The organism is Streptomyces sp. NPDC031111 (genome assembly GCF_055570675.1).
Window position 1 is genome coordinate 115,344 of record NZ_JBVIGS010000013.1, and the last position, 56,895, is coordinate 172,238.

General features: G+C 72.8%; 45 protein-coding genes and 2 pseudogenes (2 of these 47 running past the window's edge). 18 read left to right on the forward strand and 29 right to left on the reverse strand.

What is annotated here, in order from left to right; translation table 11 throughout:
* The 6 genes from ACZ470_RS25825 to ACZ470_RS25850 form a co-directional block, all read right to left on the reverse strand.
* Positions 1 to 1,424, reverse strand: the 5' portion of a protein-coding gene (locus tag ACZ470_RS25825) for a non-ribosomal peptide synthase/polyketide synthase (RefSeq protein ID WP_468430861.1). 18,994 nt of this gene lie to the left of the window's left edge; the window shows 1,424 of its 20,418 coding nt (coding positions 1-1,424); the start codon lies at positions 1,422 to 1,424; its stop codon lies off the left edge, out of view.
* A complete protein-coding gene (locus ACZ470_RS25830) occupies positions 1,421 to 11,233 on the reverse strand; it encodes an amino acid adenylation domain-containing protein (RefSeq protein ID WP_468430863.1) in 9,813 nt (3,270 codons plus the stop codon). The genes ACZ470_RS25825 and ACZ470_RS25830 overlap by 4 nt, the downstream gene beginning before the upstream one ends.
* Positions 11,234 to 11,340: 107 nt before the next feature.
* Positions 11,341 to 11,613, reverse strand: coding sequence for an acyl carrier protein (locus ACZ470_RS25835; protein ID WP_468430865.1), 273 nt, complete (start codon positions 11,611 to 11,613; stop codon positions 11,341 to 11,343).
* A 32-nt stretch (positions 11,614 to 11,645) separates the two neighbouring features.
* Entirely contained in the window at positions 11,646 to 12,545 is a 900-nt protein-coding gene (locus tag ACZ470_RS25840; RefSeq protein ID WP_468430866.1) for a hypothetical protein, read from the reverse strand.
* Entirely contained in the window at positions 12,542 to 14,275 is a 1,734-nt protein-coding gene (locus ACZ470_RS25845) for an acyl-CoA dehydrogenase family protein (RefSeq protein ID WP_468430868.1), read from the reverse strand. The genes ACZ470_RS25840 and ACZ470_RS25845 overlap by 4 nt, the downstream gene beginning before the upstream one ends.
* Complete coding sequence (locus ACZ470_RS25850) at positions 14,272 to 16,056, reverse strand: fatty acyl-AMP ligase (protein WP_468430870.1); 1,785 nt, start codon at positions 16,054 to 16,056, stop codon at positions 14,272 to 14,274. The genes ACZ470_RS25845 and ACZ470_RS25850 overlap by 4 nt, the downstream gene beginning before the upstream one ends.
* Positions 16,057 to 16,409: 353 nt before the next feature.
* Here ACZ470_RS25850 and ACZ470_RS25855 point away from each other — a divergent pair, with 353 nt between their 5' ends.
* The 4 genes from ACZ470_RS25855 to ACZ470_RS25870 all read left to right on the forward strand — a co-directional run bounded on the left by ACZ470_RS25855 (position 16,410) and on the right by ACZ470_RS25870 (position 19,941).
* The gene (locus ACZ470_RS25855) at positions 16,410 to 16,838 is read left to right on the forward strand and encodes a cobalamin B12-binding domain-containing protein (RefSeq protein ID WP_468430871.1); all 429 of its coding nucleotides are present in this window, start codon (positions 16,410 to 16,412) and stop codon (positions 16,836 to 16,838) included.
* Complete coding sequence (locus ACZ470_RS25860; protein ID WP_468430873.1) at positions 16,835 to 18,088, forward strand: methylaspartate mutase; 1,254 nt, start codon at positions 16,835 to 16,837, stop codon at positions 18,086 to 18,088. The genes ACZ470_RS25855 and ACZ470_RS25860 overlap by 4 nt, the downstream gene beginning before the upstream one ends.
* Positions 18,085 to 18,924: an ABC transporter permease gene (locus ACZ470_RS25865; RefSeq protein ID WP_468430874.1), complete on the forward strand. Its 840-nt coding sequence runs from the start codon at positions 18,085 to 18,087 to the stop codon at positions 18,922 to 18,924. Before ACZ470_RS25860 ends, ACZ470_RS25865 begins: the two co-directional genes overlap by 4 nt.
* A 69-nt stretch (positions 18,925 to 18,993) precedes the next feature.
* Positions 18,994 to 19,941 (forward strand): TauD/TfdA family dioxygenase, encoded by a 948-nt coding sequence (locus ACZ470_RS25870; protein ID WP_468430876.1) that lies wholly within the window; start codon positions 18,994 to 18,996, stop codon positions 19,939 to 19,941.
* A 73-nt stretch (positions 19,942 to 20,014) separates the two neighbouring features.
* On the opposite strand, the gene ACZ470_RS25875 is transcribed toward ACZ470_RS25870, so the two are convergent.
* The 8 genes from ACZ470_RS25875 to ACZ470_RS25910 all read right to left on the reverse strand — a co-directional run bounded on the left by ACZ470_RS25875 (position 20,015) and on the right by ACZ470_RS25910 (position 31,306).
* Entirely contained in the window at positions 20,015 to 20,929 is a 915-nt protein-coding gene (locus ACZ470_RS25875) for a GHMP family kinase ATP-binding protein (protein WP_468430878.1), read from the reverse strand.
* 10 nt (positions 20,930 to 20,939) lie between these two features.
* Positions 20,940 to 24,191 (reverse strand): non-ribosomal peptide synthetase, encoded by a 3,252-nt coding sequence (locus tag ACZ470_RS25880; RefSeq protein ID WP_468430880.1) that lies wholly within the window; start codon positions 24,189 to 24,191, stop codon positions 20,940 to 20,942.
* On the reverse strand, positions 24,188 to 25,459 hold the full coding sequence (locus ACZ470_RS25885) for an ATP-grasp domain-containing protein (protein WP_468430882.1): 1,272 nt from the start codon (positions 25,457 to 25,459) through the stop codon (positions 24,188 to 24,190). The genes ACZ470_RS25880 and ACZ470_RS25885 overlap by 4 nt, the downstream gene beginning before the upstream one ends.
* Entirely contained in the window at positions 25,456 to 26,928 is a 1,473-nt protein-coding gene (argH, locus tag ACZ470_RS25890; protein ID WP_468430883.1) for an argininosuccinate lyase, read from the reverse strand. The genes ACZ470_RS25885 and argH overlap by 4 nt, the downstream gene beginning before the upstream one ends.
* Positions 26,925 to 27,998 carry a cysteine synthase family protein gene (locus tag ACZ470_RS25895; protein ID WP_468430884.1) on the reverse strand — a complete coding sequence of 358 codons (1,074 nt, stop codon included), beginning with the start codon at positions 27,996 to 27,998 and terminating at the stop codon, positions 26,925 to 26,927. The genes argH and ACZ470_RS25895 overlap by 4 nt, the downstream gene beginning before the upstream one ends.
* A gap of 225 nt (positions 27,999 to 28,223) precedes the next feature.
* On the reverse strand, positions 28,224 to 29,177 hold the full coding sequence (locus tag ACZ470_RS25900; protein ID WP_468430885.1) for an ATP-binding cassette domain-containing protein: 954 nt from the start codon (positions 29,175 to 29,177) through the stop codon (positions 28,224 to 28,226).
* A 150-nt stretch (positions 29,178 to 29,327) separates the two neighbouring features.
* On the reverse strand, positions 29,328 to 30,074 hold the full coding sequence (locus tag ACZ470_RS25905) for a helix-turn-helix transcriptional regulator (protein ID WP_468430887.1): 747 nt from the start codon (positions 30,072 to 30,074) through the stop codon (positions 29,328 to 29,330).
* 593 nt (positions 30,075 to 30,667) lie between these two features.
* Complete coding sequence (locus tag ACZ470_RS25910; RefSeq protein WP_468430889.1) at positions 30,668 to 31,306, reverse strand: HAD family acid phosphatase; 639 nt, start codon at positions 31,304 to 31,306, stop codon at positions 30,668 to 30,670.
* Positions 31,307 to 31,749: 443 nt separating this feature from the next.
* Here ACZ470_RS25910 and ACZ470_RS25915 point away from each other — a divergent pair, with 443 nt between their 5' ends.
* Positions 31,750 to 32,481, forward strand: a complete 732-nt coding sequence (locus ACZ470_RS25915; protein ID WP_468430891.1) for a DUF7873 family protein — start codon at positions 31,750 to 31,752, stop codon at positions 32,479 to 32,481.
* 405 nt (positions 32,482 to 32,886) lie between these two features.
* Here ACZ470_RS25915 and ACZ470_RS25920 read toward each other — a convergent pair whose 3' ends face one another.
* Positions 32,887 to 33,549, reverse strand: a complete 663-nt coding sequence (locus ACZ470_RS25920; RefSeq protein WP_468430892.1) for a LysM peptidoglycan-binding domain-containing protein — start codon at positions 33,547 to 33,549, stop codon at positions 32,887 to 32,889.
* A gap of 312 nt (positions 33,550 to 33,861) precedes the next feature.
* Here ACZ470_RS25920 and ACZ470_RS25925 point away from each other — a divergent pair, with 312 nt between their 5' ends.
* Complete coding sequence (locus tag ACZ470_RS25925; protein WP_468430894.1) at positions 33,862 to 34,578, forward strand: lytic polysaccharide monooxygenase; 717 nt, start codon at positions 33,862 to 33,864, stop codon at positions 34,576 to 34,578.
* A 71-nt stretch (positions 34,579 to 34,649) separates the two neighbouring features.
* Here ACZ470_RS25925 and ACZ470_RS25930 read toward each other — a convergent pair whose 3' ends face one another.
* Together ACZ470_RS25930 and ACZ470_RS25935 are read right to left on the reverse strand one after the other, a co-directional pair.
* Positions 34,650 to 34,997 carry a MazG-like family protein gene (locus ACZ470_RS25930; protein WP_468430896.1) on the reverse strand — a complete coding sequence of 116 codons (348 nt, stop codon included), beginning with the start codon at positions 34,995 to 34,997 and terminating at the stop codon, positions 34,650 to 34,652.
* Positions 34,998 to 35,262: 265 nt separating this feature from the next.
* Positions 35,263 to 36,042, reverse strand: a complete 780-nt coding sequence (locus tag ACZ470_RS25935; protein ID WP_468430898.1) for an SDR family oxidoreductase — start codon at positions 36,040 to 36,042, stop codon at positions 35,263 to 35,265.
* A 134-nt stretch (positions 36,043 to 36,176) separates the two neighbouring features.
* Here ACZ470_RS25935 and ACZ470_RS25940 point away from each other — a divergent pair, with 134 nt between their 5' ends.
* On the forward strand, positions 36,177 to 37,817 hold the full coding sequence (locus tag ACZ470_RS25940; RefSeq protein WP_468430900.1) for an alkaline phosphatase D family protein: 1,641 nt from the start codon (positions 36,177 to 36,179) through the stop codon (positions 37,815 to 37,817).
* Here ACZ470_RS25940 and ACZ470_RS25945 read toward each other — a convergent pair.
* Positions 37,804 to 38,829 carry a Gfo/Idh/MocA family protein gene (locus tag ACZ470_RS25945; RefSeq protein ID WP_468430901.1) on the reverse strand — a complete coding sequence of 342 codons (1,026 nt, stop codon included), beginning with the start codon at positions 38,827 to 38,829 and terminating at the stop codon, positions 37,804 to 37,806. The two genes, ACZ470_RS25940 and ACZ470_RS25945, sit on opposite strands and share 14 nt — an antisense overlap.
* 141 nt (positions 38,830 to 38,970) lie before the next feature.
* Here ACZ470_RS25945 and ACZ470_RS25950 point away from each other — a divergent pair, with 141 nt between their 5' ends.
* The 3 genes from ACZ470_RS25950 to ACZ470_RS25960 all read left to right on the forward strand — a co-directional run bounded on the left by ACZ470_RS25950 (position 38,971) and on the right by ACZ470_RS25960 (position 42,903).
* The gene (locus tag ACZ470_RS25950) at positions 38,971 to 40,308 is read left to right on the forward strand and encodes a multidrug effflux MFS transporter (protein WP_468430903.1); all 1,338 of its coding nucleotides are present in this window, start codon (positions 38,971 to 38,973) and stop codon (positions 40,306 to 40,308) included.
* On the forward strand, positions 40,260 to 41,435 hold the full coding sequence (locus ACZ470_RS25955) for a serine hydrolase domain-containing protein (RefSeq protein ID WP_468430905.1): 1,176 nt from the start codon (positions 40,260 to 40,262) through the stop codon (positions 41,433 to 41,435). The genes ACZ470_RS25950 and ACZ470_RS25955 overlap by 49 nt, the downstream gene beginning before the upstream one ends.
* Positions 41,436 to 41,925: 490 nt before the next feature.
* Positions 41,926 to 42,903 (forward strand): small ribosomal subunit Rsm22 family protein, encoded by a 978-nt coding sequence (locus tag ACZ470_RS25960; protein WP_468430907.1) that lies wholly within the window; start codon positions 41,926 to 41,928, stop codon positions 42,901 to 42,903.
* On the opposite strand, the gene ACZ470_RS25965 is transcribed toward ACZ470_RS25960, so the two are convergent.
* Positions 42,900 to 43,103, reverse strand: a complete 204-nt coding sequence (locus tag ACZ470_RS25965; RefSeq protein WP_468430909.1) for a DUF6243 family protein — start codon at positions 43,101 to 43,103, stop codon at positions 42,900 to 42,902. The genes ACZ470_RS25960 and ACZ470_RS25965 overlap by 4 nt on opposite strands.
* Positions 43,104 to 43,215: 112 nt before the next feature.
* Between ACZ470_RS25965 and ACZ470_RS25970 the strand changes: the two genes are divergently transcribed.
* Entirely contained in the window at positions 43,216 to 43,866 is a 651-nt protein-coding gene (locus tag ACZ470_RS25970) for a TetR/AcrR family transcriptional regulator (protein WP_468430910.1), read from the forward strand.
* Here the strand turns inward: ACZ470_RS25970 and ACZ470_RS25975 are convergent.
* On the reverse strand, positions 43,811 to 44,656 hold the full coding sequence (locus tag ACZ470_RS25975; RefSeq protein WP_468430912.1) for a glycerophosphodiester phosphodiesterase: 846 nt from the start codon (positions 44,654 to 44,656) through the stop codon (positions 43,811 to 43,813). The two genes, ACZ470_RS25970 and ACZ470_RS25975, sit on opposite strands and share 56 nt — an antisense overlap.
* 213 nt (positions 44,657 to 44,869) lie before the next feature.
* Here ACZ470_RS25975 and ACZ470_RS25980 point away from each other — a divergent pair, with 213 nt between their 5' ends.
* Positions 44,870 to 45,607 (forward strand): bifunctional DNA primase/polymerase, encoded by a 738-nt coding sequence (locus ACZ470_RS25980; RefSeq protein WP_468430914.1) that lies wholly within the window; start codon positions 44,870 to 44,872, stop codon positions 45,605 to 45,607.
* A gap of 14 nt (positions 45,608 to 45,621) precedes the next feature.
* On the opposite strand, the gene ACZ470_RS25985 is transcribed toward ACZ470_RS25980, so the two are convergent.
* From ACZ470_RS25985 to ACZ470_RS25995, 3 genes and pseudogenes are all read right to left on the reverse strand, one after another.
* Positions 45,622 to 46,551 (reverse strand): SCO2278 family lipoprotein, encoded by a 930-nt coding sequence (locus ACZ470_RS25985; RefSeq protein WP_468431044.1) that lies wholly within the window; start codon positions 46,549 to 46,551, stop codon positions 45,622 to 45,624.
* A pseudogene (locus tag ACZ470_RS25990) lies at positions 46,496 to 46,696 on the reverse strand (hypothetical protein); the annotation flags it as partial. The gene ACZ470_RS25985 and the pseudogene ACZ470_RS25990, both read right to left, overlap by 56 nt.
* Position 46,697: 1 nt before the next feature.
* Positions 46,698 to 46,820 (reverse strand): annotated as a pseudogene (locus ACZ470_RS25995) (hemin ABC transporter ATP-binding protein); the annotation flags it as partial.
* A gap of 66 nt (positions 46,821 to 46,886) precedes the next feature.
* On the opposite strand from ACZ470_RS25995, the gene ACZ470_RS26000 reads away from it, so the two are divergent.
* A complete protein-coding gene (locus ACZ470_RS26000) occupies positions 46,887 to 47,738 on the forward strand; it encodes a hypothetical protein (protein WP_468430916.1) in 852 nt (283 codons plus the stop codon).
* Positions 47,731 to 48,375 carry a PhzF family phenazine biosynthesis protein gene (locus tag ACZ470_RS26005; protein WP_468430918.1) on the forward strand — a complete coding sequence of 215 codons (645 nt, stop codon included), beginning with the start codon at positions 47,731 to 47,733 and terminating at the stop codon, positions 48,373 to 48,375. The genes ACZ470_RS26000 and ACZ470_RS26005 overlap by 8 nt, the downstream gene beginning before the upstream one ends.
* Before the next feature lie 17 nt (positions 48,376 to 48,392).
* On the opposite strand, the gene ACZ470_RS26010 is transcribed toward ACZ470_RS26005, so the two are convergent.
* From ACZ470_RS26010 to map, 4 genes are all read right to left on the reverse strand, one after another.
* Positions 48,393 to 48,893 carry a hypothetical protein gene (locus ACZ470_RS26010; protein ID WP_468430920.1) on the reverse strand — a complete coding sequence of 167 codons (501 nt, stop codon included), beginning with the start codon at positions 48,891 to 48,893 and terminating at the stop codon, positions 48,393 to 48,395.
* Between the two features lie 22 nt (positions 48,894 to 48,915).
* Positions 48,916 to 49,344 carry a hypothetical protein gene (locus ACZ470_RS26015; RefSeq protein ID WP_468430922.1) on the reverse strand — a complete coding sequence of 143 codons (429 nt, stop codon included), beginning with the start codon at positions 49,342 to 49,344 and terminating at the stop codon, positions 48,916 to 48,918.
* Between the two features lie 55 nt (positions 49,345 to 49,399).
* Positions 49,400 to 50,047 (reverse strand): biliverdin-producing heme oxygenase, encoded by a 648-nt coding sequence (locus ACZ470_RS26020; RefSeq protein WP_468430924.1) that lies wholly within the window; start codon positions 50,045 to 50,047, stop codon positions 49,400 to 49,402.
* Positions 50,048 to 50,185: 138 nt separating this feature from the next.
* The gene (gene map, locus ACZ470_RS26025; protein ID WP_468430926.1) at positions 50,186 to 51,043 is read right to left on the reverse strand and encodes a type I methionyl aminopeptidase; all 858 of its coding nucleotides are present in this window, start codon (positions 51,041 to 51,043) and stop codon (positions 50,186 to 50,188) included.
* 68 nt (positions 51,044 to 51,111) lie between these two features.
* Between map and ACZ470_RS26030 the strand changes: the two genes are divergently transcribed.
* The gene (locus ACZ470_RS26030) at positions 51,112 to 51,342 is read left to right on the forward strand and encodes a hypothetical protein (protein ID WP_468430928.1); all 231 of its coding nucleotides are present in this window, start codon (positions 51,112 to 51,114) and stop codon (positions 51,340 to 51,342) included.
* Positions 51,343 to 51,359: 17 nt separating this feature from the next.
* On the opposite strand, the gene ACZ470_RS26035 is transcribed toward ACZ470_RS26030, so the two are convergent.
* Positions 51,360 to 51,962, reverse strand: coding sequence for a hypothetical protein (locus ACZ470_RS26035; protein ID WP_468430930.1), 603 nt, complete (start codon positions 51,960 to 51,962; stop codon positions 51,360 to 51,362).
* 141 nt (positions 51,963 to 52,103) lie between these two features.
* Between ACZ470_RS26035 and npdG the strand changes: the two genes are divergently transcribed.
* A complete protein-coding gene (gene npdG, locus ACZ470_RS26040; protein WP_468430932.1) occupies positions 52,104 to 52,817 on the forward strand; it encodes an NADPH-dependent F420 reductase in 714 nt (237 codons plus the stop codon).
* 4 nt (positions 52,818 to 52,821) lie between these two features.
* Positions 52,822 to 53,064, forward strand: a complete 243-nt coding sequence (locus ACZ470_RS26045) for a hypothetical protein (RefSeq protein WP_468430934.1) — start codon at positions 52,822 to 52,824, stop codon at positions 53,062 to 53,064.
* A 4-nt stretch (positions 53,065 to 53,068) separates the two neighbouring features.
* On the opposite strand, the gene ACZ470_RS26050 is transcribed toward ACZ470_RS26045, so the two are convergent.
* Positions 53,069 to 53,863 (reverse strand): site-2 protease family protein, encoded by a 795-nt coding sequence (locus ACZ470_RS26050; RefSeq protein ID WP_468430936.1) that lies wholly within the window; start codon positions 53,861 to 53,863, stop codon positions 53,069 to 53,071.
* A 163-nt stretch (positions 53,864 to 54,026) separates the two neighbouring features.
* Between ACZ470_RS26050 and ACZ470_RS26055 the strand changes: the two genes are divergently transcribed.
* Positions 54,027 to 56,895: the 5' portion of an AfsR/SARP family transcriptional regulator gene (locus ACZ470_RS26055; RefSeq protein WP_468430938.1), read on the forward strand. The gene runs 416 nt beyond the window's last position; 2,869 of the gene's 3,285 nt are visible here — the first part of the coding sequence; its start codon is at positions 54,027 to 54,029; the stop codon falls past the right edge of the window.

Sequence of the window (56,895 nt, forward strand, 5' to 3'; positions counted from 1 at the left end):
GGGGTGCGGGCCGCCTGGGCGCGGAACAGGTCGAGGACGGTGGCGTCCGGGACGTCGTGCGCGGTGTCGTTCCACTCCCGCAGCACTCGGTCGCGTTCCGGGTCGGTGAGCAGGTCGAGGAGTCCGACGGGCTGGTCCGGGGCGGTGACGAGGGCGCGCAGGACGCGTACGAAGCGGTCCAGGATCCGCTGGGCGGTGGCCTCGTCGACGACGTCGGGACGGTGGTTGAGCCGGAACGTCATGCTGTCGCGGGCGGCCGCGATCAGCAGCAGCGGATAGTGGGTGGCCTCGCGGTTCTTGCCGGGAGCCAGGCTGATGGCCGCGCCGATGCCGGTGCCGGCGGTGCCGGAGCGGTTCACGGGATAGTTCTGGAACACCATGGAGGTGTCGAAGAGTTCGCCGTGCCCCACGGTGCGCTGGATCTCCGCCAGCCCGAGGTGCTGGTGCGGGGTGAGGGCGGCCTGTTCGCGCTGGACTCGGGCGACGAGCGCGGCGAGCGGCTCGGCGGCCCGCAGCCGCACCCGGGACGGCAGGGTGTTGATGAACAGGCCCACCATGCGTTCGACGCCGTCGATCTCCGGCGGGCGGCCCGAGACGGTGGTGCCGAACACGATGTCGTCGCGTCCCAGGTGCTTGCTGAGGGCGATCGCCCAGGCGGTCTGCACCACGGTGCTGAGGGTGAGGCCGCGGCCGCGGGCCAGCTCGGTGAGCGCCGCCGTCTCCTCCCGGGGCAGCTCGGCCCGGACCTCCGCGCCGGCCACGGCGGCGCGGCCGGCGCCGGGTGCCACGAGGGTGGGTTCGACGAGATCGGTGAACGCGTCGCGCCAGGCGGTGCGGGCGGCGTCCCGGTCCTGGTTCCCCAGCCAGGTGAGGTAGTCGCGGTAGGGGCGGACCCTGGGCAGGGCGCTGTCGTCGCCCGAGGCGTCGTAGAGCGCGAACAGGTCGCCCATGAGGACGGGCAGGGACCAGCCGTCGAGCAGGAGGTGGTGGTTGGTCAGCACCAGGCGGTGCCGGGCGGCGCCGAGCCGCAGCAGGGTGAAACGCAGCAGCGGGGGCCGGGCCACGTCGAAGCGGGTGGCGCGTTCGGCGGCGATCAGGCCGGCGGCGACGTCGGCGCGCTCGTCCTCCGGGAGACCGGTCAGGTCCCGCTCGTTCCACGGCAGCGGCACCTCCCGCATGACCAGCTGGGCCCAGTCGCCGTTCTTGCGCTGGCGGAACGCGACCCGCAGGTTGGCGTGCCGGGCCAGCAGCTTCTCGGCGGCGGCGCGCAGGGCGGCGGTGTCCAGCGCGCCGTCGATGTCGAAGGACATCTGCACGACGTACGGGTCGAGCTCGCCCTCGTCGTAGACGCTGTGGAAGAGCAGGCCCTCCTGGAGCGGGGCCAGCGGCAGGATGTCCTCGATCTTCCGCGCGGTGCGACTCACTTGCTGGCCTCTTCTTCCTTCTCGAAGTCGTGCGGTTCGTCGTCGAAGTCGTCGAACAGGTCGTCCAGTTCCTCCTCGAACGCCTCGATCTCGTCCTGACCGATCGAGGACAGGGAGACGTCGGAGGGGGTGAGGCCGCCCGCGTGCGGGTTCTCGGAGTGCGTGACCAGGGCGCGCAGGGCCTGGAACCACAGCTCGGCCAGCTCGCGCACCTCGTCCTCGTCGAGGATCCCCTCGGCCCAGGTCCAGAACGCGACCAGCTCGGAGCCCTCCGGGCCGTCCTCGGTACGGGAGTTGAGCTCCACCGGGTGGGCGAGCGGCAGCTGGGGCGGGTCGCCGGCGACGGCGTCTACGCCGGTGAGCGGAGTCCAGTCGGCGGCCCGTTCGCCGTCGGCGGCGGTGAAACGGCCGAGGTAGTTGAACGCCACGTGCGGGGCGGCGAGGCCGTCGAAGCCGGACGCGGTGGCCGGGTTGAGATGGCGGACCAGGCCGTAGCCCATGCCCTTGTCGGGAACGGACCGGAGCTGCTCCTTGATCCGTTTGACCGCGGAACCGGCCGCCTCGCCGCCCGCGAACGCCCGCGCGAGATCCACGCCGTCCGTGTCGAGCCGTACCGGGTACAGGTTGGTGAACCAGCCGACGGTGCGGGACAGGTCGGCGCCCTCCACGAGGTGCTCCTCCCGGCCGTGGCCCTCCAGGTCCAGCAGCAGACCGGGCCCGCCGTGCCGCCAGCGCGCCCAGGCGAGGGCGAACGCGGTGAGCAGGACGTCGTTCACCTCCGCGTGGAAGGCGGCCGGAACACGGGTCAGGACGGCTTCCGTGACGTCGGTGGGCAGGGTCATGGTGAGCCGCCCGGCCGTGGCCTGGACGTCCCGCGCCGGGTCCAGGGGCCGGCGGCCGGGCGGCGGCCCGGCGGCCCGCAGGACGTCCTGCCACCAGGCCGCGTCGGCGACCCAGGCGGACTTGCCGGCCTCCTCGGTGAGGCGCTGCGCCCAGCGCCGCAACGAGGTGCCCACCGGCTGAAGGGCGGGTTCCCGGCCGGCGGCGAGCGCCTCGTACGCCTCGGCGAGGTCGGGGATGAGGATGCGCCAGGAGACCCCGTCGACGACCAGGTGGTGGATGACCAGCAGCAGCATCCCGGGGGTGTCCCGGCCGCGGTCGAACCACACGACCTGCACGACCCGCCCGTCGGCCAGGTGCAGCCGGTCCGAGGCGTCCGCGCCCGCCTCCCGCACGAGGGCGAGGAGTTCGGCGCCCTCGACGCCGGAGGCGTCCACCCGCCTGATCAGAGCGCCCGCGTCGACGCTTCCCGGTTCCCGCACCTCCAGCCGCCGTCCGGGGGCCGGGGTGAGGCGGGCGCGCAGCGCGTCGTGGTGGTCCAGCAGGGTCTGTACGGCGCCGGTGAGCGCGTCGGCGTCCAGGGTGGCGGGTACGCGCAGCACGGCGGACATGTTGAACGCGTCCAGGTCGTCGGTGCGGGCGAGCAGCCAGTGCTTGATCGGTGTCAGTGGTACGTCGCCGATGCCGGCGCCGGGTTCCTCCGCGACGATGGCGCCGGTCTCGGTGACGACCTCGGCGAGTGCCGCCACGGTCCGGTGCTCGAAGATGTCGCGCACGGACAGTTCGAGGCCGGCCCGTCGGGCCCGGCTGACCAGCTGGATCGACATGATGCTGTCGCCGCCGAGGTCGAAGAACCCGTCGTCGACGCCGACCTCGGCCAGCCCCAGAACGTCCGCGAACAGCCCGCACAGCACCTTCTCCCGCTCCGTGCGCGGCGCCTCGGCCACCGTGTCGGTGCCGGGGGCGGGCAGGGCCCGGCGGTCGAGCTTGCCGTTGGCGGTGAGCGGCAGTTCGTCGAGCAGTACGACGAACGACGGGACCATGTAGTGCGGCAGCTGCTGTTCGAGGTGGGCGCGCAGCGTGCGGCCCAGCCCCGCGTCGTGGTCCCGGCCCTCCGGCACGACGTACGCCACGAGCCGCGTCGGGCCCCCGGTGTCCTCGCGGGTCACCACGACCGCGGTGTCGACGGCCGGGTGGTCGGCGAGGACCGCCTCGACCTCGCCGGGCTCCACCCGGAAACCGCCGATCTTGACCTGGTGGTCGGCGCGGCCCAGGAACTCCAGCTCGCCGCAGTGGTTCCAGCGCACGATGTCGCCGGTGCGGTACAGACGCCGGCCGGGCTGCCCGAACGGCGAGGCGACGAACCGCTCCGCCGTCCGGTCGGGGCGGCCGAGGTAGCCGCGGGCCAGCTGGGCGCCCCCGATGTAGAGCTCGCCGCGCACCCCCGGCGGCACCGGACGCAACCCCGCGTCGAGGACGTACACCGAGGCGTTCCACAGCGGCTGGCCGATGGAGGCCGCGGTGGGCCACTCGTCGATGTCCTCCGGGAGGGTCGCGGTGGTGGCCGCGTGGGTCTCGGCAGGACCGTAGATGTTGTGGGCCATCCGACGCCAGCCGCTCGCGCAGAACTCCCGCAGCTCGTGGCTGAGCCGGAACTGCTCCCCGCCCTGGAACAGGTCGGTGAGGGAGTCGAGCCGCTCGCCGGTGTCGGCGGCCGCCGCCAGCACGGCGTCGATCACCAGGGTCGGCGCGAACAGCTCGTTGACGCTGTACCGGGCGATCCACCGGGCCAGTTCGTAGGCGTCGCGGCGGACGTGCTCCTCCGGGATCACCAGGGTCTTGCCGACGACCAGCGCCTGGAGGATCTCCTGCACCGCGAAGTCGAAGGAGACCGCGAGGAACTGGGCCGTCCGGGTGCCGACGCCGCCGCAGTACGTCCCGGTGTGCCAGGCGAGCAGGTTGACCAGCGAACTCATCGGCATCACCACACCCTTGGGGGTGCCGGTGGAGCCCGAGGTGTACACGACGTAGGCGGGGTGCCGCAGGTCCAGCGGACGGACCCGGTCGGCGTCGGTCAGGTCGGCGTCCGGGGTGTCGGCGAGCGCCCGGACCGTCTCCGGGGCGTCGAGCACGACATCGTGGGCGAGGCCGTCGCCCAGCACCGGGCGGGTGGCCGCGTCGGTGACGACGACGCGGGGGCCGCAGTCGGCGAGGACGGCCCGCAGCCGCTGCTCGGGGGCCGAGGTGTCGAGCGTGAGGTAGGCGGCACCCGTCTTCAGGGCGGCGACCAGGGCCACCACCAGGTCGGCCGACCGGGGCAGGGCGATCGCCACGACGTCCTCGGCGCCCACGCCCGAGGCGGCCAGCAGACGCGCCAGCCGGTTCGCGCGGGCGTTCAGCTCGGCGTACGAGAGGGTGACGTCCTCGCCGAGCACCGCCGTCGCCCGGGGTTCGGCGGCGACCTGCCGCTCGAACAGCGTCGGCACCGGCACCGGGGCCACGTCGTGAGCGGTGCGGTTCCACTCCTCCACCACCCGCCACCGTTCGGCGGGCGCCATCACCTCCAGCCGGCCGATGGGCTGCCCCGGGTCCGCGACGGCACCCTCGAGCACGCGCAGCAGCCGCTCGGCGAACTCCTGCGCGGTGCCGCGGTCGAACAGGTCGGCGTTGTACTCGACGGCCGCCCCCAGCCCCTCGGGCTCGCCGTTCGGGCCGTAGCGCTCGTCGAAGAAGAACGCCAGGTCGAACTTGGCGCGTCCGGTCTCCGGCGCCCGCACGTCCACGGTGAGGCCCGGCAGCCGCAGGACCTCCAGGGCCTCCTGGTTGTTGTCGAAGCCGAGCAGCACCTGGAAGAGCGGGTGGCGGGCCAGCGAACGGGCCGGGCTCAGCACCTCCACGAGCCGCTCGAACGGCACGTCCTGATGCCCGTAGGCACCGAGGTTGGTCTCCCGGACCCTGGCGACCAGCTCGGCGAACGTCGGATCGCCCGAGGTGTCGGTGCGCAGCACCAGGGTGTTCACGAAGAACCCGACGAGGTCTTCCAGCGCCGCGTCGGTGCGGCCCGCGACGGGGCTGCCGATCGGGATGTCGGTGCCCGCGCCGAGCCGGGTGAGCAGGGTGGCGAGGGCGGCCTGCGTCACCATGAACAGGCTGGTGCCGGTCTCCCGGGCGAACGCGGCCAGCCGCGCGTGCAGCTCGGCCGGCACCTCGAAGGGCACCCGGCCGCCGCGGTGCGACTGCCGCGCCGGACGCGGCCGGTCGACGGGCAGCTCCAGCTCCTCCGGCAGCCCCGCCAGCGCCGTCCTCCAGTGGGCGAGCTGCCGGGAGATCTCACTGTCCGGGTCGTCCTCGGAACCGAGCACCTCACGCTGCCACAGCGTGTAGTCGGCGTACTGGACGGGCAGCGGCGTCCAGGCAGGCGCGTCACCGCGGGCGCGGGCGGTGTAGGCGAGGGACAGATCGCGGGCGAGGGGCCCCATGGACCAGCCGTCACCGGCGATGTGGTGGACCACCAGGACGAGCACCCGCTCCCCGTCGTGCGCGGAGAACAGCCAGGCCCGCAGGGGGAGTTCGTTGGTGAGGTCGAAGGGGTGGGACGCCGCGTCCCGCACCCGGTCGTCCAACTCGCCGTGGGTGACGTCGACCTCGGTCAGTTCCGGCGCCGCGTGGCCAGCCGGCAGGACGATCTGCCGCGCCCCGCCCGCGTCCTCGGCGAAGAGGGTCCGCAGCGACTCGTGCCGGGCGACGACATCGGCGAGCGCCTGACGCAGCGCGGCCCGGTCGAGCGCCCCCTTCAACCGCAGCGCCACCGGGATGTTGTACGTGGCGCTCGGCCCCTCCAGGTGGTTGAGGAACCACAGGCGCTGCTGGGCGAACGACAGCGGGACACGCGCGGGGCGGGCCACGGCCGTGACCGGCCGGCGGGCACCCGCGGCCTCGTCCAGCGCCTCCACGACGCCCGCGACGGTCGGGTTCTCGAAGAGCCGGCGGATGGACAGCTCCACGCCGAGCACCGCGCGGATCCGGCTGAGCAGCCGCACCGCGGACAGCGAGTGGCCGCCGCGGTCGAAGAAGTTGTCGTCGATGCCCACCGAGGCGACGCCGAGCAGCTCGGCGAAGACGGTGCACAGGATCTGCTCCCGCGGGCTGCGCGGCCCCCGGGACCGGGCGGGCCACACCTCCGCCGCCCCCGCGTCCGCGTCCCCGGGCACCTCGACGAGCCGCAGCTCACCGTCGGCCGACCAACGCGCGGACCGGCCCGTGCGGTACATCCAGCCCGCCCGGCCGAACGGACACGGCAGCCACCGCTCCTGCTCCGCGGCCTCCCCGCCCGGACCGGAACCCGTCACATACAGCCGGCCCACGACCCCGGGCGGCACCGGAGCCAGGGCGTCGTCGAGGACGTACGCGCGGGCGCCGTCCGCCGTACCGGGCAGGGACGCACCGGCCAGGGCGGCGGCCACGGCGGGCCGGGCCGCGTCGCTCCACTCGTCCAGCACCGCCGTCCGCTCGGCCGGGTCCAGGACGTCGACGGAGCCGATCGTCCGGTCGGCGCCCCGGGCCATCGCGGTCAGGAGGCGCACGAAGCGGTCGGCCACGGAGCGGGCGGTGCTCCGGTCGAACAGCTCGGCGGAGAACTCCAGGTCACCGGTGATCCCGGCGGGCCGGCCCGCGCCGTCGAAGCGTTCCGTCAGCTCCCAGTTGAGGTCGAACTTGGTGTCCTCGATGGGGAGCCGCTCCAGCTCCACCGCCAGCCCCGGCAGCCGCGCCTCCTCGGCGACGATGGCGCGCGGGTCGGTGTTGTGCAGGGTCAGGCACACCTGGAAGAGGGGGTGCCGGGACAGCGAGCGCTCCGGGTTGACCGCCTCCACCAGCCGCTCGAACGGCAGGTCCTGGTGCGCGTACGCCTCCAGGCTCCGGGCCCGTACGCGCTCCACGAGCTCGGTGAACGTCGGGTCGCCCGAGGTGTCGGTGCGCAGCACCAGCGTGTTGGCGAAGAACCCGACCAGCTCCTCCACCGCCGCGTCGGTACGGCCCGCGATCGGCGAACCGACGGGAATGTCGGTGCCCGCGCCCAGCCGCGTCAGCAACGCGGCGAGCCCCGCCTGGAACACCATGAACAGACTGGAGCGCGTCGTCCGCGCCAACTCGGTCAGTGCTTCGTGCAGTTCGGCCGGGATCCGCAGCGACACCTGCCCACCGCGCTGGGTGACCACCTCACTGCGCGGCCGGTCGAACGGCAGCTCCAGCTGGTCGGGGATTCCGGCCAGGGTGCCGGTCCAGTAGGCGAGTTGGCGGGAGATCTCACTGTCGGGGTCGTCCTCGGAGCCGAGGACGTCCCGCTGCCACAGGCTGTAGTCGGCGTACTGCACCGGCAGCGGCGCCCACTCCGGGGCCGCGCCCCGCACCCGGGCCGCGTACGCCGTCGCCAGGTCACGGGCCAGCGGACGCATCGACGCGCCGTCGCCGGCGATGTGGTGCAGGAGCAGCAGCAGGACGTGCTCGTCGTCGCCGACCTCGAACAGTGTGGCCCTCAGGGGCGGTTCCGTCGCCAGGTCGAAGGGGTACCGCGCCGCGTCCGCCAGCCGGGCCCCGAGCCGCTCCTCGTCCACGGCGACGACGTCGAACCCGACGGCCACCTCGTACGGCTCCAGGATCACCTGGGTGAAGCCACCCTCGTCCTCGGCGAAGACGGTCCGCAGGCTCTCGTGCCGGGCCACGACGTCCGCGAGGGCCAGCCGCAGCGCCTCCCGGTCCAGGGCGCCGGTCAGCCGCAACGCGCCGGGCGCGTTGTAGGCGGTGCTGCCGTCCTCCAGCAGACTCAGGAAGCGAAGCCGCTGCTGGGCGTAGGAGACGGGGACGCGGGCGGGCCGCGGCCCGGCCGTGACACCGGGACGCTGTACGGGGACCGGGGCCGACCCCTGCTCCAGCGCGGCGGTGACACCGGCGACGGTGGGTGTCTCGAAGAGCTGGCGGATGGGGAGTTCCGCGCCGAGGACGGTGCGGATCCGGCTGCTGAGCGCGGTGGCCAGGAGGGAGTGTCCGCCGAGTCGGAAGAAGTCGTCGTCGATGGTGACGCCGTCGACGCCGAGGACTTCGGCGAAGAGGGTGCAGAGCACTTCCTCCTGGGGAGTGCGGGGAGCCCGTCCCTCACCGGTTTCCTGGTCCTGCTCGGGGGCGGGGAGGGCGCGGCGGTCGAGCTTGCCGTTGGGGGTGAGGGGGAGTTCGTCGAGGGTGATGAAGGCGGACGGGACCATGTAGGCCGGGAGGTGCGCGGCTGCGTGCGCGTGCAGGTCGTCGTCCGTGTCGGTGCCGACGATGTACGCGGTGAGGCGCTGGTCGCCGGGGCGGTCCTCGCGGACGATGACCGCGGCCTGGGTGACGTGCGGGTGGGACATCAGCACGGCCTGGATCTCGCCGAGTTCGATGCGGAAGCCGCGGACCTTGACCTGGTCGTCGACGCGGCCGGCGTAGACGAGCTGGCCGGTGTGGGTCCAGCGGGCGGTGTCTCCGGTGCGGTACATGCGTGCGCCGGAAGGCCCGTAGGGATCGGCGACGAACCGCTCCGAGGTCAGGTCCGGACGGTTGTGGTAGCCGCGGGCGAGGACGACGCCGGCGACATACAGTTCGCCGGTGACGCCGGGCGGGACCGGGCGCAGGCGCTCGTCGAGGACGTAGGCGCGGGTGTTCCAGAACGGCCGGCCGATCGGCACGGGACCCGAACCCACCACATCGCCGGGCTCGATCCGGAAGTCCGTGCAGTTGACGGTGGCTTCGGTGGGTCCGTAGGCGTTGATGACGGTGACGTCCGGGTGGGCCGACCGCCAGGCGGCCAGGGCCTCGCCGAGAAGGGCCTCACCGCCGGTGATCAGGGTTCCCGAAGGGGAGGTCTCTTCCGGAAGTGCTTCGAGCATGCCCAGGTGGGACGGGGTGACCTTCATGAACGAGGGCTGTCCGGACGCGGCAGCGTGTTCGTCCAGCTCGGTCAGCACCACGCGTCCGCCGCTGACCAGCGGCGTGTACAGCGCGGTGACGGTCAGGTCGAAGGCGACCGACGAGTGCAGGAGCGCCGTACCGGACGCATCGGGATACACGTCCCGCGCCCGCTCCAGATACGCCCCCACCGACGCGTGCTCGACCACGACACCCTTGGGCCGCCCAGTGGAACCGGACGTATAGATCACATACACCGGGTCGTGAGGGTCGACACGGACGGCCTCCAGCGGAGCTTCGCCCTGCTCCAGCATCGCCGTGTCATCGATGACGAGCACGGGCGAGGCGTCGGAGAGGATGTGCGCGACCCGCTCCGCCGGGTACTCCGGGTCCACCGGAACATACGCGGCGCCTGCCTTGGTGACGGCCAGCAGCGCCACGACGAGTTCCACCGACCGCGGCAGCTTCACCGCGACGAACGAACCCCGCTCCACACCCTGCGCCCGCAGCCACCCGGCGACGCGCCCCGACCAGGCGTCCAACTCGCCGTAGGTCAGCGACTGCTGGCCGCACTCGACAGCCACGGCATCGGGCGACCGCTCCGCCTGCTCGGTGAACAGCTCCGGCAGCGACACCCCACGCACCGCGCGCGAGGCCCCCTGCCAGCCCGACAGCACCCGCTCCCGCTCGGCCTCCTCCAGCACCTCCACCTCGGAGATCGGGGACTTGTCGCCGCGGTCGGCCACCCACTCCAGGACCCTGACCAACCGGCCCATGTGGCCGATGAGTTCGTCCTCGCCGTACAGCTCGTGGTGGCCGTCCAGTTCGACGCGGATGCCGGCGCGGGATTCGGCCGTACCGTAAAAGTTGATCTTCAGATCGTTGACGGGGCCGGTGGACAGCGGGTGGGCCACGGCGGGGGTGGTGCCGAAGAGGGGCTCGCCGGCGAAGGCCATGATGTTGACGGTCGGGCCGAGGCGGGCCTGGCCGGCGCCGGAGAGGCCCAGTTCGTGGATGAGTTCCTCGCCGCGGAAGCGCTGGTGGCGGATGACGTCGGCGAGGGACCGGGACACCTGGGCGGCCAGGTCCGCGAAGGGCGTGTCCGGGGTGAGCGTCACGCGCAGGGGCAGCACGTTGACCATGGCGCTCGGGGTGGTCAGGGACGTACGGCCGGTGCGTCCCGCGAGCGGCAGGCTGAAGGTGAAGTCGGTGCGGCCCGTCATCCGGTGGAAGAAGGCGGCGGTGCCGGCGAGTGCCAGGGCGGGCCACTGCACGCCCAGGCGGGCGGCCGTCTCGGTGAGACGGTGGGCCAGCGGGGCCGGCAGGGTGTGGAGATGGCGGCGCACGCTGTGGGTGCTGGTGGACGCGCGGCCGGCGAGGGAGACCGGGTCGGGCAGGTCCGCGAAGACCTCCCGCCAGTGGGCGCGGTCCTGGGTGTGCCGTCGTGAGCCGGCGTAGGCCGCCTCGTCGGCGACGACCCGGTCCAGGGTCGCGAAGCCGGTGGGCGCGGGCTCGTCCCCGGTGAGCAGGGCGGAGTAGAGCGCCGCGACGCGGGCGGCGTAGACGGACTGGCCGAAGCCGTCGAGGACGGCGTGGTGGTAGCCGTGGAAGTACCAGTGCCGGTCGTCGGCGAGGGTGAGCAGGGCCTGTTCGCTCACGGGGCCGCGGGTCAGGTCGAAGGGCCTGGCCATGCGCGCGTTCATCCACCGGTGGGCGGCGGCCTCCGGGTCGGCGGCCGAGCGAAGGTCGAGGAACCGCAGGGGTTCGGGCTCGGTGGGCTCCACGAGCTGGTGGAGGGTGACCTCCGGGCCGCTGTCGGTGTCCCGCTCCTCCTGGGCGAAGTACGAGCGCAGGGCCTCGGTCTCCTCGACGCCCCGCCGTACCGCCTCGGCGAGGACCTCGGTGTCGACCGGGCCGGCGATCTCGTAGTAGCCGCCGCAGTTGTAGAGGGGGCTGTCCGCGTGCAGGTGCTGGGCGACCCAGATGCCGGACTGCGCGGCGGAGACGGGTCGACGGAGCAGACGGGCTTCGGACATGGCGGTGCGGTCCTCTCAATTCTGCGGAGGTGGTGGACTGCGGGGGGAGGGCTGCGGGCGCGGTGGGGCGGCGGCGGTGCGTGGGGCGCGGAGGGCGGCCGTGACCGTCAGTCGTTGAGCGCCAGTTCCTCGGCGAGGGCCTTGCTCAGCGCGTCGATCGTGGGGTTGTCCCACATGAACGTCGGGTCCACGGAGATGTCGAGGTGGTCTTCCAGCTCGGCGATGACGGACAGGGCGTAGAGCGAGTCGAGCCCGTAGTTGGAGAGCGGCACCGTGGGGTCGATCGTGTCGACCGGGCGTTCCAGATGGGTGGCCACGCAGTCGGTGAGCCAGCGGGCGAGGCTCTCGGCGGTGGGGGTCTCGAGGTCGGACTCGGGCATGGAGCTGTCCTTTTCGGAGAAGCGGGGACGGGTCAGGGGCGGTCGGGAAGCCGGCGTTCGGCCAGGTCGAAGGTGCGGGCGCCGTCGTAGCGGCGGACCAGGTCCGCGTACAGGCGCTGCTGGACGGCACCCGAGGGCTGCGGTGCGCGCCGGGCCGGCGTGGTGAGGATCCGGCCGGGGGCGGCCGCCGACAGCTCGGGGTCCAGGAGGGCGGTGACGGGCGGGGCCGTGACCAGTTCGGTGAACGGCAGGGGGCCGGGGGCCGGGCGCGGTCCCCGCGCCGGGGCGAACAGTTCCCGCTGGGTCTCGTTCAGCAGCAGCTGGAAGACGGCGGTTTCGCCCTCCCGGATGTAGAAGCGCGACCCCATCAGGACGGACAGGCGGTCGAGGGCGCCCTGGAGGACGCGCGGCACCAGCCCGAGCACCGCCTGCTCGTGGGCGCCCTCCCGGCCGGGCAGCGCGTCCTCGCCGCGGACCGCGAGGCCGGTCAGGACGTCGCACAGCAGCAGGTCGGCGTGGACTCCCGCGAGCACCTCCCGCAGATGGGGGATGTCGATGGCGGGCGCGCCGTACAGTCGGCGGCCCCGCAGGTGCCGCACCGTGACGCGGAGTGCCGAATCGAGGGCTCCGACGCAGGCTCCGACGGCCAGGGCCGTGGCGCGCGGTTCGTTGTCGGGGAGGTCCGCGCGGACGGTACGGCCGAGGCGGGGCGAGCGGCGGTACAGGGCGCGCAGCGCGTGCAGCCAGGCCTCGGGGGTGAGGTGCGCGCCCTCCGTGAGACCGTCGGGGAGCAGGTCCCCGTCCTGTGGACGGCCCGCCTCGCGTGCGGCCAGGATCGCTCCGAAGCCGTGGGGGTTGGCGGTGTCGTACGGGTCGCCGAGGTGCTGTTCGACGGCGTCGGCGGGGCCGGTGGGGGCGGTGACCGTGGTCATCGGGTCGTGCCCTCCAGGGGGTCGAGGAATGAGGGGAGCGTGCCGGGGGGTGCGGACAGCAAGGTGTCCGCGAGGACGTCGAGGGCGTCGCGGTCGACCTCCTCGACGGGTTCGCCGAGGTCGGTGAGGGCCTTCACCAGGCAGCCCCGCAGCCAGGTCTCGTCGACGCGGCCGGGCCGGCGCAGCCACAGGTGGAGCGTGGCCGCCGCGGCGAAGCACAGCTCGTACTGCTCGGCGAGCCCGAAGGCGTGGCCGGGCACGGCACGAGGGGAGTAGCGCACGGCCGCCATCCGTTCGTGCAGCCCGTCCGCGGCCCGCCGGAGCCCGTCCGCCAGGGCGGCGAGCCTGCCGGAGGCGTCCCCGGACGCCGTCAGCTCCCGGACGCGGTCCACGGCCGCCGGCAGTGCGGCGACGACGGAGGCGCCGGTACCGGAGAGCAGGCTGAGGGCCTCCGGGCGGAAGGGGCGCAGCGGGGCGTGGACGTCGGTCGCCTCGGTGAGGCCCTCGTCGTCCCGGCGGCCCTTGCGGTAGGCGCGGGCCAGTCGGGGGAACTGGTCGATCAGGGCGTTGCGGTTGACGAGGCTGCTGCCGTCGAAGATGCCGATGATGCGGTGGTCGCGCTCCAGTTTGGCGAAGCGTCCGTGCGGGTCGGCGTCGACCAGGCCGTAGGGGCCGAGGGTGTGGAGGAGGCGGGCCACGAGGTCGTCGACCTGGGCCGGTACGTACGCCTTGGCGACGGCGGAGACGACGCTCATCTCGCCGGTGAGCGCGTGCACGGAGCGCGTCGCGACCACTCCGGTGGCCTCCGCGAGCAGCAGACCGGCCACGGCCTCACCCAACTCGCGGCGGACGTACGGGATTTCCGCGAGGGGTGTGCCGTCGTCGTCGGTGGCGTCCGCGGTGAACCGGGCGGCCAGGTCGAGGGCGTGGTCGCCCGCGCCGAGGGACATGCCCATGCAGCCCGTGCGGGTCACGTGCAGGGCCTTGAGAATGATCTCGATGCCCTGGCCGGGCTCGCCGATGAGCGCGTCCGACGGCAGCAGCGCGTCGTGGAAGGCGAGGCCGCTGATGTCGGCGCCGCGGATCCCGTACGTGGGCACCTTCGGCAGCGGGGACAGGGCGCCGGGCGCGAGCCGCTCCTTGTCGACGAGGAAGAGGCTGAAGCCGCGCGGGCCGCCCTCCGGGTCGGTGCGGGCCAGGACGGTGACCAGGTCGGCCCGGGTGATGTTGTTGATCAGCCACTTCTCACCGGTGAGCCGCCAGCCGCCGCCCTCCCCGTCCACCGGGTGGGCGGTGACCTCGCCGGCCAGCAGGTCGCTGCCGTGGTGCCGTTCGGTCAGCGCGCAGGAGACGACCGCGCCCTCGCCGATCCGGCGGCCCAGCAGCGCCGCCCGGGCCGGGTCGCCGGCGATCCAGGTGGAGACGGCCCCGAGATACGTCTTGCCGTGGGCGGCCGCCACCGTCAGGTCCACCCGGGACACCGCCCGCAGCAGCCGCGTCACCATGCCGAAGTCGTCGAGGGCGCCGCCGTGTTCGGTGGGCACGTAGTAGCGGGGCAGGCCGAAGTCGTCGAGGGCGCGGCACGCCTCGGTGGGGAAGGCCTCCCGCTCGTCGAGGGCGGCGAGCCGCTCACCCGAGAACGGGCCTCCGGGGGCGGCCAGTTCGCCGAGGAGACGGGTCAGTTCCGCGAGGGGGGCGGCCACGGGGGCGGCCGGGGTCGTCGTCGTCATGCCGGTGCCTGCTCGCCGGTCGTGGCCATGGGCCGCAGAGGGGGCTGGTAGTCCGCGTACGTCGGCTCCAGCGCGCCGGCCCGGAAGAGGTCGCGCATCGCCGACCGCTGGATCTTGCCGCTGGTGGTGCGGCGCACTCCGCCGGGCCGCAGCAGCAGCACGGCTCCGACGGGGGCGCCGAACTCGCGGGCGACGGTGAGCCGCATGTCCGCGGCGAGCTCCCGCAGCCGCTCCTCGTCCTTGATGCCGCGGACCTCGTGCGTGACCACCAGCACGTCGTCCTGGCCCTGTCCGCCCGCGCCGGGGACGGCGAAGCAGGCGCCGACCAGGTTGCCCAGCTCCGGCCGCTGGACCCGCAGTTCGTGCTCGATGTCCTGCGGGTAGAGGTTGCGGCCGCGCAGGTTGAGCACGTCCTTGATCCGGCCCGTGACGTAGAGCTCGCCCTCGTGCAGGGCCCCGAGGTCGCCGGTGCGCAGGTAGCCGCCGTCGCCCTCGGCGGTGGTGGCCCGGAACTCGGCCTCGTTGGTCGCCTCACGCCCCCAGTAGCCGTGCCCGACGACGGGGCCGCGCAGCCACAGCTCCCCGACGGCGCCGTCGGGCAGGGTGCGCAGGGTGTCGGGGTCGACGACACGCACCTCGGTGCCGAACGGCGGGCCGCAGCTGACGACTTCCCGGCCGGACTCGTCGGCGGCGGTGGTGGGCCGGAACTCGTTGCGCTCGAGGGCGCCGGCGTCGACCCGCAGGCTGCTCGGCGGGCTGTCGACGGCGCCGGACACGAAGAGGGTCGCCTCGGCCATGCCGTAGCTGGGGGCGAGCGTCTCGGCGCGCAGCCCGTAGGGCGCGAACCGCTTCTGGAAGCGGTCGAGGACGGCGGACCGCACCGGTTCCGAGCCGTCGACGGCGTGCCGCCAGTGGGAGAGGTCGAGCCCCTCGGCCTGGGCGTCGGTGACCCGCCGGCTGCACAGCTCGTAGGCGAAGTCGGGCGCGGCGGAGTAGCGGATGTCGAACCGGTCGATCATGCGCAGCCACAGATGGGGCCGCTTGAGGAAGGTGCCGGGGCTCATCAGCACGGTGGCGGAGCCGAGCATCAGCGGCGTCATGATCTGGCCCATCAGGCCCATGTCGTGGAAGTGGGGGATCCAGCCGCCGGCGCGCATGGTGTCGTCCAGCTTCATGACCTCGGCGAGGTTGGCCGAGTTGTGCAGCAGATTGCCGTGGCTGATCATCACGCCCTTGGGGTCTCCGGTGGAGCCCGAGGTGTACTGGAGCACGGCGAGGGTGGAGTGGTCGGTGGGCGGCATCGTCCAGCCGTCGGGGCCGGGGCCGGCGCCGTCGTCGGTGGCCGTCAGGGGGAGACGGCCGAGCCCTTCCTCGGCGATCCAGTCCTCGACGTCGCCGCGGGTCGGGGTGTCGGTCAGGACGGCCGCGGCGCCCGAGTCGTCCACGATGCGCCGGACCCGGTGCCGCTCGTGGCGGTAGCGACCGGGCAGCGAGGAGGGAACCGCGACGACGCCGGCGTACAGACAGCCGAAGTACGCGACCAGGAAGTCGAGCCCGGCGGGGTACAGCAGCAGGGCACGCTCACCGGGTCCGATCCCGGACTCGTGCAGCCGTACGGCCAGACTCCGGGCCCGCGCGTCCAGTTCGGCATGGGTCAGCCACCGCGCCCCGTCCTCCCGGAGGGGATCCGTCACAAATGCCGCCGCCTCTTTTTCCGGCCGGTTTTCCGCATGCTGCCGGAGCACTGCGGTAACACTGGGGGCGGTGACGATTCCCGCCATATTCGTGGCCTGCCCTTCGTGGTCGCGAACGGGGTTTTCCGCGCGCCGAATCGGCACTGCCGTGACTTTCTACCGGCTCCCTCAGGGGTGGGGAAGGCGACTGACAGCAAACTGCACCCGCAGCCCGCCCGCCCCCCAGCAAGGGGGACAAAACACTCGTAAGGGCTGGCAGTTCGAGGGCGGCACGGCCAGTACCGGCCAGCCGATCCGCAGTTCGGGGCCCGCCCGCGGCAGTAGAGTCGAGGCCGGACCGCAATTCCGCAGAAGCTTCCAGCCGCCGAGTGCGCCGCGTTCCAGGGTGTTCGCACCCGGAACTTCCGGCACTCCCCGACTCCGGGATTCCGATGAATTCCATGCCTGGCATCCATATGCCTTCCGTGCTGGTCACCGGCACCTCTTCCGACGCCCACACCTGGAATCTCGTCTATCTCCAACTCCTTTTGGAGGAATGGGGCCACGACGTCACCAACCTCGGCCCCTGCGTCCCCGACGACCTGGTGCTGCGCTCCGCCGTCGAACTCCGCCCCGACCTGATCGTCGTCAGCAGCGTCAACGGCCACGGTCACCAGGACGGCCTCCGGCTGGTCCGCGCCCTGCGCCCCCGCCCGGAACTCGCCGGCACCACGATGGTGATCGGCGGCAAGCTCGGCACCGACGGGCTGCGCAACGTCGGCCAGGTGCGCCGGCTGCTCGCGGCGGGCTACGACCGGGTCTTCGACGACGGGGACGTGACCGCGTTCCGCGACCTGGTGTCCCGGTTGCCCGTCCGAGCGGTGTCGTGACGCAGGTGCCCTTCGGCGACTTCGTGGCCGCGGCCCGGGCCCGCGGCACACTCGTCGTCCAGCCCCGGATGGGGTTCAGCGACCCCCGGCGGATGCGCGAGGGCCTGGCCCGCACCCGGGCCGCCGACGCCGTCACCGTGGGGACGCTGACCCTGGACAGCTACACCCGGGTGCGCGACCTGGAGGCCGCCCGCAGGGCGCTGGCCGACGGTGTCACGCTCAACGGCTACCCGATCTGCACCCACCCCCCGGACACCACCCGGGCCGTGCTCGACGGCATCCACGACGCCTCCTTCCCCGTCCAGGTCAGACACGGCTCGTCGCGGCCCGAGCACATCGTCTCCGCGCTGCTCGGCCTCGGCCTGGACGCCACGGAGGGCGGGCCGGTCTCGTACTGCCTGCCCTACGGCCGCACCCCGCTGGCGGACGCGGTCGCCGCCTGGCGCACGGCCTGCGAGATGCTCGCCGCGCACACCGGGGACGGCCGGGTGCCGCACCTGGAGAGCTTCGGCGGCTGCATGCTCGGGCAGCTGTGCCCACCGGCCGTGCTGGTCGCGGTGAGCGTCCTGGAGGGCCTGTTCTTCGCCCGGCACGGCCTGCGCAGCGTGTCCCTGAGCTACGCCCAGCAGACCAGCCCGCAACAGGACCTGGAAGCGGTCGCCGCCCTGCAACGCCTCGCCGGGGAACTGCTCGGGCCCGTCGACTGGCACGTGGTGCTCTACGCCTACATGGGCGTCTACCCCCTCTCGCGCGACGGCGCGCTGAGCCTCCTCGAGGCGGCCGCCCGGCTCGCGGTGACCTCGGGGGCCTCCCGGCTGATCGTGAAGACCGCCGCCGAGGGGCACCGCATCCCCACCGTCGCCGACAACGTGGAGGCGCTGGAGACCGCCGCCCGCGCCGCGGCCACCACCCCCGCGCCGCCCCCCGGCCCGCCCGACGCGGACTCCGAGGTGTACGCCGAGGCCCGCACCCTCGTCCACGCCGTGCTGGACCTGCACGACGACGTGGGCACCGCCCTGCTGACGGCCTTCCGGCGGGGCCTGCTCGACATCCCCTACTGCCTGCACCCCGACAACGCGGGACGGGCCAGGAGCTTCATCGACCACGACGGACGGCTCCGCTGGGGGGACACCGGCGCGCTGCCCCTCGCCGGGGCGGCCGTGTCCGCCGCCCGCAAGGTCACGTCCGCCGATCTGCTCGCGGCGCTGTCCCGTGTGCAACGGGCCTACGACACCGGAGGAACCCCATGACCACCACCTCGCCGCCGCCCACCGCGCCGCTCACGGCCGCGCCGGCGCCGACCTGGCGGGGCAGCGGCCTCATGGCGCAGCTGCTGATCCTCACCGGCCGCTCGGTCAGGGCGAACTTCACGAACGTCAAGGTCGTCGTCCTCAGCATGCTCCAGCCGGTGTTCATGCTGCTGCTGCTCAGCGAGGTCTTCGGAGTCATCGTCGACCGCGGGCACCTGCCCGACGGCGTGGCCTACCTGGACTTCCTGCTCCCGGCCCTGCTGGTGACCACCGGAATCGGCCCCGCGGTCGCCTCCGGCATCGGCCTGGTGCGCGACATGGACAACGGGGCGGTGGCCCGGCTGCGCACCCTGCCGATCCACGCCCCGCTGCTGCTGTTCGCCCGCAGCTTCGCCGATCTGCTGCGCACCACCGCCCAGTTGGTGATGCTCGTCGTGGTGGCCGTGGTGTTCCTGGACGCCGATCCGGCGGGCGGCCCGTTCGGGCTGACGGCCGCGATCCTGCTGACCTGCGTCGTCGTCTGGGCGATGACCTGGATCTTCCTCGCGCTGGGGGCGTGGCTGCGCAACTCCGAGGCCATGCAGAGCGCCGGCTATCTGGTCACGTTCCCGCTGATGTTCGCCTCCAGCGCCTTCGTCCCCAAGGAGCGGCTGCCGGACTGGCTCCAGGCACTGGCGACGGTCAACCCGCTGTCGTACGCCATGGAGGCCAACCGCGCACTCGCCCTCGACCAGCCGCTCGGCACCCAGGTGTGGTCCGCGCTGGGCGCCGGTGTCCTGGTCGCCGTCGTCGGATCGATCACCGCCGTACGGGCGTTCATGCGCCCGCCCGCCTGAACCGCATCCCCCCGCGCCCGTCGACGGACGCGGCGCGCCCCCTCCGAGAGACGAAAGAGGCATCGCACCATGCCCGGAACCGGAACAGGCCCGCTCGTCCGCCTCGACGCGACCGAGGCGCCACCCGGAGCCGCCGCCGTCGAGTGGCTCACCGCCCGCCGCCCGGAGATCAGGGAGGCGGTCGCCCGCAACGGCGCCGTCCTGGTGCGCGGGCTGCGCCTGGACAACCGGGCGACCACCGTCGCGGCCGTCGGCCGGATCATCGGCGAACCCCTGATCGAACGCGAGGGGTTCGCGCCGCGCGACACCTACGGACAGGGCGTGTACTCCTCCTCGCACTGGCCGGCCGACCAGCCCATGTGCATGCACCACGAACTCAGTTACGCGCCGTCCGCCCCCAGGCTGATGGCGTTCGCCTGCCTCACCCCGCCGGCCGACGGCGGCATCACCGCGATCGCCGACAGCCGGGCCGTGCTGCGCGACCTGCCCGAGGACCTGGTCGCCCGCTTCGAGCGGCACGGCTGGCGGCTCACCCGCCACTACAACCCCTTCGTCGGCATCACCTGGCAGGACGCCTTCGGCACCGACGACCGCGCGGAGGTGGACCGCTACTGCGCCGAGCACGGCATCGAGGCACGCTGGGACGCCGACGGCGCGCTGCGCACCGTACAGACCCGCCCGGCCGTCGTACGGCACCCGGAGACGGGGGAGCGGTGCTGGTTCAACCAGATCGCGTTCCTCAACGAGTGGACGATGGCCCCGGAGGTCCGCGAGTTCCTCACGGCCGAGTTCGGCCCCGAGGGCCTGCCCTTCAACACGTTCTGCGGCGACGGCACACCACTGGACCGGGAGACCGTCGACCTGATCAACGAGGTGTACGAGAAGCACACCGTCCGCGAGCCGTGGCGGCGCGGCGACCTCCTCGTCGTCGACAACGTCCGCACGGCGCACAGCCGCGAACCCCACCGGGGGGAACGGGAGATCGTGGTCGGTCTCGGCGAACCGTTCCAGCCGTAACCGCACGCCAAAGCGAGGGGGCCGCACCCGGGTTCACGGGTGCGGCCCCTTTCGGTTCCGGTTCTGCTCAGGGTCAGTGGAAACTCAGCGTGCGGTACACCGTCACGTCGCCGGCCAGTTCCTGGCAGGCCTGCGCGGCGGCGGTGAGCCGGCCGTGGCAGTGCGGCGACGAGGTGTCCAGCAGGATCCCGAGCGTCGTGCCGCTGTGCCCGACGACCACGCCCAGACCGCCCACCTCGCGGCAGATCGCGATCATCGGCTCCAGTGACCACTTGTGCCGCAGCACCTGGTTCATCCGGGCGCTGGCGGTCGCCACCGCGCCGACCTCGGCCAGGTCCTGCCGGGCCACGGCGCCGCTGATCCGGTCCAGGAGCCGGGCGTACTCCCGCTTGTCCGCCGCCGTGAACGGCTTGGGGATGCTGTTGAAGTCGACCGTGTCCACCGCGCCGCCCTCGTCGATGCTGACCACCGCCATCGACGGCAGGGAGCCGAGCCGGGCGCGCAGCCGCACGCTGCGGTGGTGGAAGGCCACCACCGACCGGTACAGCACCCCGTCGGTCGGTTCGATCCTGGCGAGGTACGACTCGATGCGGCGCGGCGGCATCGGCTCCTCCAGGGCGTTGGCGACGGCGCGGGCCGTCGCCACCAGGTCCGCCGAGGAGCTGGCCAGTCCCTTGCCCTCGGGCAGTGTGCTGTCGATCTTCAGCACACCGCCCGCGGGCCGCCCCGCGTCCTCCATGATCATCGAAGTGAGCCGCAGGGCCTTCTTCTTGTGCGGGGGCCACACCTCCAGCGCGTCGGTGTGCGGGGTCACCTCGAAGCGGGCCACGGCCCACCGGGCGACGGGCAGGGTGACCAGGAAGTCGCCGTCCGCCTCCGGCAGGACGCCCTGGAGAAGCTCACCGAACGTGCCGAAGGCCGAGCTGACCCCGGTGGCGGCCACCCGGCGGTAGTCCGCGGGCAGCGTCCTCGTGTCGATCGTCGTCACCCTGGTCCTCCTAGTCCCGGTGCGCGGGCCTCGGGCAGTCGGCCCGCACCAGTGCGGCGGTGTCCGCCGGTCGTGTGCTGACGAAGTAGTGCCCGCCCTGGCCCAGCTCGTGGAGGGTCACCCGGTCGGAGACGAGCTTCCAGTCGCCGTGCCGCTCGTCGAACCGCGCCGTCGAGGCGTCGTCGCGGGCGACGACCACGTCGACCGGGGCGTCGATCCGATGGCTCCCGGAGTCCTCACGGATCCGGATCAGATGGCTGTTGGCGGTCAGTACGTCGTGCCGGTAGGCCCGTCCGACCACGTCGGCCCGTTCCGGCTTGAGCTCGTCGAGCTCGACGTACGCGTTGTCGGCGCGCAGCCGGTTCAGCAGGTCCCGGGTGTCCGCCTCGGAGACGTCCGCCATCTCCGCGCGCAGCGCCTCGGTGTCCTCCAGCAGCAGCGCGCCGACGAAGACCCGCTCGACGGGACGGCCCGCCTCCTGGAGCAGCCGGGCCGTCTCCAGCGCCGCGGCCGCGCCGGCGCAGTGGCCCCACAGCAGCACGGGCGTGGTGACCCGCTCGGTGATCTCGTCCCGGACCCGCCGGGCGATCTCCGGGACGTCCGCCATCGGCTCGTCGCCGCCCGCGAAGTCGTGACCCGGCAGCTCGACCCCGAGCACGGCGATGCCGTCCCGCTCCAGCTCGGCCGCCAGCGAGCGGAAGTTGACGGCGTTGCCGCCCGCGTAGGGGAAGCACACCAGGGTGCGGTGCGGATGCCGGGCGTTCGCCAGCGGCTGCAACAGGCCCTGTGCGGCGACCGGTTCACCGCCCCGTCCGCGCTCGTCGAGCACCGCCCCGAGGTCGGCGAGGACGGGATGGGCCACCAGGTCCTTCAGGGACAGCACCCGGTCCAGCTGCACCAGCAGCCGCACCGCGGCCAGCGAGGTCCCGCCCAGCTCGAAGAAGTTGTCCGCCCGGCCGATGCGCTCCAGCGGAACGCCCAGCACCTGGGCCCACAGCATGGCCAGCCGCTGCTCGGCGGGCGTGCTGGGGGCGGCGTAGGCCGCGCCGCCGTGGCCCAGGGTGCCGGCCAGCCGGACCAGGGCCTTCTTGTCGATCTTGCCGTTCTCGGTGAGCGGCAGCCGCTCCAGCCGGTGGAAGTACGTGGGGACCATGTACTCGGGCAGCAGCCCGGCGAGGAAGTCCCGGGCGCGCTCGGTGGTCGGCTCGGCGTCCGCCCCGGCACCCTCGCCGCCGCTGAAGAACGCCACGAGGTTGCGCTGCCCGTCGCCGGTGCCGTCGATGACGACCGCGGCCTCGCGGACGCCCGCCAGCCCCAGCAGCTTGTTCTCGATCTCGCCGATCTCGATCCGGAAGCCCCGGATCTTCACCTGCTCGTCCCGCCTGCCCAGGTACTCGATCCGCCCCTCGGGCAGCCAGCGCCCGAAGTCGCCCGTGCGGTACATCCGGGTACCGGGACGGAACGGGTCGGGCACGAACGCCTCGCGGGTGCGCTCCTCGTCGTTGATGTAGCCGCGGCCCACGCAGACCCCGGAGAACGCGATCTCCCCGGGCGAGCCGAGCGGCACCAGCGCCAGGTTCTCGTCGAGCACATAGGTGTTGACGTTGCGCAGGGACCGGCCGACCGTCACGAAGTCACGGTCCGGCACCCGGTCGAGGACCTCGTGCATGGTGTCGTCGGACACCTCGGTGGCGCCGTAGGCGTTGACCAGCTTGATGTCCGGGTACAGGGCGAACCACCGCTGCACCAGCTCGTACTTGAGGGCCTCCCCGGTGACCGACACCGTGCGCAGCGCCCCGAGCGGACGGGGGTGCTGCTCCAGGTGGGTGAGGAGCACCTCCAGATAGGAGGGGACGATCTGGATGACGGTGACCCCGCCCGTGACGATCTCGTCGAGGAAGCCGGCGACGTCGAGCAGGGCGTCCGTGTCGACGACGCGCACGCTGCCGCCGACCATCAGCGGCGCCGCGAACTGCCACAGGGAGATGTCGAAGCACTGCGAGGCGGTCTGGGTGACGACCTCGGCCGTCCCGTTCGTCATCTCCATGTCGTCAAGCTTCATATGGAGGTGGTTGAGCATGCCCGCGTGCTCGCACAGGGCGCCCTTCGGAGCGCCGGTGGAGCCGGACGTGAAGTAGATGTAGGCGGCCTGCCCGGGGGCGATCGGCACAGCCGGGGCCTCGTCGGAGACGCCGGACGCCTGGATCTCCGGCACGGACAGCACGGCCGGCGCGCGGCCGGTGAGTTCGCCCGCCCGGTCCGCGAGGGACGCGCTGCCGGGCTCGGTGAGCACGAACGCGCACTCGCTGCGCCTGAACTGGGTCGCCACCCGGTCGGCGGGGAAGTCGGGGCGCACCGGGAGGTAGACGCCGCCGGCCTTGAACACGCCGAGCGCCGCGGCGATCCAGTCGAGGGTGCGGTCCATGACCACGGCGACGACGTCCTCGGTGCGCACGCCGGCGTCCAGCAGCGCGTGGGCGATCCGGTTGGCCCGCCGGTCCAGTTCCCGGTACGTCCAGCGGGTGGAGCCGTGCACGGCGGCCACCGCGTCCGGCACCTCGCGCACCCGCTCCTCGAAGTGGTCCACGAAGGTCCGGTCCGTCAGCTCGACGCGCGGACCCGCGAGGCCGTACAGATGGGTGTCGACCTCCTCGTCCGACAGCAGGCTCCGGCCGTGGTGGGGCGCGGAGGCGTCCGCCGCGAGCAGGTGCAGCGCGCGCAGGTGGTAGCCGGCCAGCCGGCGGGCGTACCCCTCGTCGAGGTGGGCCCGGTCGTAGGCCAGCCGCAGCGACAGTCCGGCGGAGTCCCGGGTGAAGGCCGCCTTCAGCACGACGCCGTCGTCGAGGCCGGAGCGGTCGTCGGGGGACGTGGCGTCCGGCGCGAGGCCCGACAGGTCGAACACCACCTCGGGCCGGGCCTCCGCGCGGTGCGACGCGGCCAGCGCCGTGCCCGCGAGGGCGGCGAGCTCGGCCCAGGAGGAGTCCGTGACGGTCAGGCGCAGCGGCGTCTCGGCCCCGCCGGCCGCCGGGACCAGGCCGATGAGCAGGTCGGGTTCGGAGGCCACCGTCGCCAGGACCCGGGCGTGCGCGGCGAGCAGCACCGCCGGCAGCCCGGCACCGGTGTCGGCGGCGCGGTCCTCCAGCGCCCGGGTGAGCGCCGCCGGCAGCTCCTCCCGGTGCTCCGCCGTCCCGCGCTCGTCACTGCCCGGCATGGTCCATCTGGGGATTCTGGTGTACGTCTGCTGTGTGCGGTGCCCGCTCATCGGCCCCCGTTCCCTTCCTCCGGCGTCGCCGGTTCCTCCAGCTCGATCCTGATCAGTCGTGCGGCCAGCTCCGCGCGGGACGCCGCCTGCGCGGTACCGGTGCCCGTGGCGACCACACAGCCCAGACGGTCCTGGAACGAGTGCGTGATCCGCACCTGCCGGCCGACGACCGTGTTGGGCACGGCCACCACGACTCCCGGCGCCGCGCCCGCGTCGCCGATCCCGCCCACGGCCGTGACCCGTCCCTCGCCGGCCGCCATCACGAACCGCACGGCGGCATGGCCGGCCGGGGCCCCGGAGGCCGCGGGCGGTGCCGTGTCCTGGCCCGCGGCGCGGGCGATCACGGCGTCCACCAGGTCCGTCCCGGTCGCGGCCCGCACGGCGACGGGGATCATGCCGCCGGCGAGCCTGGGGTTGACCTCGATGACCACGGGACCGTCGGCGGACCGGCGGATCTCGGTGTGGGCGGCGCCCCAGCCGAGCCCGAGCGCCTTGAGGGCCGCCAGGGCCGTGTCGCCGAGTTCGGCGGTGGTCCCCGGGTCCACGGGGGCGGGGATGTCGTGGCCCGTCTCCACGAAGTGCGGCGCGGGGCCGGTGTGCTTGGCGACGACGGTGACCACGTCTCCGTCGAAGGTCTCGACGGAGAACTCCGGCCCGTCGACGGCCGCCTCCACCAGGATGCGGCCCGGCACGGCGTTGCCCCGCTCGTCCGTCGCCCGGTCGAGCAGCCGACGGGCCCACTCCTCGGTCTCCGCCCGGTCCCGGCACAGCCGTACGCCGTTGGAACCGGAGCCGCTCACCGGCTTGACCACCACCGGATGCCCGATGGCGTCGGCCGCCTCCACCGCCGCGGCCACCTCGGAGACCGCCGTCCAGGCGGGCACCGGCACCCCGTGGGCGGCGAGCGCCGCCCGCTGGAGGTCCTTGGCCCGGCAGCGGGCGATCGCGTCGCCGTCGGCCGCGGGCAGCCCGAGTCGGGCCGCCGTCCGGGCGGCGTCCGCCACGAAGTACTCGGAGCTGGAGGTGATCCCGGCCAGCCCGGCGTCCTCCGCCAGGCCCCGGCAGGCTTCCACCACGGCCTCGAGGTCCGAGGTGTCCAGGACCAGGGTGTCGACGGCGTCCTCGGTCACGTAGGGATACCGGCCGGCGTCCCGGGTCAGCAGCACCGGCCGCAGGCCCCGGGCCCGTGCCGCCGCGCAGAACTCCCGTCCCGTCCCGGTGGTGTTGCTCTCCAGAAAGGCGAACCAGCGGACCGCCGTACCGTTCATCGCTCTGCTCCCTTGTCCCCTGCGCCGGTCACGGCGGCGACCGCCGTGTCGAGGGCGCGTTCCGCCCGCGCCAGCCGGGCACGGTACCGGGCGAGCCGCGCGGAGTGCTCCGCGTGCCGCTCCCGGAGCTCCTGGACGACGTTGTCGCACGCCCCGGGGCCACCACCCCGGTCGTGCTCGGCGACGAGCTCGGCGAGCGGCGGGACGTCCGCGCTCACATCGGCCCGCAGGCCCTCCGGCAGCGTGATCTTCGTCAGCTCGGACTCACCGGCCTCGACGGCCTCGCGTACCGCGGCGCCCACCACATGGTGCGCGGTGCGGAACGGAACGCCCTGCCGCACCAGCCGGTTGGCGATCACGGTGGCCGTCACGAAGCCCTCCCGGGCCCGCTGCTCCATCCGCCGGCCGTCCGGGCGGGCACCGCTCACCAGCACCTGGGCCAGCAGCACGCTGTCGCGCACGGTGGCCAGCGCCGACCAGGCGCCGCCGACCGCCTCGGTGCCGACCTCGATGGAGTTGGTGAACGGCGTCGACTTCATGGCGGCGGCCGAGGCGGTCCACGCCCCCACGGCGGCCGCCGACTTGGCCTTCACATGCTCGAGCAGGAACGCGTTGCGCTTCTGCGGCATGGCCGAACTGCCGCCCACGAGCCGCTCGGGGAACTCCACGAAGCCGAACTCCTGGGTGCTCCACAGCTGAAGGTCGGTGGCGAGCCGGCTCAGGGTGAGCCCCGCCCCGGCCGCCGCCGCGAGGGCGCGCAGCAGCGTGTCCCGGGAGGCCACCGCGTCCATGGCGTGCAGCGGCGGCCCGTCGAAGCCGAGCAGTTCGGCCGTGCGGGCCGGGTCGATGGGCAGGTCCGTGCCGGACACGGCGCCGGCGCCGAGGGGGCAGCGGCTCGGCTCCTCGACGGCGTGCCGCAGCGCGTCGACGTCCCGGTCCAGCGCGGTCGCGATCCCGGCGAGGTAGTAGCCGTAGGTGACGGGCATCGCGGGCTGGAAGTGGGTGTAGACCGGCATGACCACGTCCCGGTGGGCGCGGGCGCGGGAGAGCAGTACGGCCTGGAGCCGCAGCAGTTCGCCGAGCAGGTCGGTCAGGTCGTCGCGCAGCCGCATCGCGGTGATGGTCGCCTTGATGTCGTTGCGGGAGCGGCCGGTGTGCAGTTTCCCGCCGACGTCCGTGCCGAGCCGCTCGATGAGGTGGCTCTCGTACATCAGGTACAGGCCGCGCGGCGCCGGCCGGTCGTACAACTCCCGGAAGCCGTCGGCGCGCAGGGCGGTGACGGCCCGCAGCAGGGCGGCGGCCGCGTCCCGGGGCAGCAGCCCGCACTCGGTGAGCATCACCACGTGCGCGAGGTCGATGACCGAGGTGTGCCCGAGTTCCCGGCGGATGTCGTCCGGCCCCGGTTCGCCGTAGACGACGCGTGCGGTGCGCGCGCCGAGCGTGCGGGTGAGCCGGCCGGTGCCGCTCATGACAGCACCGGGTCGGGGAGGGATCCGCCGGAGCGCGGCACGGTGCCGTGCACGTCCTCGTAGCTGCGCCGCCCCCAGAGCATCCGGGTCCAGCTGTCGCCGGCGTCGGCCGGCGAGTCGACCAGGACCGGCTCGGCGGGCGGCTGGGGCAGCGTGTGGCCGTTCTCGGCGAGCCAGGTGTCGTCGTACACGGTCGCCTGGTAGCGGTAGCCCTCGTCGGGGAGCATCACGACGCACAGTCCGTCGGGGTTGCGGTCGGCCCACCACTGGGCGGCCAGGTAGGCGGCGCCGCTGGTCGGCCCCTGGAACAGCGCGTGGGTGGCGTGCAGTCGCCTGGTGTACGCGTACGCCTCGGGCGCCGAGCACCAGTGCACCTCGTCGAAGGTGGAGTGGTCGAGGTTGGCAGGCCACAGGCTGTTGCCGAGGCCGCGCAGGGAGCGGGGCCCGTCGGGCTGGCCGAAGAGCACGCTGCGGTGGCTGTCGACGCCGATGGCCTGGGTGTGCGGGGTCAGTTCGCGCAGTCCGCGGGTGGTGCCGCACATCGAGCCGCCGGAGCCGACCGGGCCGACCAGGCAGTCCACGGTGCCGAGCGAGCGGGCGATCTGCTCGGCGACCACTCCGTAGGAGCGCGGGTTGTCGGGGTTGCTGTACTGCTCGGGGCAGAAGGTCGAGGGGAGTTCCGCGCGGATCTCGGCGAGCCTGCGCAGCCGTGCCTCCTGGTAGCCGCCGACCGGCGCGGGCTCCTGGCAGATCTCCACCGTGGCACCGAGATCGGTCAGTCTCCGGTACAGGTTGGCGTCGATCGCCGGGTCGCTGACGAGGATCAGCTCACGCTCCATGAGGGCGGACTGCATCGCCAGCGCGAGACCGAACGTCCCCGACGTGGTCTCCACGATCACCGTGCCGGCCTCCAGCTCGCCCCGGGCGTGGGCGCGCCGCAGGATGTAGCGCGCGGGCAGCAGCTTCATGAGGGAGAAGACAGCGCCGTACAGGTTGGGGCCGAGCCGGACGAGACGCGGCATCATCGTCGCCTCGGTGATCGAGTGGTACGTCGGCGTGATCGCCGTCATGAAGGGCTCCCTGAAGGATCAAGACCGTCGTTGGTGGTGCGGGGTGAAGTCCCGTGGGGCGCCGCGCCGTTCGCGGACCCACCGGCGTACCCGCGCGGTCCACGGCACGGTGGCCCGGGGTGCGCCCGGCGGCGCGGCGGGGCTCGGGCGGGCGTCGGTCAGCCTGCTGATGGTCCACAGATTCACTGGTGCGGCTCGGGTTCGAGGCGGGGGAGGCGCCGGTGCTCAGGAGGGGACCGGGACGTCGGCGCGCTGTTCGGCGAGAGCCAGATAGACCTCGTCCAGTGTCGGTTCGGACAGGGAGATGCCGGTGATCTCCACTCCGGCGGCGTCGAACGCCCGGACCGCGGCGGCCAGTCCGATGGATCCCTCCACGGCGGCGGTGACCGTGCCCGCGGGTTCGCCCGGACCGGGTTCGAGACCCGCCGCGCGCAGGGCGTTCAGCGCGGCGGCCGTGGCGCTCGGGTCGGCGAGGGTGGCCCGGACCGTGCTGCCGCCCAGTCGTTCCTTGAGCTGGGCGACCGTGCCGTCCGCGATGCACCGGCCCCGGCCGAGCACCATGACACGGTCCGCCAACTGCTCGGCCTCCTCCAGGTACTGGGTCGTCAGCAGCACGGTGGTGCCCGTGCCCACCACCTCACGGACGAGGTCCCACAGGGCGTTGCGGCTGACCGGGTCGAGCCCCGTGGTGGGTTCGTCGAGGAAGAGCACCTGGGGGTGGCCCACGAAGCTGCTGGCGAGGTCGAGGCGGCGGCGCATGCCTCCCGAGTACGTGCCCGCGGCCCGGTCGGCCGCCTCGGTCAGCGCGAACATGTGCAGCAACTGCTCGGCGCGCGCCGCCGCCTCCCGCTTGCCGGCTCCGAGGAGCCGGGCCACCAGCAGCAGGTTGGCGCGGCCGGTGAGGCTCTCGTCCACCGCCGCGAACTGGCCGGTCAGGCCGATGCGGCGGCGCACGTCCCGAGCCTCTCGCACCACGTCGAATCCGGAGACCCGCGCCGTTCCTTTCGTAGGCGGCAGCACGGTGGCGAGAATGCTCACCAGTGTGCTTTTACCCGCCCCGTTATGACCGAGCAGACAGAGCACGCGCCCTTTTTCCATCCGAAAGCTGATGTCGTCGAGTGCCCGGGTGGCACCGAACGATCTGCCCAGCTCCGTCGCTTCGATCATCACGTCACTCATCGATGCCGTTCCTCGCAGATAGCGGCCAGACGCCTTTTGTGGAGGCAGGAAGATCCTGCAATCCCGACTGTCCGCCCCACAAGGAGAGCTACAACAAGCTGCCAGCGACCTGAGGTTTTCCCCATTGTCAAAGGCCGGCCTGACAAGTTCTTACCCCGCCAACTGGCCGGTACCCGCGGCCATCGCGTCGCCCGACGGGGAAAGAAGTCCGAGCTCAACGGCGCGGGCACCCGCCTGAAATCTCGAGCTCGCCCCCAGCTCACGTGTAATTTCCGCGACGTTGCGCCGGTACGTGCGCACCGACACCCCCAGTTCGCGGGCGGCGGCCTCGTCGGTGCGCCCGGAGCTGAGGGCCTGGAGGATGCGCCGGCCGAGCGCACTGCGTGAGCGGTCGCTCAGGCGCCGGTGGTCGGCGAGGGCGGCGCTGCTCGACCAGGAGACGGCGAACAGGGTGCGCAGGTTGCGCAGCACGGCGGGGGCGCGGACGAGCACCGCCTCGCGGACGGCGATCCCGTTGCGGATCCACACCGCGCCGACAACGCTGTCGGCGAGCACCATCTCCTGTAAAGGAGCCCTGGCCAGGCGGGTTTCGACGCCGGGTGCGTACTTGTCGAGGTGCTCCAGGAAGCGGCGGTCCCGCAGGAGACCGACCCGGCCGAGCAGTTTGACGCCGACCCCGCGTGCGGTGGCCCGGCCCAGCTGGTCGATCAGCTGGTAGGTCTCGTCCTCGCCCTCACCGGAGAGGACGACGGCCAGGTGGTGACGGGCCGTGGCGATCATCTGCTCCGTGGCGACCCCGACGGAATTCTCGTCCGGTTCGAGTGAGGCGACCAGCCGCTCCACGTTGCGGTGGCGGTCGACGGCGATTTCGACGAGTTTCCGGGCCTGAAGCAGCACGCCCTCTATTTCGTCGCTCGAAGGCCGAGATTCCGTGCATTCTTCGGTGAGCCCGGAATCGTTGGCTATCTCGTAATTGACTGAGGTACTTGGCACAGCTCCCCCTGAAGCTTGACCAATAGGAGTCCCCGTCCGCCCAGTTGGGGCGCCCTTTTGGGGCGCGAAGACCCTGGCACGGGGCAATACTCGTGCAAACAGCCAGAGAAATAACCTAGCGGGGCGTACAGAGCCCACGAAGGGGCGTACGTCCCGCAGATGCAACGCGGCAGACATCCCGCATTTCGAGCTCCATTCCCCCGCTAAGCAGACACAGGCGGCAAACCGGACATCCTCTGAGGGATGGTCAACGATTGCCTGCGTCACTCCCGTTACTTGAACGGTACCCAGGACAGCTTCGTAACGTCAAATACTCCTGTCTGAAACGATTACGGAAAACCTCATTGCGAAGAGGAAACATCCTTATCAACTACCAAGGTCATTTTCGCGCGAACGCCCCCGGCCCGCCTGCACGGCAAGGGCCGGAGGCGCCTGCCGTCAGGGAGCTCCGGTCGCGTCCGGGCCGGCCGGTCGAGACGCCGGCCGGCCCGGTGTGGTCAGTCCAGGGCCCCGTCGTAGTCGGGCAGCTTGAAGGTCCGCTCCGCGTGGCCTCCCACCAGATCGGACGTGTTGTTCCCGATGTTGGCGACGATCGTGTACCCGTCGGCCTCGATCTGGGCCCGCTTCGACGTCTTGAACTCGGCCGTGTCGCGGAAGAGATCACCGAGGTTCCGCTGGTACAGGCCCGTGATCGGATACCCGACCGACCTGAGGTTCGCCTCCGTGATCCAGGAGATCAGGTCGGGCCGGGCGGTGACGAAGAAGACGGCCGCGCCCCTGCTGTGGGCGTACTGGGCCAGTTCGAGAGTCGGCTTGACGGCGGGCGTCGGCGGCAGGGTCTGGAAGTGCGTCTCCAGCGAGGTGTTGTCGATGTCGAGGACGATCGCCGGCTTCTCGCCCGCGCTGTCGTCCAGCCGCTGCTCGACGTAGGGGCGGGCCTCGTCGATCACCTTGCGCACGTCGGCCTGCCAGGTGTCGTAGTCCACCTCCGCCGCGACGGCCTGGGTCCGGACGGCCGCTCCGGCCCGCTCCTCGCCGGCCGGAGCGGCCACCGCCTGCGTCGCCCCCGTCGCCCCCAGCACCAGCGCCGCCACGACGGTCGCCGCCGCGCGTCCTCCAGACGCGATCCTGGCCATTCGGTCCTCCCTCGTGTCCGTTGCGCGACGACCGAACGGCCCCCGCCCAGCCGAACCTAAGGGCCGATGCGAGGGGGTTGACGGGCATGTGACCGGAACCGGAAGCGGAGTCCCGCACTACCGCGCCCGCACTCGTGAACGACTGCAACATCGCGCCAGCCGGGCCCAATTGGTGGCAGGTTGCTGCCATCGGGGCAACCCGGGACCGCCCGGACCACCCACCAGCGCACGAGACACGGGGCGCCGTCGATCCCGGCACTCGAACATCCGTGTGACGTGGCGGAGTTGCCGCGGGTGCCGCCGTACGGCGTGGCGCACCGGCGCCCGCGGAGGGTTCGGCAGTGCGAATCGGACCGCCCCGCGGCCGTCGCAGGGAACCGAAAACGGTGTGCGGATGTCCACCTCCTGTGACAGGGTTCCTGTCGTTCGAAGGGGGGCCCGACATGGCGAAGTTGAACCAGATCATCGCTGTCGAGAAGGGCGTCAGGAGCAAGTCGCTCCAGGACGTCAACGCCGCGCACCACAAGGTGCAGAAGCCGGCACTGCTGGCCGGTATCTCGCGCACGTACCAGCCGAAGGACGAGGAGGGCGAGCAGCTGCCGCCCGAGTCCACGCGCGTACAGGTGCAGGCCGAGGACGTACTGCGGGAGATGTCCGCGTCGCTCACCCGGCTGTTCGACGTGACGGCCACGAAGGACTGGGCGAACTGCACGGCCCGCGCGGACGTCACCGTGGACGGGCGCACCATCGTCGCCGACGTCCCGGTCGGCCATCTGCTCTTCCTGGAGAAGCAGCTCACCGACCTGCACACCTTCGTCAAGAAGCTGCCCACGCTCGACGCCGCCGAGTCCTGGTCCCACGACCCGTCCACGGACTGGTGGAAGACCGACCCGGTCCGCACGATCCGTACGAAGAAGGTCCCGCGCAACCACGTCAAGGCGGAGGCGACCGACAAGCACCCGGCGCAGGTCGAGGTGTACTACGAGGACGTGCCGATCGGGTACTGGACCACCGTGAAGTTCTCCGGCGCCCTCCCGGCGCGGCGGGTGAACGAACTGGTGGAGCGCGTCGAGAAGCTCCAGCAGGCGGTCAAGTTCGCCCGCGAGGAGGCCAACGGCGCCGAGGTCACCGACAGGCGGGTCGGTGACGCGGTGTTCGGCTACCTGTTCGGCTGACGCCGGTCGGTGGCCACCATGATCGCCCCCGCGTGCGAGCGCGGGGGTGCGCGACAGGCGCGGGCCGGGCGAGGACCGGTTCGCGTGAGGAGCGCAAGCTGACACTGAAGTTCAGCCTGAAGCAGCGGTCCCCGTAACGGGCCGTGTCAATCTCAGACTCTCGCTCCAGTCTCAGCATCGCCGCCGATCGCCGGACCGAACGGGGACGGACGAACGCCGTCGGATGCGAGTTCGACTCTCGCCTGCACCTCTTTCCCGGTGCGGTAGTTCAAAGGAAGAACACGACGGCATGATGACTGATCCGTCCTCTTAAACGCCGCCGGCGTGCGCAACTGGGTGGCATCCCCAGGGGCCCGGGAGCTGGATACGACTCCCGGGCTCCGCCACGTCCGGCGACGAAATCCGTCACCCTTGGGTGGGCAGGTCGGGAAGCGCCTCGGTCAGGCAGGCAAGCGGGTCCTTCTCCTCCATGACACAGGTGATGAGAGGTTCGAAGAGTTCGAGGAGCGCACCGCTGGAGACCTCCTCCAGGAAGTCGATGTGTTCCAGCAGAAGGGGTGACTGTTCGAGCAGGCCGAGGAGGCACGCGCCGATGTCCTCGGGTGCCTCCGCCTCGGGGCAGAGCGCACCGCCGATCAGCCGCGGATGCTGCGCCATGACGCGTTCCAGGGCCGCGCGGACGGCCTTCTCGTGGGCCTTCACGGCGGCGGGGTCGGGAATCGCCAACTCGGTCCCGGGGAAAATCCAGTGACCGACGCCGCTCCCCTCGCGTCCGTGGTCCCGCGCGTTCTTCTCGATCGCCTTGACATTCGCCCCGAAGACGGCCCACCACTTCATTCCGTCGCCGTAATGGCGGTCGGCGATCTCCCACAAGGTGTTTCCACGTGCCACGGTGTGGGTCTCGTGACGCTTCCGATCCTTCGACGGCCCGGTCGTGGCCTCGGCCGACCGGTGCGGCCGGTCCCTGTCCTCCATGGCCGCTGCCTGACTCGTGCCCAGGAGCATCGAGCAGGCCGCCAGGCCGCTGACCAGGGCCAGAGCCGGTCCGCGGCGGCATATGTGCCGCATATCTCACCTCCTGCGGTGAATGCGTACTGTGACAGATCCTCACGCTAGGTCGCGGCGTGTGGTGCGGCGCGGCCACTGAGCCGATCGGCCCTGTCCGCCGATTCCCTTTGCGTGAACCCTTGACCATTCCCCAACCGTCGGTATGGTCTAGACCTAGTCGCTGAGGTCTAGACCTCTCTTCCATTCACCCCAGCCTCGGTCAGGCCGTCGGTCGGGCGAAGGTGCGGGCGCGTGCGACGGCGCCCGGAGCACGGTCGGCAGGGCCGCCCCCCGCGGGCGGCATCGACGCACACCGAAGGAAAGGGATATGTCATGGGCACGAAAAGACGAGTGGCGGTCGCCGTCGGAGCGCTGGTCGCTCCTCTGCTCGCCGTCAGCCTCCCGGCGGGCCCGGCCTACGCCCACGGCTGGGTGACCGACCCCGGCAGCCGGCAGGACCAGTGCGCCGAGGGCGTCGTCCAGTGCGGCCAGATCAAGTACGAGCCGCAGAGCGTCGAGGGCCCGAAGGGCCTGCGCAGCTGTAGTGGCGGCAACGCCCAGTTCGCCGAGCTCGACGACGACAGCAAGGGCTGGCGCGTCACCCCGGTCGGCACGAGCCACACCTTCAACTGGCACCACACCGCCCGGCACGCCACCGACACCTGGCAGTACTTCATCGGCAACACGAAGATCGCCGAGTTCGACGGCCGTGGCGCCCAGCCGCCCGCGGACGTCAGCCACCAGGTGAACTTCGGCGGCTTCAGCGGCCGTCAGAAGGTCCTCGCCGTCTGGAACGTGGCCGACACCGCCAACGCCTTCTACGCCTGTATCGACGTCAACATCGGCGGCGGCGGTGACGACGGCGGCGGTGGCAACGGCGGCGAACCGGGCGACTGCGCCGCGCCGGCCTGGAGCGCCTCGAGCGTCTACACCGGCGGGAACACCGTCTCCCACGAGGGCCACACCTGGCGCGCCAAGTGGTGGGTGACGGGCGAGGAGCCCGGCACCACGGGCGAGTGGGGCGTCTGGGAGGACCTCGGAGCCTGCTAGCCGTTCCCTGAAGCGGACCGGTGCGGCGCGCGCCGCACCGGTCACCCCTTCCGGTCCCGCGCTCCCGTCCCTCAGGTGCCGAGCGAGCGGCGGGTGACCCGGGCCAGGTGGTCGGCGAAGACCTCGCGGGCGTCGGGGGTGAGGGTGCGCAGGGCCATCAGGGCCGTGACGGCGACGTCGCACAGCTCCGACCGGACGTCGTCCCAGGTGTGCGTGGTGCCCTTCCGGGGGTTCTGGCCCGTCACGCCGATCACGGCCTCGGCGACCTCCCCGACCTCCTCGGACAGTTTGAGGATCCGCAGCAGCAGGCCCTCCCGGCCGTCGACCGGGCGGTTCGCGTCCAGCCACGCGTGCAGGTGGTCGATGGACTCCCACAGATCGGCGGCCGGGGGAGGGGGCGGGGGAAGGTGATCGCTCATGGGCGCCGAGCCTGGCACAGGCCACTGACACCCGCTTGACGCGGCAGCCGTTCCACCCGTCGGTGCGTACCCGCGGTCCCGCGCGGGTCCACCCCCAACCCGACGGTGTGGAACGGCTGCCGCCTCCCCCCTGGACATGGCCTGCGGAAGCCACCTTCTCCATATGTGAAGCTTTGGTGTAGGAGAGTTGAGCATAAGTCCGCTACCGGCCGCAATGGTGCGGACGTCTAAATTCCGCTTGTGCAGGATTCGTTGGCCTGAGCCCTCACCCCCGGCCCACGTACGGCATCGCCGTCGCCAGAACGGTCGCGAACTGCACGTTCGCCTCCAACGGCAGCTCCGCCATGTGCCGCACCGTGCGGGCCACGTCCGCGACATCCATCACCGGTTCCGGGGCGGTCTCCCCGTTGGCCTGGAGGGCGCCGGTCCGCATGCTCCGCGTCATGTCGGTCGCCGCGTTGCCGATGTCGATCTGCCCCACCGCGATCCGGTACGGACGGCCGTCCAGCGACAGGGACTTGGTCAGACCGGTCAGCGCGTGCTTGGTCGCCGTGTAGGCGACCGAGAGGGGGCGCGGCGTGTGCGCGGAGATGGAGCCGTTGTTGATGATCCGGCCGCCCTGGGGGTCCTGCTCCTTCATCTGCCGGTACGCCGCCTGCGCGCACAGGAACGCCCCGTTGAGGTTGGTGTCCACCACGTGCCGCCACGCCTCGTAGGGCAGCTCCTCCACCGGCACCCCGCCGGGACCGAACGTCCCCGCGTTGTTGAACAGCAGGTCCACCCGGCCGAACCGTCCCGCGGTGGCCGCGAACAGCGCGCTCACGTCCTGCGGGCGTGACACGTCCGTCCGTACGACGAGCGACTCGCCCTCCTGTTCCCGCGCGGCGAGCGCCGCCGTCTCCCCGAGCGTCTCCTCGCGGCGCCCCGCCAGCACCACCGACCAACCCCCGCGCAGCAGCTCCACCGCCACCGCGCGCCCGATGCCGGAGCCCGCCCCGGTCACCACCGCGATCCCTGCCCGTCCGTCCGTTCGCTTGGCGTTCATGGCCCCGCAGCGTACGGGAGGGTCCGCCATGCGGACCTCATGCGACCGTCATCCGAACGCCGTGTACGCGTCAACACCGGGTCGTCCCCGGCCACTCCAATTCCTCCCGCATCCATACGCCAGGGGAGGAACGGATGACATCCGAGGCCCGTCAGTCACAGCACGCCCCCGAACTCCGTGCGGTCGCACGGCACATCGGCCGCCGCCGCTTCCTGACCGTCACCGGTGCCGCGGCCGCGCTCGCCTTCGCGGTCAACGTGCCCGGCGCGGGCACCGCGAGCGCCGCCGAACTCGACCCGGCGCAGCTCACCGACGACCCCTTCACGCTCGGCGTGGCATCCGGCGACCCCCTGCCCGACTCGGTCCTCCTGTGGACGCGCCTGGCCCCCGCCCCGTACCAGGCCGACAGCGGACTGCCCGCGCAACGCGTGCCCGTCCGCTGGGAACTCGCCCTCGACGAACGCTTCCGCCGCGTCGTCAGACGGGGCGAGGCCACCGCCCACCCCGAGTTCCACCACGCCGTGCACGTGGAGGTCGACCACCTCGCCCCCGGCCACGTCTACTACTACCGCTTCCGCGCCGGCAGTTTCGTCAGCCCGGTCGGCCGCACCCGCACCGCGCCCCCGGCCCACGCCAGGACCGCCGGCCTCACCTTCGGCCTCGTCTCCTGCCAGCGCTACGACCAGGGCTACTACACCGCGTACCGGCACCTCGCCGACGAGGACCTGGACGTCGTGGTGCACCTCGGCGACTACCTGTACGAGTACGCCGTCAACGCCGTCGCCGGCGCCCGCGCCTACCCCGCCGGGACCCTGCCCGACCTCTTCAACCGCGAGACGGTGACGCTGGAGGACTACCGCCTGCGCTACGCCCTCTACAAGTCGGACGCCGACCTGCGGGCCGCGCACGCCGCACACCCCTTCGTCGTCACCTGGGACGACCACGAGACCGAGAACAACTACGCCGGCGGCACCCCGGAGAACAGCGTGCCGCCGGAGGAGTTCCTGCTGCGCCGCGCCGCCGCCTACCGGGCCTACTGGGAGAACATGCCGCTCCGCCGGCCCCAGCTCCCCGAGGGCCCCGACCTCAGGCTGTACCGCCGTCTGCACTGGGGCCGGCTGGCCCAGTTCGACGTCCTCGACACCCGCCAGTACCGCACCAACCAGGCCTACGGCGACGGCTGGCAGTACCCCGGGCCCGAGTCCGAGGACCCGACGCGCACCCTGACCGGCGACGCCCAGGAACGCTGGCTGATCAACGGCTGGCACCGGTCCGACGCCGTGTGGAACGTGGTGCCCCAGCAGGTCACCTTCTCCCGGCGGTTCAACTCCACCACCCTGCCGTCCAAGGTCTCCATGGACTCTTGGGACGGCTACCCGGCCTCCCGCGAACGGGTGCTGGCCGGCGCGCAGGCCGCCGGTGTCGAGAACCTGATGGTCCTCACCGGCGACGTGCACGTGCACTACGGCTTCGACATCAAGCGCGACTTCTCCGACCCGGGCTCCCGCACCCTGGGCACGGAGATCGTCACGTCCTCCGTCACCAGCGGCGGCAACGGCTCCGAGAAGCCGTCCAACTGGAACACCTACATGGCCGCCAACCCGCACATGCGGTTCTACAACGGGCTCCGCGGCTACACGACCGTGTCCCTCGGACGGGAGCTGGCGCGCGCCGACTTCAAGACGGTGTCCCACGTGACCACGCAGGGCGCGCCGCTCACGACCGCCGCCTCCTTCGTGACGGAGGTGGGGGAGCAGGGGCTCAAGCCGGCGTGACCTGGCCGACCTCCGCCGTCTCTCCCGGGTAGCGGACGCCGACGCGGTCCCGGATCGCGTCGAGCGTCCGCATCACGGCGAGGGTGCCGTCGAGCGGGACCAGCGGGGACTCGGTCTCGCCGGCCCGCAGCGCCCGCATCGCCTCGGCGGCCTCGTGCTTGAGGCTGTTGCGGGGGCCGTCGGCCGGGTCGGCCGTGAACTCCTCCGCGTCACGGCCGTCCCGGTGCAGCACGAACCGGTCCGGGAAGAAGAAGCCGTACGGGATGTCGATCCGGCCCCGCGACCCGGTGATCGACGCGGACGTGGCCGTACCGCCCACGATGGAGCAGTGCACCGAGGCGAGGGCGCCGCTCTCCCAGGAGAGCAGTGCCCCGGTCTGGAGGTCGACGCCCTCCTCCGAGAGCGTGGCCCGCGCCGCGATGTCCGACGGCTCCCCGAGCAGCAGCTGCGTGAACGACACCGGGTACACCCCCAGGTCCAGCAGCGCGCCCCCGCCCAGCGCCGGATCCCGCAGCCGGTGCGAGGCGGGGAAGGGGCCGGCGAGCCCGAAGTCCGCCTGCACACTGCGCACCTCGCCGATCGCCCCGTCGTCGACCAGGGCCTTGAGCCGCCGCACCATGGGATGGCAGTACATCCACATGGCCTCCATCAGGAAGCGCCCGTTGCCCCGCGCGAGCGCGACCAGCTCCTCCGCCTCCCGCACGTTCAGCGTGAACGGCTTCTCGCAGAGCACGTTCCGCCCGGCCTCCAGCATCAGCCCGGCCGCCGCGCGGTGCGCCGAGTGCGGAGTGGCGACATAGACGACGTCGAGCTCCTCGTCCCGCGCCAGCGACTCCCAGTCGCCGTACGCCCGCGGTATCCCGAACCGCTCGGCGAACGCCTTGGCCGGCTCCGCCGACCGCGACGCCACCGCCACGACCTCCGCGTCCGGCATGTCCACGAGATCCGCCGTGAACGTCGCGGACATCCCCCCGGTCGCCAGGATCCCCCAGCGCACCTTCTGCTCTGCCATGCGTCCCACCCTGCTCGTGTCGTTCGTCACATCGTCAACCAATTGAACATGGAAGCGCTCCCATGACATCGCCGTTGACGCCGAGCACTCCGTACGAGCTGAGAGCATAGGGAGCCGATGGCATGGAAAGGGAGGGGCCCAATGCCCGAGGGTGGGGCGTTCATATCGAAGTCGGCGGCGAACACAACGGAGAACAGGGCGCCGGACAGGGCCGTCCCGGATGCGACGGCGGGGGGTGCGGCGCTCCGTGGGACCGCAGGCCGCCGTACCAGCCTGCTGGTCACGCTCGTCCTCGGCGGACTGACCGCCACGCCACCGCTGGCGATGGACATGTACCTCCCCGCACTCCCGGAGGTCACCCAGGCCCTGCACGCGCCCGCCGCCACCGTCCAGCTCACCCTCACCGCCTGCCTGGCCGGCATGGCGCTGGGGCAGCTCGTGGTCGGCCCGATGAGCGACCGGTGGGGCCGCCGCCGTCCGCTGCTCATCGGCCTCGCCGTCTACATCGTCGCCACCGCGCTGTGCGCGTTCGCGCCCACCGTCGAACTCCTCGTCGCCTTCCGGCTGGCGCAGGGCCTCGCGGGCGCGGCCGGCATCGTCATCGCCCGCGCGGTCGCCCGTGACCTGTACGACGGCGTGGCCATGGCCCGCTTCTTCTCCACCCTGATGCTGATCTCCGGGGTCGCGCCGATCGTGGCGCCGCTCATCGGCGGGCAGATCCTGCGGGTGACGGACTGGCGGGGCGTGTTCGTCGTCCTCACCGTCGTCGGGGCGCTGCTGACGGCCGTCGTCTGGGCGAAGCTGCCGGAGACGCTGGCCCCCGCCGACCGGCACGGCGGAGGCGTCCGCGACGCGCTCGGCTCGATGCGCCGCCTGCTCGTCGACCGGGCCTTCACCGGCTACATGCTCACCGGCGGCTTCGCCTTCGCGTCCCTCTTCGCGTACGTCGCGGCCTCCCCGTTCGTCATCCAGGAGATCTACGGCGCCTCCCCGCAGACGTTCAGCCTGCTGTTCGGGCTCAACTCCATCGGGCTGGTGATCATGGGGCAGATCAACGGCAAGGTGCTGGTCGGCCGGGTCCGGCTGGACAACGTGCTCGTCGTCGGGCTCGTCGTCGTGGTCGTCGCGGCGGTCGCGCTGCTGCTGATGTCGGCGGGCGTGTTCGGCGAGGTCGGGCTGGTGCCCGTGGCCGCCGCGCTGTTCGTGCTGATGTCCGCGATGGGCATCGCCCTGCCCAACACGCAGACGCTCGCCCTGATGCGCACCAAGCACGCCGCCGGCTCGGCGTCGGCCCTCCTCGGCACGACGTCCTTCCTCATCGGCGCGATCGCCTCGCCGCTGGTCGGGGTCGCCGGGGAGGACACCGCCGTCCCGATGGCCGTCGTCCAACTGGCCGCCGCCCTGGTGGCGCTGGCCTGCTTCGTGGGAATGTGCCGCCCGTGGAGCGGGCGGACGGGTGCGAAGGGCGGGGGCATCTGAGCGCGCCGAGACTTCGCCACGGCACACCGGAACGGGCCGGGCTCGACGGACGGGAACTCCGTGAGCTGGTCCGGGAGGTCCGTGCCCGCACCACCGGGGACCGTCCTTGGGCGGCCGGCGCCGTCGTGGTCGTCGGGCGGGGCCCGGTGGTCGCCGTGCGGGAGGCGGCGGGCTGGGCGGTGCGGTACGCGGCGTGGGACGACGCGGGGGACACGCCTGTCGAACTGCCTATGGCCGAACGGGTCCCGATGACCGTGGACACCCCCTTCGACCTGGCGTCCCTGACCAAGCTGTTCACCTCGGTGGCCGCCGTGCAGCAGATCGAGCGGGGGACGCTGGGCATCGACGCGCTCGTGGGGGCGTATCTGCCGGACTTCACGGGGGCGGCGCGGCACGGCGTCACCGTGCGGCAGCTGCTCACCCACACCTCCGGGCTGCGTCCCGAACTCCCGCTGTACGACTGCGCCGACGACGCGGAACGGCTGGCGCTGCTCCGTGCGGAGGAGCCGGTCCGGGGGCCCGGCGCGTACTGCTACTCCGACCTGAACATGCTGCTCCTCCAGCATGTCCTGGAGCGCATCACCGGCCGGACGCTGGACGTCCTCGTGCGGGACGGCATCACACGGCCACTGGGCATGACCGCGACCGCCTTCGGGCCGTGCCCGGACGCGGCGGCCACGGAGGACCAGCGGCGGCCGTGGGCCAAGGCGGACCGGGGGATGCTGCGGGGGGTGGTGCACGACGAGAACGCCTGGGCGCTGGGTGGGGTGGCGGGCCACGCGGGGCTGTTCTCCACGGCCGGGGATCTGGCGATCTTCTGCCGCACGCTGCTGGCCGGGGGGTCGTACGGGCCCGCCCGGATCCTCGGCCCCGACTTCGTGGAGCTGCTGTTCACGCCGCCGGGGCTGGGGTTCGCCCTGGACCAGGCGTGGTTCATGGGGGAACTGGCGGGCGGGGGTGCGGCGGGGCACACGGGCTTCACGGGCACGTCCGTGGTCCTGGACCGGGCCACGGACACGTACCTGATCCTCCTGGCGAACACGGTCCACCCCCGCCGCCCGATCCCACCGGACAGCACACCGAGGGCGCAGGCGGCCACACACGTCGCCCGCGCGGTGCGCGCATAGCGCCACTGCGGGCGGCCACCCCCGCCCCGTCCCCTCCCCGCCATACGCGGCAATCCGCCGCCTGCGGTGCGGCCCCTGCGTCCCGCCCATCCGCGGGCAGCGTCTGCCGCGCCCTCCGCGGGCAGTCGTGCCGCTGGGGCGGCACGGGTGGGCGCGACGGCACCCCGCAAGCGCCGGGCTGCGCGACCAACCCCCGGCCGGCACCAGCGCGGGGCACCCCGCACGGCGCCGGGCAGCGCGACCAACCCGACCCACACCAGCGCGGGGCAGCCGCACGGCGGCGGGCCGCGCAGACCCGCCCCCGACCCACACCAGCGCGGGGCAGCCGCACGGCGGCGGGCCGCGCAGACCCGCCCCCGGCTCACGCCAGCGCGGGGCACCCGTACGGTGCAGGGCCGCGCAGACCCGCCCCCGGCCCACACCAGCGCGGGGCACCTGCACGGTGCAGGGCCGCACAAACACACCCCCGGCCCACCCGTAGAATCACCGGGTGAACGCCGTCGCCCCCCTGCACACCGCCCTCGCCGGCCTCCTCGACGGCATCCCCCCACGCCAGACCGCCCAGGCCGTCGACCGCCTGATCGCCAACTACCGGGGTCAAACCCCCACCAACGCCCCGATCCTCCGCCACCGCGCCGACGTCGCCGCGTACGCCGCCTACCGCATGCCCGCCACCTTCGAGGCCGTACGCTCCGCGCTGGAGGCGCTCGCGGACGCCGTGCCCGGCTGGACCCCCGCCGACCACGTGGACGTCGGCGGCGGCACCGGCGCCGCCGCCTGGGCGGTGAGCGCGACCTGGCACGGCGAGCGCCCCGTGACCGTGCTCGACTGGTCCGAGCCCGCGCTCGCCCTCGGCAGGGAACTGGCCGCCGCCAACCCCGCCCTGCGCGAAGCGACCTGGCACCGCGCCCGCATCGGAGCGGAGCTCACCCTCGACAGCGCCGACCTCGTCACCATCTCCTACGTCCTCAACGAGCTCACCGCCCCCGACCGCACCGCCCTCGTCGACGCCGCCGCCCACGCCGCGCGGACCGTCGTGATCGTCGAACCCGGCACCCCCGACGGCTACGCCCGTGTCATCGAGGCCCGCGACCACCTGATCTCCGCCGGCTTCCACGTCGCCGCCCCCTGCCCGCACAGCGCCGCCTGCCCCATCGTGCCCGGCACGGACTGGTGCCACTTCTCGGCGCGGGTCAGCCGTTCCTCCCTGCACCGCCAGATCAAGGGCGGCTCCCTCGCCTACGAGGACGAGAAGTTCAGCTACGTCGCCGCGACCCGCCTCCCCGTCACCCCGGCCCCCGCCCGAGTCGTCCGCAAGCCGCAGATCCGAAAGGGCCAGGTCCTCCTCGACCTGTGCGAGACGAACCCGGCCCTGAGCCGCACCACCGTCACCAAACGCCACGGCGACCTGTACCGGGCGGCCCGTGACACCGACTGGGGCGACCCCTGGCCGCCCATCGAGGACTAGTCGGTCCCCGCTTCCTCCTCACCTTCCTGCCGCCCCTGCCGCTTCTCCTGAAGCTTGCGCAGCAGCTCCCGCTTCTGGGCCTGGGGGTCGAGACCGCCCCCGATACGGCCCCCGCGTCCGCCCCCGCGCAGCGCCTTGCGGCCGAGGTGCTGTCGGGTGCCGCCGACACCCAGCATGTTTCCGGCTCCGCCTCGGGCCATGGTGACCTCCTCCTTCTTCCTCTTCTCGATGCGACGAGACGTTTCGTCTCGTTATCGCTCTCACCACTGTCCGGCGAGACGCATCGTCTTGTCAACCTGATAAATTCGGCCCATGGCAGCGAAACAGTCCGCCCCCGACGCCACCCGCCGCAGCGAGCGCTCCCGGCGGGCCATCTACGACGCCGCCCTCGCCCTCGTCGCCGAGGTCGGTTACCCGAAGACCACGATCGAGGGCATCGCCTCCCGCGCCGGCGTCGGCAAGCAGACGATCTACCGATGGTGGTCGTCGAAGGCGGACGTACTGCTCGAGGCCTTCCTCGACCTGGGCGAGCAGGCCGCCCGGGCCGCCGGGCAGGTCCCGTACGCCATCCCGGACACCGGCGACCTCGCCGCCGATCTCAAGCACGTCCTGCGCGCCACGGTCGACGAGCTGCGGGACCCCGTGTTCGAGGCCCCGTCCCGCGCGCTGGCCGCCGAGGGCGTCGTCGATGAGGAACTCGGCCGCAAGTTCGTCGCCGAGCTGCTGGAACCCCAGCTCCAGCTGTACGTGGACCGCCTGCGGTCCGCCCAGGAGGCCGGGGACGTCCGCCCGGACATCGACCCGCGCATCGCCCTGGAGCTCTTCGTCTCGCCCCTCGCCCAGCGCTGGCTCCAGTACACGGGTCCGATCACCTACGAGTACGCCGACACCCTCGTCGACTACGCCCTCAACGGCCTCGCGCCGCGCGGGACCGCCGGGCCAGCCGCCCCGGCGCGTCCGTGATGATGCCGTCGCAGCCCAGCGCCAGGGCGCGGTCGCGCTGGGCCGGGGTGACGACCGTGTGCGCCCACACCCGTGGGATGCCGGAGCGCACCGCGCGCCGCAGGTCCGCCTCCCGCGCCTTGACGTCGACGTCGAGCAGGTCGACGTAGGAGCGCCAGCGCTCCGGGCGGTCGGTGCGCATCTGGCGGGCCGAGCGCCACAGCTGGGTGAGCAGGCCCAGGTCGTGGACGCGGCGGGCGACCCCGGGGTCGTTGGTGTTGACGAACACCGAGCGGGTCAGGCCGCGGGCACGGATCAGCGCGGCCAGCCGGCCGAGACCGCGCGGGTCCTTCACCTCCAGCATCAGCACGATCCGCCCGCCGAACCGGTCCAGGACCTCGGCGACCGTCGGCGGCCGCTCCGAGCGCCAGCTCCCCGGCAGCCGGTCGCGCGGACGCAGCCGTACGCCCCGCCACTCCCCGGCGTCCAGGGCGCGCACCTCACCGCCCAGGAACGTCGTGCGGTTCAGGGTGGCGTCGTGAAAGACGACCGGCGTGCCGTCCCGCAGCACCCGCGTGTCGAAGTCGAGCACCTGCGCCGTACCGCGCCGGAACGCCGCCGCCAGCCCCGACATGCTGTTCTCGGGGACCTCCAGGGCCCCGCCGCGATGGGCGACGTACGGGACGGGCGGCAGCGCGTCCACCGTCAGCGGCCCGCCGCCCCACTCCAGCGGCACCGGAGGGCCCGTGGGGGTCAGCGCGGCCACGGAGGCCACGACCGCCAGGGCCGTCGACGCGACACTTGTGATCACGCGACCACGGTAGGTTCGCGAGTCGGATCGTACGCGCTCAAAGCGCCCGAATCGGTACTGGCACTCCTCGGAGCCCCATCCCCTTCGTCACCCCACGTCCCGTCGAGGCACCCTCGTCCCACCTGCGCCGATTGTGGGCTCCGGCCCCCCGATGCGCACGATCGTGGGACCATAGGGCATGCTGTTCCGCACGACGGCGAGGCGAGGGGATAGATGAGCGCGGAGTTCGGCGGCCGGACCGGCCGGCAGGGCAGGCTCTCCCAGTGGCTGCGCGGCCGCCGCCCGAAGCAGGCCGCCGACGAGGGCGGCCGTGAGGCCCTGCTGCTCGCCGCCGCCGACGCGGGACTGCCGCTCGCGCCCGCCGCCCACCCCGCCGCCGGATACGGCTGCTCCTGCGACCGCGTGGGCTGTCCCACCCCCGCCCGGCACCCGGTGTCGTTCGCCTGGCAGACGCAGTCCACCACCGACCGCGCCCAGATCGAGCGCTGGGCCCGCCACCAGCCGCAGGCCAACTTCATCACCGCGACCGGCATGGTGCACGACGTCCTCGACGTGCCCCTCGAAGCGGGGCGGGAGGCCCTCGGCCGGCTGCTGGACGCCGGCATCGAGGTCGGCCCCGTCGCCGAGAGCGACGACGGCCGGATGCTGTTCTTCACCCTCACCCGCGGCACCCCCGAGGACGAGGACGAGTGGTGGCCGTGCGAGCTGGACTGCCACCCGGAGACCATGGATGAGCACCCCGGCCTGCGCTGGCACTGCCGCGGTTCCTACGTCCTCGTACCGCCCGCCCGCCTCCCCGGCGACGGCGACCAGTCGGTGCACTGGGTACGCGGCCCCGAGCATCCGCTGCCGGACCCGCTGAGCCTGCTGGAGATCCTCACCGAGTCCGGCGCCCGCCACGCCGGTGAGCAGCCCGACCACGCGGGCACGGCCTGGCCCCTGCGCCACTGACGGCGGGTCCGCCGCTACTCGCCCTGCGCCGACGTCAGCCCCTGGATCCGCCCCAGGACCTCCACCGCACCGTCCGCCGGGTCCAGCGCCACCTCGTTGGAGACGAACTCCATCGTCAGCGACTGCCTGACCTCCCCGGTCGTCAGCGCCAGCACGTCCTTGTTCGGCGTCGGCACGGACGTCCCGGCCGCCGCCGTCTGCTTCTCGAAGTGGCGGGTGGTGAAGAACACCAGCGCCCCGCCGTCCTCGGTGCGCAGCGCCAGCGGCGCGTAGTCGCCGTTGGTCATCGGCTCGTCGATGTACTGCGTGGCCAGACCCGGCCGCGACGACTTCTTCTCGCGCTGCGCCCGCCACCCGCTGGTGTGCGGACCCTCGGCGAAGGTGTCCCCGCCGTCCTTCAGATGCGTGGCGTAGTCCTTGCTCAACTCGCCCGGCGGCACCGCCAGTTCCGTCGAGTTCGCCGGTACGGCCTCGGCCCACCCGTCCTCGTCGGTCTTGAACTCCGGTATGTCGTCCGGGGCGACCAGCGTCAGATAGGCCACTTCCCAGGTCTCGTCCAGCCCGTTGCGGGTGAACACCAGCAGCCAGCGCGCCTGGCCGCCCTTGTTGGCGGCCGTGTCGGCGAGGAACCAGCGCGGCCAGCCGGCCTTCTTCGGGATGGTGAACTTCGCGTCCGTCAGCTCCAGGGGCGTGTGCCCGGGGTTGCCCTCCGGGTTGTTGACCCGCCCGGCCTTCAGCCGCGCCCCGTCGATGGCGGCGAGTGCGCCGGTGGTGTGGTCGGCGTCCAGGGAACTGTCGTACGCCTTGTCGGCCTTGTTGTACGCGGCGGTGAACTCCTCGAGCGCCTTGGCCGCTTCGGCGCGGGTGGTGGCCGGGAGCACCTCGCGCTCACCGTGCACCACCACACAGCCGCTCGCCGTCACCGACAAGGCGGTCACGAGCACGCACTTGCCAAGCCTGCGGAGCCTTCGAAGGCCGAGATCCCTGCTCATCCGGTTCCTTCACCTTCCCCTTCCCGGAGGCGAACCCTACCGGGGCGAGGAACGGCGCGAGCGCCGGGACCGGGTACAGCGGCCACACCGTGACCTGGCACCAGCACCGACCCCGTCCGGGGGTGCGGGAACACCTCGACCGGCTGGTCGTACACCTGCGACAACAGCCGCTCCGTGCACACCTCCTCCGGCGGCTCCTCGGCCACCACCCGGCCCGCGCGCGGGCGCCGCGCGCCCGTCGATCAATCCGTTTCCGCCCGCCCCGGCCCGTCCCGCAGACTTCCCCCGTGACGAGGTGGACCAGAGAGCCCCGGCCGGGTGGCGGACCGGTGCTGGCCGTTTCGGGCCGGCCCGGCCCGCCCCCGCTGCGTTTCGAGACGGCGGACGGCGGGCGCGTGCTGCTGCGGCAGCGGGACCGGCCGCTGCTGCTGGGCCGCTCCGACACCGGCGGCTGCTGCCGCGACCTCTCCCTCCACCGCCTCGACGGCTACCGCTCCCCGCTGCCGCCCCTGCGCTCCACGACGCAGCGGTCGTCCGTCGACTGGGGGCACGCTTACGCGCGTTGGCTGGAGGAGTCGTCCGTCGCGCCCGTGCACGACGGACGCTGGCGGCTGTCCCCGCGCTCCGTGTTCGCCCCGGGTATCTGGACCGAGGACCTGGTGCGCGACTGGCCGGGCGGCAGCCTGGAGTTGTACTGCGGCGGGGGCTGGCACGGCGTCCTGCCCCTGCGCCGGCTGTCACCGCCCGACGCCCCACGCGTGAAGGCGTACCGCAAGCACGCCCGCGAGGGCACCCTGGCGCCCGTACTGCTGTGGTGGGTGTCCTTCCTCGACGGCTGGCTGATCCTCGACGGCCATGACCGTGCCGTCGCGGCCCTGGCCGAGGGCGACGATCCGGCGTGCCTGGAACTGGCCCGACTGACCGGCGACGAGGAGTGGCGGCGCACCGCCGCCGAGGTGACCGAGGCGCACCGTCAACGGACGGAACGGCAGCGGGCCGCCCTGGAACGCGGGTACGCCGACGTGCTGGCGTCCCTGCCCTACGACACCGCCGCGACCCTCACCTGGCCCGTCCCCGGCGGCGCTACGGCCTGGGACGACCTCGTCGGCCGCGCGGTGCTTGAATGCCCCCGTGACTGACTACGACGTGCTGCGCGTCTTCTGTGGCCCGCGCGGTGGATACGGCAACGAACTCGGTGTCGTCCGCGACGGTTCCGTGATCCCGGAGCGCAGCGACCGCCAGGAACTCGCCGCCAAGCTCGGCTTCAGCGAGACCGTGTTCGTCGACGACCCCGAGCGCGGCGTGATCGACATCTACACCCCCACCCTGCGGCTCCCCTTCGCGGGCCACCCCTGCGTCGGCACGGCCTGGCTGCTCGACGTGCCCGAACTCGTCACCCCCGCCGGAGTGGTGGGCGCCCGGCAGGACGGGGAGTTCTGCTGGATCGAGGCGCGGGCGGAGTGGGTGCCGCCGCGCACCCTGCGCCAGTACGCCACCGCCGCCGAGGTGGACGACCTGCCCGTGCCGCCCAAGGGGGAGTGGATCTACGCCTGGGCCTGGCTGGACGAGCCGGCGGGCCGCATCCGGGCCCGCGCCTTCCCCGGCCGCGACGACGGCATCGACGAGGACGAGGCGACGGGCGCGGCAGCCCTCCTCCTCACCGACCGCCTGGGCCGAGCCCTGAACATCACCCAGGGCACGGGCTCCCAGATCCTCACGGCCCCCCAGCCGGAGGGCTGGACGGAGATCGGCGGCCGCGTGTACCTGGAACGCTGACGACGCGTCAACTCGACTCAGTGCGCCGCGCTGAGGTACTGGGACAGGCCCACCTCGTCGATCCGCTCGAGGACGAGCTCGCTGGTCGTTGCCGCGATCGCGCCCCCGACCGCGCCCATCACGGCCGCGGTGTCGCGGAAGTCCGCCGAAAGGCCGGCCGCCGCGGACGAACCGCCGGTCATCGAGTACGCGCCGAGGACGGCACCGAGCAGGGCCCGCCGGCTGAGCGGGCCGTCGGGTGCCGCGGCCACGATGTCCGCGATCGCCACCGCGAGGCCGCCGGCTCCTGGACGCTGCCTGATCCTGTCCGCCTGCTCGGAGACGTCGGCGTCTTCGAAGACGAGCTGCGCGAGCCGGCGCAGCTCGGCGATGTCCTCCTGGGTGAGACCCACGAGCGTCAGCCGCAGGAGGTGATAGTGCAGGCGCCGCTGCGCCACGTCGTCGTGGATCCGTGCCACCCCGGAGCCGAACAGGTCGCCCGCCGCACGGGAGATGTCCTGAGCACTGCTGGTAGACATGCGCCGTCCTTCCAGTGTGTGGTCACACCACATTCCAGACGTCTTCGCCGAGCCAACCCTTGGGATCTCTCAAGTCGTCGGGAATGTCGAGTGTCGGTGTCGTGATGGAGTCATCGCCTGCCCGCGCCATGACGGCGTAGAGCTTGAATGTGTGCAGAGCGAAGGCGTCGAGTTTCGCTTTTACTTTCGGTCCGACGGCCACGACGAAGGAATTGTCGCTCTCGCCCCCCTGATGGGCCCACTCGACAATCCACAGGTAGGTGCGCTTTTCGGTGCTTCCCTTGACGAACACGTGGCGATCCGTGTGCAGTCCCGCCCTGCGCTCCGTGATGGTCCGTGCGGAAGGGAGGAGTTCTTCGGCGACGAACTTGTCGAATTCTTCCTCGTCCGCCTCGGGACGCAGCTCGATGTAATGCACGCAAAGCGCCATGTCCGTGCCTTTCTCGCTCACGAGAAGGATCGCAGCAGCTCGCGGAGTGTGCCACCGCAGCCCGCGTCCGGGCGAGTCATGCCGACAGGGGGAATTCCTCACCCAGCGCCCGGAACACCCCCGTGTTGAGGGCGAACGCCCGCTTGCACTCCGCCACGACGCGCTGCTTCTCCAGGTCGTCGGCCGGGATCGCGTCCAGGAGTTCGCGGTAACCCCGCTTGAACGCCGCCGGGTTCGGTATCTCCTCGAAGACGTAGAAACGGACGCCGTCGCCCTTCCTCGCGAAGCCCCAGGTCTTCTCCGCCTTGCCGCGGATGATCTGGCCGCCGGAGAGGTCGCCCAGGTAGCGGGTGTAGTGGTGGGCGACGTAGCCGGACGGCCAGGTGCGGGCGCACTCGGCGACGCGGGCCGCGTAGGACCGGGTGGCGGGGAGGGCGGTCAGCGTCGAGCGCCAGTCCGGGCCGCGCAGGTGGGCCAGGTCGCGTTCCAGGGAGGGCAGGCGGAACAGCTCCGGCCGGATGAACGGGCCCGCCACCGGGTCCGACGTCAGCGCCCGCCCGCCGGACTCCAGGGCCTCGTACACGAACCACAACTGCTCGGTGTAGCGCGCGTACGCGTCCACGCCCAGCCGGCCGCCCAGCAGATCGCTCATGAACGTCGACGTCTCCGCCTCCACGTGCTGCTCGTGGGACGCGGTGCGGATGAGGGTCGAGAAGGAGTCCATGAGTCCAGATCTTCTATGGTTAGGCTTACCTAAGTCAATGCCTTGCCGACGGGCTGTCGGCAACTCCCACCCTGCCACGGCATGGAAAAACCCGCCCTCCGGGGCGGAGGGCGGGCAGCGGGCCGGCGGGGGGAGCGGCTACGGCAGCGTCAGGATGTCCGCGCCCGTGTCCGTCACCACCAGCGTGTGCTCGAACTGGGCCGTGCGCCTGCGGTCCTTCGTCACGACCGTCCAGCCGTCGTCCCACATGTCGTACTCGTGCGTGCCCAGCGTCAGCATCGGCTCGATGGTGAAGGTCATCCCCGGCTGCATCACCGTGGTCGCGTGCGGACTGTCGTAGTGCGGGATGATCAGACCCGAGTGGAACGAGGAGTTGATGCCGTGACCGGTGAAGTCGCGGACCACGCCGTAGCCGAACCGCTTGGCGTACGACTCGATCACCCGGCCGATGATGTTGATCTGCCGGCCCGGCTTGACCGCCTTGATCGCGCGGGCGAGCGACTCGCGGGTGCGTTCCACCAGCAGCCGGCTCTCCTCGTCCACGTCACCGACCAGGTAGGTGGCGTTGTTGTCGCCGTGGACCCCGCCGATGTACGCCGTCACATCCAGGTTGACGATGTCGCCGTCGCGCAGGACGGTCGAGTCGGGGATGCCGTGGCAGATCACCTCGTTGATCGACGTGCACAGCGACTTGGGGAAACCGCGGTAGCCGAGGGTCGAGGGATAGGCGCCGTGGTCGCACATGTACTCGTGCGCCACCCGGTCCAGTTCGTCCGTCGTCACACCGGGCGCGATGAGCTTCGCCGCCTCCTCCATCGCCCGCGCCGCGATCCGGCCGGCGGTCCGCATCGCCTCGACCGTCTCGGGCGTCTGCACCTCCGGCCCGTTGTACGGAGTGGGGGCGGGCTTGCCGACGTACTCGGGACGACGGATGTTGCCGGGTACGGAACGGATGGGGGACAGCTCCCCCGGAACGAGCAGCGACTGGCCAGACATGCGGCGAGTCTAATTCAGCGGCGATGGGGGACCATCTCCGTGGCGGGATGGTGAGAGGAGAGCCGGTCATGCCCCTGTTCAAGAAGCGGACGGTCGGAAAGCCGGGCGAGTGGTACTACTGCCTGGAACACAAGAAGGTCGAGGAGGGCCCCGACTGCCCCGGCAAGGACCGCTTCGGCCCGTACGCGAGCCGCAGCGAGGCCGAGCACGCCATGGAGACCGCCCGCGAGCGCAACCTCCAGTGGGAGAACGACCCCAAGTGGCACGACGCCCCGGCGGGCGAACGGGACGACGACTGACCGCACCCCTTCTGCGGCTACCAGCGCGGGGGCGGCGGCGCCGTCAGCAGATCCGCCAGCCTCGACAGGCGGTCCCGGAAGCGGCGCGGGCCCCGGCGGGCCGGCAGGGCGTTCTCCCCGGCCGCCGCGCTCACCAGGTGCTGCACGGTGTCCAGGTCCAGCTCCGAACCCTCCGGGACGGGCAGGACCTCATGGGCCATCGCCGGGAGCTCACCGTCGCCGGGGCCGAGGGACAGCAGCGTCGCCCCGGCCCGGCGGGCGTCGGACACCCGTTCAAGGAGCGGGGCGGCCGGCTCCCCGGGCGCCACCACCAGCAGCGTCTCGCCCCGCCGCGCCGCCTCCAGCCGCCCCAGGCCCACCGCCAGATGCGCGGGGTCCGAGGGGCGCGCGTCATGCCGTACGAGCGTGGGCGCCAGCTCGGGGGTGCCCGACCAGGCGGCCTCGTCCGCCAGATGTGCCGCCAGATGCCACGGCTCGTACTCCCGTGTCCCCACCAGCAGCAGCCCGCCGCCGTGCGACACCACCGACCCGCGCAGCGACCCCGCGAAGTGCCGGGTGGCACCCAGCCATTCCGTCCCGGCGAGCACTTCCCGCAGCAGTGCGACCCGTACCGCGTCCATGCGGCCGCATCCTGCCCCAACCACGCGCCCCCGTGCCGGTGTTCGCCCCGGATTCGCCCGACCCGGTGACCCCGGCGGGCCACGCCGTGACGGTCCTCACGCCCGTCGGAAGCCGTGCCGTCACGGACGTAAGGTCGTGCCATGACCTCCAGTGACAGCGCACAGCAGCCCGCGAAGGCCCCCGCCAAGGATCCCTGGGACCTGCCCGACGTCTCCGGGCTCGTCGTCGGCGTGCTCGGCGGCACCGGACCGCAGGGCAAGGGCCTCGCGTACCGCCTCGCCAAGGCCGGCCAGAAGGTGATCATCGGCTCCCGGGCCGCCGAGCGGGCGCGGGCCGCCGCCGAGGAACTCGGGTACGGCGTCGAGGGCGCCGACAACGCCGAGACCGCCCGCCGCAGCGACATCGTGATCGTCGCCGTGCCGTGGGACGGTCACGGCAAGACCCTGGAGTCCCTCCGCGAGGAGCTGGCCGGCAAGCTCGTCGTGGACTGCGTCAACCCGCTCGGCTTCGACAAGCAGGGCGCCTACGCGCTGAAGCCCGAGGAGGGCAGCGCCGCCCAGCAGGCCGCCGCGCTGCTGCCGGACTCCCGGGTCACCGCCGCCTTCCACCATCTGTCGGCCGTGCTGCTCCAGGACCCGGAGATCGACGAGATCGACACCGACGTGATGGTGCTCGGCGAGGACCGGGCCGATGTCGAGATCGTGCAGGCGCTGGCCGGGCGCATCCCGGGCATGCGGGGAATCTTCGCCGGGCGGCTGCGCAACGCCCACCAGGTGGAATCGCTGGTCGCGAACCTGATCTCGGTCAACCGCCGCTACAAGGCACACGCCGGGCTCCGCGTCACGGACGTATGAGGCGATGGGGGACACTGGACGCCGTAGCAGTGTCCCCCGACAGGAGCCCGTGCCCATGCCCCGCCTCGCCCTCTACGCCCTCGCCGTCTGCCTCCTCGCCGTCGCCGCGGCCGTCGTCTCCTTCGTGCGGGGCAGTGTGCTCATCGGTGTCGTCTGGGTGCTGCTGGCGGGCCTGTCGTCCAACATGACCTGGTACTACGTGCGGCGCGACCGGGCGGCGGGGGACGGCTCCTCGATCACGGGCTGACCCCTCAGGCCGCGCAGAACTCGTTCTCGCCCCGCCAGAAGCGGAACAGCTCGTAGCCGCAGTACGTGTCGAACTCGTGGATCCCCAGCGCCCCCAGCAGCGAGTCGACCACGTCGAAGAACGCGCCGTTCACCGCGGGCACCCACAGCAGCGCGAACACGAACAGCAGACCGAACGGGGCGAACGGCTCCACCTGCCGGCGAATGTCGTACGACAGCCACGGCTCGATCACCCCGTAGCCGTCCAGCCCCGGCACCGGCAGGAAGTTCAGGATCGCCGCCGTCACCTGGAGCAGCGCGAGGAAGGCCAGCGCGAACCGGAAGTCGGCCGGTACGCCGTCCAGCGCGTCCAGCCAGAACGGCGCCGTGCACACCACCGCGAACAGGACGTTCGTCAGCGGGCCCGCCGCCGAGATCAGGCTGTGCCGCCACCGGCCCCGGATCCGGCCGCGCTCGATGAACACGGCACCGCCCGGCAGACCGATCCCGCCCATGATCACGAAGATCACCGGGAGCACGATGCTCAGCAGGGCGTGCGTGTACTTCATCGGGTTCAGCGTGAGATAGCCCTTGGCGCCCACCGATATGTCGCCGCTGTGCAGGGCGGTCCGCGCGTGCGCGTACTCGTGCAGACACAGGGAGACGATCCAGGCGGCCGTCACGAACAGGAACACGGCGACCCCGGGCTGCGCCGCGAACCCGGTCCAGGTGGCCCAGCCGGTGACCGCCGTCACGGCCAGGATGCCCAGGAAGACCGGGCTGATCCTCCGGTCGCTGTGACGGGTGGCGGCGGTGGTCATGGCACTCCCTGGACGGTCGGGCACACGCGGGGACGCGCGGGGGACTGCCCGACGGTACCGGGCGCACCGGGAAAACGTCTCGCGCGCGCGACCGGTTCCGCGCAGGGTGGGGGACGGCCACGCCGCCCGGGCGCCGTGACCCCCGCAACCCTCACCGGAGAGAATGGACCCCGTGCGCTACCGCATCCTCGGCACCACCCAGGCACTCCGCCCCGACGGCACCGTCGTCCCCGTCGGCGGGGCGCGGCTGCGTGCCCTGCTGACCGTGCTCGCCCTGCGGGCCGGGCGCACGGTGCCGGTGGGCCTGCTGGTCGACGAGGTGTGGGACGGTGATCCGCCGGCCGACGCGACCGGGGCGCTCCAGGCGCTGGTGGGGCGGCTGCGCCGGGCGCTCGGCGCGGACGCGATCGCCTCCGCCGACGGCGGCTACCGACTCACCGCCGCCCCCGACGACGTCGACCTGCACCGTTTCGAGCGGCTGGCCGGCGAGGGCCTGCGCGCCCTCGCCGACGGCGACCCGGCGAAGGCGGCCGCCGTCCTGGACGACGCCCTCGCCCTGTGGCGCGGCCCCGCCCTCGGCGGCCTGCCCGACCGCACCGCCGACACGGCCCGCCTCGAAACCCGGCACCTGGACGTGCTGCGCGCCCGGCACACCGCCGCCCTCGCCCTCGGCCAGGCCGAGCAGTCCCTGCCCGAGCTGACCGCGCTGTGCGACAGCCACCCCCTCGACGAGCCCCTCCAGGCCCTGCGGCTGCGCGCCCTGCGCGACACGGGCCGCGCCGCCGAGGCCCTGGCCGCCTTCGAGGACGTACGACGCCTGCTCGCGGACCGTCTCGGCTCCGACCCCGGAGCCGAACTCCGGGCCCTGCACGCCGAGTTGTTGAAACCCGGGCCGGGTCCCGCGCCCGAGCCGCGGGGAAGCGTGCCGCCCGGCAACCTGCGGGCCCGGCTCACCTCGTTCGTGGGCCGGGAGGCCGACATCGAGACGATCCGCGCGGACCTCACCGCCACCCGGCTGGTGACCCTCCTCGGACCGGGCGGGGCCGGAAAGACCCGGCTGTCGCAGGAGGCCGCCGAGACCGTACGGCAGTCCATCCCCGACGGCGTGTGGCTCGCCGAACTCGCCCCGGTCGACGACCCCGACGCCGTCCCCGAGGCCGTCCTCACCGCCGTCGGCGCCCGCGAGACCGTGCTGTACGGCGCCGGCGCCGAGAGCATGAGGGCCGTCACCGACCGGCACGACGACCCGGTGGAGCGCCTCGCCGAGCACTGCGGCCCGCGACGCATGCTGCTGATCCTCGACAACTGCGAGCACGTCGTCGAGGCCGCCGCCCACCTCGTGGAGGCGCTGCTGGAACGCTGCCCCGGCCTCACCGTCCTCGCCACCAGCCGTGAACCGCTCGGGGTGCGCGGGGAGTTGCTGCGTCCGGTGGAGCCGCTGCCCGAGCCGGTCGCGCTGCGCCTGCTCGCCGACCGCGGGGCCGCCGCCCGCCCCGGCTTCCGCACCGACGCCGACGACGACACCGCGGCGGCCTGCGCGGAGATCTGCCGCCGCCTCGACGGACTGCCGCTCGCCATCGAACTCGCCGCCGCCCGGCTGCGGATCCTCACCCCGCGCCAGATCGCCGACCGGCTCGACGACCGCTTCCGCCTGCTCACCTCCGGCAGCCGCACCGTCCTGCCCAGGCAGCAGACCCTGCGGGCCGTCGTCGACTGGTCCTGGGACCTGCTCGACGAGGACGAACGCGACGTCCTGGGCCGGCTGTCGGTCTTCGCGGGCGGCTGCGACCTCGCCGCCGCCGAGGCCGTCTGCGGCCCGGTCGCTCTCGACGCGCTCGGCTCCCTCGTCGACAAGTCCCTGGTGGTGGCCGCCCCTTCGGGCGACGGCGAGATGCGCTACCGCCTCCTGGAGACCGTCGCCGAGTACGCTCGCGAACGCCTCGGCCAGTCCGGCCGGCGCCCGGAGGCCGAGCGGGCGCACCTGACGTACTTCCGTGAACTCGCCCGCACCACCGAGCCGTTGCTGCGCGGACCGGACCAGGCGGTCGCCATCGCACGGCTGGAGCGGGAGTACGAGAACCTGCGCACGGCCCTGCGCCACGCCCTCGCCCTGCGCGACGAGCAGGAGGCACTCTGCATCACCCTGTCGCTCATCTGGTACTGGCAGATGCGCGATCTGCGCATCGAGGCCCGCAACTGGTGCACCGAGGTCATGGCCCTCGGCCCCGACCCGTTCACCGAACCGGTCCGGCCCGCCGCCCCCTTGTGGCAGCGCTGCACCGACGCCCCGCCCCCGATGACCGGCGAGGTCCTCGCCGAGGCCCGGCGCGGGGTGCACCTGGCCCATCTGGCCCAGATGGACACCGAGCTGGACGACTGGCAGACCCCGCAGGCACAGCACAAGCTGCGCCTGATCGCCGCGACGTACGAGCCGGGCATGCCCCAGGTCTGCCGGCCGCCCGGCCTGCTGTGGACCTTCGCCGTGATGCTGACCGGCGACATGGAGCGGCTCCACCAGGTGGTCGACGCCGCCATCCGCACCTGCCGGGAGAACCCGGGCTTCGAGTGGGAGCTGGCCTCCAACCTCCAACTGCGCGCCAACTTCCTGGCCAACCGCAGCGACTGGGCCGGAGACGCACGCCGTGACGCCGACGAGGCCCTGGAGATCCACCGCCGGCTCGGCGACGTCTGGGGCGTCGCCGAGGCCTTCTCCGCGCGTGGCGAGGCCCGCGAACGCAGCGGTGCGTACGAGGCCGCCGCCGAGGACTACGAGGCGGCGATCGAACACGCCGACCGCCTCGGCGCCCGCGCCCACATGGCCGTCCTGTCGGCACGGCTCGGCAGCGCGCTGCTGGAGGCGGGCGAGACGGAGCGCGGCGAGCGGCTGCTGCGCGAGGTCATCGAGAGCACACGCGGACGGCACACCGAGGCCCTGCCCGCCGCCCGGCTCTTCCTGGTGGGCTGGCTCGGCACGGTGGGGCGCACCGCCGAGGCCCGGGAGCATCTGCGGGCGCTGCGCGAGGAGTTCCGGC

Excerpts from the sequence above, each read along its gene's own strand:
- ACZ470_RS25835 (WP_468430865.1), bottom strand. The coding sequence starts at position 11,613 with ATGCCCGAGTCCGACCTCGAGACCCCCACCGCCGAGAGCCTCGCCCGC.
- ACZ470_RS25940 (WP_468430900.1), top strand. The coding sequence starts at position 36,177 with ATGACATCCGAGGCCCGTCAGTCACAGCACGCCCCCGAACTCCGTGCG.
- ACZ470_RS26045 (WP_468430934.1), top strand. The coding sequence starts at position 52,822 with ATGGGGGACACTGGACGCCGTAGCAGTGTCCCCCGACAGGAGCCCGTG.
- ACZ470_RS25945 (WP_468430901.1), bottom strand. The coding sequence starts at position 38,829 with ATGGCAGAGCAGAAGGTGCGCTGGGGGATCCTGGCGACCGGGGGGATG.
- ACZ470_RS25865 (WP_468430874.1), top strand. The coding sequence starts at position 18,085 with ATGACCACCACCTCGCCGCCGCCCACCGCGCCGCTCACGGCCGCGCCG.
- ACZ470_RS26030 (WP_468430928.1), top strand. The coding sequence starts at position 51,112 with ATGCCCCTGTTCAAGAAGCGGACGGTCGGAAAGCCGGGCGAGTGGTAC.
- ACZ470_RS25850 (WP_468430870.1), bottom strand. The coding sequence starts at position 16,056 with ATGGCGGGAATCGTCACCGCCCCCAGTGTTACCGCAGTGCTCCGGCAG.
- ACZ470_RS25895 (WP_468430884.1), bottom strand. The coding sequence starts at position 27,998 with ATGACGGCGATCACGCCGACGTACCACTCGATCACCGAGGCGACGATG.
- ACZ470_RS25930 (WP_468430896.1), bottom strand. The coding sequence starts at position 34,997 with ATGAGCGATCACCTTCCCCCGCCCCCTCCCCCGGCCGCCGATCTGTGG.
- ACZ470_RS25920 (WP_468430892.1), bottom strand. The coding sequence starts at position 33,549 with ATGCGGCACATATGCCGCCGCGGACCGGCTCTGGCCCTGGTCAGCGGC.
- argH (WP_468430883.1), bottom strand. The coding sequence starts at position 26,928 with ATGAGCGGCACCGGCCGGCTCACCCGCACGCTCGGCGCGCGCACCGCA.
- ACZ470_RS26050 (WP_468430936.1), bottom strand. The coding sequence starts at position 53,863 with ATGACCACCGCCGCCACCCGTCACAGCGACCGGAGGATCAGCCCGGTC.
- map (WP_468430926.1), bottom strand. The coding sequence starts at position 51,043 with ATGTCTGGCCAGTCGCTGCTCGTTCCGGGGGAGCTGTCCCCCATCCGT.
- ACZ470_RS25830 (WP_468430863.1), bottom strand. The coding sequence starts at position 11,233 with ATGTCCGAAGCCCGTCTGCTCCGTCGACCCGTCTCCGCCGCGCAGTCC.
- ACZ470_RS25980 (WP_468430914.1), top strand. The coding sequence starts at position 44,870 with ATGAGCGCGGAGTTCGGCGGCCGGACCGGCCGGCAGGGCAGGCTCTCC.
- ACZ470_RS25910 (WP_468430889.1), bottom strand. The coding sequence starts at position 31,306 with ATGGCCAGGATCGCGTCTGGAGGACGCGCGGCGGCGACCGTCGTGGCG.
- ACZ470_RS25950 (WP_468430903.1), top strand. The coding sequence starts at position 38,971 with ATGCCCGAGGGTGGGGCGTTCATATCGAAGTCGGCGGCGAACACAACG.
- ACZ470_RS25880 (WP_468430880.1), bottom strand. The coding sequence starts at position 24,191 with ATGAGCGGGCACCGCACACAGCAGACGTACACCAGAATCCCCAGATGG.
- ACZ470_RS25845 (WP_468430868.1), bottom strand. The coding sequence starts at position 14,275 with ATGACGACGACGACCCCGGCCGCCCCCGTGGCCGCCCCCCTCGCGGAA.
- ACZ470_RS25915 (WP_468430891.1), top strand. The coding sequence starts at position 31,750 with ATGGCGAAGTTGAACCAGATCATCGCTGTCGAGAAGGGCGTCAGGAGC.
- ACZ470_RS26035 (WP_468430930.1), bottom strand. The coding sequence starts at position 51,962 with ATGGACGCGGTACGGGTCGCACTGCTGCGGGAAGTGCTCGCCGGGACG.
- npdG (WP_468430932.1), top strand. The coding sequence starts at position 52,104 with ATGACCTCCAGTGACAGCGCACAGCAGCCCGCGAAGGCCCCCGCCAAG.
- ACZ470_RS25870 (WP_468430876.1), top strand. The coding sequence starts at position 18,994 with ATGCCCGGAACCGGAACAGGCCCGCTCGTCCGCCTCGACGCGACCGAG.
- ACZ470_RS25965 (WP_468430909.1), bottom strand. The coding sequence starts at position 43,103 with ATGGCCCGAGGCGGAGCCGGAAACATGCTGGGTGTCGGCGGCACCCGA.
- ACZ470_RS25925 (WP_468430894.1), top strand. The coding sequence starts at position 33,862 with ATGGGCACGAAAAGACGAGTGGCGGTCGCCGTCGGAGCGCTGGTCGCT.
- ACZ470_RS25840 (WP_468430866.1), bottom strand. The coding sequence starts at position 12,545 with ATGACCACGGTCACCGCCCCCACCGGCCCCGCCGACGCCGTCGAACAG.
- ACZ470_RS26020 (WP_468430924.1), bottom strand. The coding sequence starts at position 50,047 with ATGGACTCCTTCTCGACCCTCATCCGCACCGCGTCCCACGAGCAGCAC.
- ACZ470_RS25900 (WP_468430885.1), bottom strand. The coding sequence starts at position 29,177 with ATGAGTGACGTGATGATCGAAGCGACGGAGCTGGGCAGATCGTTCGGT.
- ACZ470_RS26010 (WP_468430920.1), bottom strand. The coding sequence starts at position 48,893 with ATGTCTACCAGCAGTGCTCAGGACATCTCCCGTGCGGCGGGCGACCTG.
- ACZ470_RS25970 (WP_468430910.1), top strand. The coding sequence starts at position 43,216 with ATGGCAGCGAAACAGTCCGCCCCCGACGCCACCCGCCGCAGCGAGCGC.
- ACZ470_RS25855 (WP_468430871.1), top strand. The coding sequence starts at position 16,410 with ATGCCTGGCATCCATATGCCTTCCGTGCTGGTCACCGGCACCTCTTCC.
- ACZ470_RS25885 (WP_468430882.1), bottom strand. The coding sequence starts at position 25,459 with ATGAACGGTACGGCGGTCCGCTGGTTCGCCTTTCTGGAGAGCAACACC.
- ACZ470_RS25935 (WP_468430898.1), bottom strand. The coding sequence starts at position 36,042 with ATGAACGCCAAGCGAACGGACGGACGGGCAGGGATCGCGGTGGTGACC.